At 47.3% G+C, this 56,244-nt stretch carries 39 protein-coding genes; 18 read left to right on the top strand and 21 right to left on the bottom strand.

Going from position 1 to position 56,244, the window contains the following annotated elements; all coding sequences use genetic code 11:
• Positions 1-195 precede the first annotated feature (195 nt).
• The 3 genes from JGK39_RS13520 to JGK39_RS13510 form a co-directional block, all read right to left on the bottom strand.
• Positions 196-1,092: an alpha/beta hydrolase gene (locus tag JGK39_RS13520; RefSeq protein WP_293254182.1), complete on the bottom strand. Its 897-nt coding sequence runs from the start codon at positions 1,090-1,092 to the stop codon at positions 196-198.
• Between the two features lie 217 nt (positions 1,093-1,309).
• The gene (gene dacB / locus JGK39_RS13515; RefSeq protein WP_293297459.1) at positions 1,310-2,833 is read right to left on the bottom strand and encodes a D-alanyl-D-alanine carboxypeptidase/D-alanyl-D-alanine-endopeptidase; all 1,524 of its coding nucleotides are present in this window, start codon (positions 2,831-2,833) and stop codon (positions 1,310-1,312) included.
• A gap of 144 nt (positions 2,834-2,977) precedes the next feature.
• Positions 2,978-3,304: a (2Fe-2S) ferredoxin domain-containing protein gene (locus tag JGK39_RS13510; RefSeq protein ID WP_293254176.1), complete on the bottom strand. Its 327-nt coding sequence runs from the start codon at positions 3,302-3,304 to the stop codon at positions 2,978-2,980.
• A gap of 381 nt (positions 3,305-3,685) precedes the next feature.
• Between JGK39_RS13510 and JGK39_RS13505 the strand changes: the two genes are divergently transcribed.
• From JGK39_RS13505 to JGK39_RS13495, 3 genes are all read left to right on the top strand, one after another.
• Positions 3,686-4,147: a CBS domain-containing protein gene (locus JGK39_RS13505; protein ID WP_293254173.1), complete on the top strand. Its 462-nt coding sequence runs from the start codon at positions 3,686-3,688 to the stop codon at positions 4,145-4,147.
• A 319-nt stretch (positions 4,148-4,466) separates the two neighbouring features.
• Positions 4,467-5,141 (top strand): phycobilisome degradation protein NblB, encoded by a 675-nt coding sequence (nblB, locus tag JGK39_RS13500; protein ID WP_293254170.1) that lies wholly within the window; start codon positions 4,467-4,469, stop codon positions 5,139-5,141.
• A gap of 677 nt (positions 5,142-5,818) precedes the next feature.
• A complete protein-coding gene (locus JGK39_RS13495; protein ID WP_293254167.1) occupies positions 5,819-7,165 on the top strand; it encodes a CAP domain-containing protein in 1,347 nt (448 codons plus the stop codon).
• 309 nt (positions 7,166-7,474) lie between these two features.
• Here JGK39_RS13495 and murQ read toward each other — a convergent pair whose 3' ends face one another.
• Both murQ and JGK39_RS13485 read right to left on the bottom strand, forming a co-directional pair.
• Positions 7,475-8,389 carry an N-acetylmuramic acid 6-phosphate etherase gene (gene murQ / locus JGK39_RS13490; RefSeq protein WP_293254164.1) on the bottom strand — a complete coding sequence of 305 codons (915 nt, stop codon included), beginning with the start codon at positions 8,387-8,389 and terminating at the stop codon, positions 7,475-7,477.
• Positions 8,390-8,593: 204 nt separating this feature from the next.
• Entirely contained in the window at positions 8,594-8,980 is a 387-nt protein-coding gene (locus JGK39_RS13485) for a DUF3110 domain-containing protein (RefSeq protein WP_293254161.1), read from the bottom strand.
• Between the two features lie 510 nt (positions 8,981-9,490).
• Here JGK39_RS13485 and JGK39_RS13480 point away from each other — a divergent pair.
• The 3 genes from JGK39_RS13480 (at position 9,491) to JGK39_RS13470 (ending at position 18,001) form a co-directional block, all read left to right on the top strand.
• On the top strand, positions 9,491-16,138 hold the full coding sequence (locus JGK39_RS13480) for a translocation/assembly module TamB (RefSeq protein ID WP_293254158.1): 6,648 nt from the start codon (positions 9,491-9,493) through the stop codon (positions 16,136-16,138).
• A 353-nt stretch (positions 16,139-16,491) separates the two neighbouring features.
• Positions 16,492-16,857 (top strand): hypothetical protein, encoded by a 366-nt coding sequence (locus JGK39_RS13475; protein ID WP_293254155.1) that lies wholly within the window; start codon positions 16,492-16,494, stop codon positions 16,855-16,857.
• Between the two features lie 121 nt (positions 16,858-16,978).
• On the top strand, positions 16,979-18,001 hold the full coding sequence (locus JGK39_RS13470; RefSeq protein WP_293254152.1) for an Rpn family recombination-promoting nuclease/putative transposase: 1,023 nt from the start codon (positions 16,979-16,981) through the stop codon (positions 17,999-18,001).
• Positions 18,002-18,055: 54 nt separating this feature from the next.
• On the opposite strand, the gene JGK39_RS13465 is transcribed toward JGK39_RS13470, so the two are convergent.
• The 6 genes from JGK39_RS13465 to JGK39_RS13440 all read right to left on the bottom strand — a co-directional run bounded on the left by JGK39_RS13465 (position 18,056) and on the right by JGK39_RS13440 (position 20,882).
• A complete protein-coding gene (locus JGK39_RS13465) occupies positions 18,056-18,289 on the bottom strand; it encodes a hypothetical protein (RefSeq protein ID WP_293254148.1) in 234 nt (77 codons plus the stop codon).
• The gene (locus JGK39_RS13460) at positions 18,279-18,572 is read right to left on the bottom strand and encodes a hypothetical protein (RefSeq protein ID WP_293254145.1); all 294 of its coding nucleotides are present in this window, start codon (positions 18,570-18,572) and stop codon (positions 18,279-18,281) included. Before JGK39_RS13460 ends, JGK39_RS13465 begins: the two co-directional genes overlap by 11 nt.
• A gap of 79 nt (positions 18,573-18,651) precedes the next feature.
• Positions 18,652-18,894, bottom strand: a complete 243-nt coding sequence (locus JGK39_RS13455; RefSeq protein WP_293254142.1) for a YgiT-type zinc finger protein — start codon at positions 18,892-18,894, stop codon at positions 18,652-18,654.
• Between the two features lie 12 nt (positions 18,895-18,906).
• Positions 18,907-19,131 (bottom strand): hypothetical protein, encoded by a 225-nt coding sequence (locus tag JGK39_RS13450; protein WP_293254140.1) that lies wholly within the window; start codon positions 19,129-19,131, stop codon positions 18,907-18,909.
• An 8-nt stretch (positions 19,132-19,139) separates the two neighbouring features.
• Positions 19,140-19,370 (bottom strand): hypothetical protein, encoded by a 231-nt coding sequence (locus JGK39_RS13445; protein WP_265233720.1) that lies wholly within the window; start codon positions 19,368-19,370, stop codon positions 19,140-19,142.
• Positions 19,371-19,514: 144 nt separating this feature from the next.
• Positions 19,515-20,882, bottom strand: coding sequence for a serine/threonine-protein kinase (locus tag JGK39_RS13440; RefSeq protein ID WP_293254136.1), 1,368 nt, complete (start codon positions 20,880-20,882; stop codon positions 19,515-19,517).
• A 229-nt stretch (positions 20,883-21,111) separates the two neighbouring features.
• On the opposite strand from JGK39_RS13440, the gene ispG reads away from it, so the two are divergent.
• Together ispG and ctpC are read left to right on the top strand one after the other, a co-directional pair.
• On the top strand, positions 21,112-22,335 hold the full coding sequence (gene ispG, locus JGK39_RS13435; RefSeq protein ID WP_293254133.1) for a (E)-4-hydroxy-3-methylbut-2-enyl-diphosphate synthase: 1,224 nt from the start codon (positions 21,112-21,114) through the stop codon (positions 22,333-22,335).
• A 474-nt stretch (positions 22,336-22,809) separates the two neighbouring features.
• Entirely contained in the window at positions 22,810-24,165 is a 1,356-nt protein-coding gene (gene ctpC, locus JGK39_RS13430; protein ID WP_293254130.1) for a carboxyl-terminal processing protease CtpC, read from the top strand.
• Between the two features lie 204 nt (positions 24,166-24,369).
• Here the strand turns inward: ctpC and JGK39_RS13425 are convergent, their stop codons facing one another.
• Positions 24,370-24,555 (bottom strand): DDE transposase family protein, encoded by a 186-nt coding sequence (locus tag JGK39_RS13425; RefSeq protein WP_293254127.1) that lies wholly within the window; start codon positions 24,553-24,555, stop codon positions 24,370-24,372.
• A 334-nt stretch (positions 24,556-24,889) separates the two neighbouring features.
• Between JGK39_RS13425 and JGK39_RS13420 the strand changes: the two genes are divergently transcribed.
• Positions 24,890-27,541 carry a heavy metal translocating P-type ATPase gene (locus JGK39_RS13420; RefSeq protein WP_293254124.1) on the top strand — a complete coding sequence of 884 codons (2,652 nt, stop codon included), beginning with the start codon at positions 24,890-24,892 and terminating at the stop codon, positions 27,539-27,541.
• Positions 27,542-27,633: 92 nt separating this feature from the next.
• Here JGK39_RS13420 and JGK39_RS13415 read toward each other — a convergent pair whose 3' ends face one another.
• Positions 27,634-27,981, bottom strand: coding sequence for a hypothetical protein (locus JGK39_RS13415; RefSeq protein ID WP_293123495.1), 348 nt, complete (start codon positions 27,979-27,981; stop codon positions 27,634-27,636).
• A gap of 104 nt (positions 27,982-28,085) precedes the next feature.
• Here JGK39_RS13415 and tmk point away from each other — a divergent pair, with 104 nt between their 5' ends.
• Positions 28,086-28,736, top strand: coding sequence for a dTMP kinase (gene tmk / locus JGK39_RS13410; RefSeq protein WP_293254121.1), 651 nt, complete (start codon positions 28,086-28,088; stop codon positions 28,734-28,736).
• Between the two features lie 707 nt (positions 28,737-29,443).
• Here the strand turns inward: tmk and JGK39_RS13405 are convergent.
• From JGK39_RS13405 to JGK39_RS13375, 7 genes are all read right to left on the bottom strand, one after another.
• A complete protein-coding gene (locus JGK39_RS13405) occupies positions 29,444-31,111 on the bottom strand; it encodes a S8 family serine peptidase (RefSeq protein ID WP_293254118.1) in 1,668 nt (555 codons plus the stop codon).
• Positions 31,112-31,396: 285 nt separating this feature from the next.
• Positions 31,397-31,633, bottom strand: a complete 237-nt coding sequence (locus JGK39_RS13400) for a succinylglutamate desuccinylase/aspartoacylase family protein (protein WP_293254115.1) — start codon at positions 31,631-31,633, stop codon at positions 31,397-31,399.
• A gap of 261 nt (positions 31,634-31,894) precedes the next feature.
• Positions 31,895-32,740 (bottom strand): calcium-binding protein, encoded by an 846-nt coding sequence (locus tag JGK39_RS13395; RefSeq protein ID WP_293297464.1) that lies wholly within the window; start codon positions 32,738-32,740, stop codon positions 31,895-31,897.
• Between the two features lie 131 nt (positions 32,741-32,871).
• Complete coding sequence (locus JGK39_RS13390) at positions 32,872-33,009, bottom strand: hypothetical protein (protein ID WP_293322226.1); 138 nt, start codon at positions 33,007-33,009, stop codon at positions 32,872-32,874.
• The gene (locus JGK39_RS13385; protein WP_293322223.1) at positions 33,006-36,929 is read right to left on the bottom strand and encodes an Ig-like domain-containing protein; all 3,924 of its coding nucleotides are present in this window, start codon (positions 36,927-36,929) and stop codon (positions 33,006-33,008) included. The genes JGK39_RS13390 and JGK39_RS13385 overlap by 4 nt, the downstream gene beginning before the upstream one ends.
• 160 nt (positions 36,930-37,089) lie before the next feature.
• Positions 37,090-37,782 carry a response regulator transcription factor gene (locus tag JGK39_RS13380; protein WP_293254109.1) on the bottom strand — a complete coding sequence of 231 codons (693 nt, stop codon included), beginning with the start codon at positions 37,780-37,782 and terminating at the stop codon, positions 37,090-37,092.
• Positions 37,772-38,797 (bottom strand): HAMP domain-containing sensor histidine kinase, encoded by a 1,026-nt coding sequence (locus JGK39_RS13375; RefSeq protein ID WP_366048940.1) that lies wholly within the window; start codon positions 38,795-38,797, stop codon positions 37,772-37,774. The genes JGK39_RS13380 and JGK39_RS13375 overlap by 11 nt, the downstream gene beginning before the upstream one ends.
• A 640-nt stretch (positions 38,798-39,437) precedes the next feature.
• Between JGK39_RS13375 and JGK39_RS13370 the strand changes: the two genes are divergently transcribed.
• The 7 genes from JGK39_RS13370 to JGK39_RS13340 all read left to right on the top strand — a co-directional run bounded on the left by JGK39_RS13370 (position 39,438) and on the right by JGK39_RS13340 (position 51,447).
• Complete coding sequence (locus JGK39_RS13370) at positions 39,438-44,312, top strand: DUF4347 domain-containing protein (RefSeq protein ID WP_293297474.1); 4,875 nt, start codon at positions 39,438-39,440, stop codon at positions 44,310-44,312.
• Positions 44,313-44,755: 443 nt separating this feature from the next.
• Positions 44,756-46,534 carry a potassium-transporting ATPase subunit KdpA gene (gene kdpA, locus JGK39_RS13365; protein WP_293254100.1) on the top strand — a complete coding sequence of 593 codons (1,779 nt, stop codon included), beginning with the start codon at positions 44,756-44,758 and terminating at the stop codon, positions 46,532-46,534.
• 154 nt (positions 46,535-46,688) lie between these two features.
• Positions 46,689-48,782 (top strand): potassium-transporting ATPase subunit KdpB, encoded by a 2,094-nt coding sequence (gene kdpB / locus JGK39_RS13360; protein ID WP_293297477.1) that lies wholly within the window; start codon positions 46,689-46,691, stop codon positions 48,780-48,782.
• Positions 48,783-48,980: 198 nt separating this feature from the next.
• Positions 48,981-49,250: a K(+)-transporting ATPase subunit F gene (gene kdpF / locus JGK39_RS13355; RefSeq protein ID WP_293297480.1), complete on the top strand. Its 270-nt coding sequence runs from the start codon at positions 48,981-48,983 to the stop codon at positions 49,248-49,250.
• Positions 49,251-49,418: 168 nt separating this feature from the next.
• Positions 49,419-50,048: a K(+)-transporting ATPase subunit C gene (kdpC, locus tag JGK39_RS13350; protein WP_293297483.1), complete on the top strand. Its 630-nt coding sequence runs from the start codon at positions 49,419-49,421 to the stop codon at positions 50,046-50,048.
• Between the two features lie 123 nt (positions 50,049-50,171).
• On the top strand, positions 50,172-51,323 hold the full coding sequence (locus JGK39_RS13345) for a sensor histidine kinase KdpD (RefSeq protein ID WP_293254088.1): 1,152 nt from the start codon (positions 50,172-50,174) through the stop codon (positions 51,321-51,323).
• Positions 51,307-51,447 carry a hypothetical protein gene (locus tag JGK39_RS13340; RefSeq protein ID WP_293302901.1) on the top strand — a complete coding sequence of 47 codons (141 nt, stop codon included), beginning with the start codon at positions 51,307-51,309 and terminating at the stop codon, positions 51,445-51,447. Before JGK39_RS13345 ends, JGK39_RS13340 begins: the two co-directional genes overlap by 17 nt.
• A gap of 31 nt (positions 51,448-51,478) precedes the next feature.
• On the opposite strand, the gene JGK39_RS13335 is transcribed toward JGK39_RS13340, so the two are convergent.
• Complete coding sequence (locus JGK39_RS13335; RefSeq protein ID WP_293254085.1) at positions 51,479-54,886, bottom strand: PAS domain S-box protein; 3,408 nt, start codon at positions 54,884-54,886, stop codon at positions 51,479-51,481.
• A gap of 738 nt (positions 54,887-55,624) precedes the next feature.
• Here JGK39_RS13335 and JGK39_RS13330 point away from each other — a divergent pair.
• Positions 55,625-55,969, top strand: a complete 345-nt coding sequence (locus JGK39_RS13330) for a hypothetical protein (RefSeq protein ID WP_293254082.1) — start codon at positions 55,625-55,627, stop codon at positions 55,967-55,969.
• Positions 55,970-56,244 lie beyond the last annotated feature (275 nt).

Raw genomic sequence — 56,244 nt, 5'->3', positions numbered from 1 at the left:
CCCTACAAGATTAGCCGCGCACCGGTTGACTTCGTATCCCATCGCGCCCACACCGATTGACTTTTTCCGTGCGCAGTGCGCACCCTACAAGATTAGCCGATACGCTCTTATAGCACCCTACAAAAACTACTCAAGACAAATAAAAACCCAGTTTCCCTGTGAAATCGGGTTTTTATTTGCAATGTTTAAAACCTTTTATGCCAAAGCCAAAGAACGAGAGGAATTTCTCAAAAAATTCAGCAATTCTCGATTCACCGTTTGTGGCGCTTCCTGCTGAATCCAGTGACCGCAGTGAGGGATTAATTTTAACTTAAACGGAGCCGTAATTAACCGATCTAAACCTTCTACAAGCGTGTGGCTCAAAAACGCATCTTCTTCTCCCCAAAGCACCAAAGTAGGTACTGTCACAGGTTCTAACTTCTGCCCCCAATGCCAAAGCCGCTGCGGGTGAAACATCTGCTGGTAATAATTCATCGCCGCCGCTAACACTCCCGGCTTTTCTAAAGCTGTCTGATAAATCTTAGTTTCCTCAGCGCTAAAAGCTCCTTTCCGAACAGCTTGTCCTTGCAAAATATTTTGCACAAAATCTTTCAAATTTTGCCGGATCAACCATTCGGGGATGCCGGGAACTTGGAAAGCCAAAATGTGCCAACTGCGGCGGAGTTGGTCTAAATTGCTCGCCATTTCCTGCACGAATCGCTGCGGGTGCGGAGCGTTTAAAATTGCTAAACGGTTGAGTTTTTCGGGGAATTTTTGAGCTAAATGCCACGCGATCGCACCACCGCAATCGTGACCGACAATGTGGGCTTTTGTATAGCCGAGGCGATCGATCAAACCGCGAATATCCGCACTCAGCGTATCCAAATCATAACCGCTTTCCGGCTTGTCCGAATCGTTGTAGCCCCGCAAATCCGGCACCACAACCTTGAAATGGCGCGCTAAAGCAGGAATTTGATGGCGCCAAGAGTACCAAAACTCAGGAAACCCGTGCAGGAGTAGAACGAGTTCGCCTTCTCCTTGGGAAACGCAGTGCAGGCGGATGTTGTTGGTTTCGACAAAGATGTGTTGCTGTTCGGAATCTAAAGACTTCATAGTTGCAAAGTTAGACTTATTTTCTGGCAGTACAGAACCCGCCGACTGATAGCAGGCCCAAACTGTCCAATGGTTGTAATTCTTCTGTTTTTATTCTAGCTGCTTTTCGATCCCCGCCGCTGTAATGTAGTTAAACTTAAAACTTGTAGCGTTTTGCTGTCTCCTATTTTTTAGGTGTAACTACTTAGATGAACTTTCTCACTTTAAATATGTGGTTTTAACAGCGGCGCAGGCGGTTTAATAATAACACAATTTCGTCCGTTGCCGATCGCAATTTTGAAGCCGGCAGGTCAGATTGATTGACGATAATGCTAAACACCAGCCGATCGTAATTCGGAACTTCGATATATCCCGACAGCGCCGAAACTCCGCTCAACGTTCCAGTTTTTGCTTGCAAAATTACGCGGTTTGATGTAGTATTTATGCGATTTTTCAAAGTACCGCTCTCGCCAGCCACGGGCAGTGATGCGCGGTAGATAGATCCAGCAGGTGAATTCGCCATCAATCTCAAAGTTTGCACCAAAGCTTCGGGACTAATTAAATTGTGGCGGGAAAGTCCCGAACCGTCGGCCAATATATAGCTGTTTGGATTTACACCTAATTGAGTTAAAGCTATTTTTAACTCTTTCAAACCAATTTCACCTGTATCCTCTTGTGGCACAGGCATCTTGCCTGTGACTGTTTGTGGCACAGGCAAGATGCCTGTAACTTTCCCCAACAATCTCAATAAAACTTCTGCATAAAGATTGTTGCTTTCCCGATTAGTTTCCTTCACCAATTCTGCCAGCGGCGGCGATTCAACAAACGCTAATTCTTGAGTAAAATTGCGATAATTAGATGCAACCAAAGCTTGTTTAACAGAAATTCCCTCAGCCGCGAGGGATTGCTGAAAATTCTGCAAAAAGTTATTCGCGGGATTGACAACTGCGACATAAGCTGATTCAGATTCAGCACCAACTTTCAACTGCCCGCTAACTCGAATTTGGGGCCGATCGAATTCCCGGCCAACTTCAATAAACTCGGATTCATTTTGCGAGACTGTCACTGAATTGTTCAGAATTTGCCACTGATTGGCTAATTTTGGTTCGGCAAAAGTGACTTTCAGCGGTTGCCCGAGATCCTGCGGGGACAAAACAAGCTCGATCGCATTTTGATTGAAAATTAAACTGTTAACCGGCGCGCCATAGCCAGCTTGGGCGTCTTCCCATTCCCAATTCGGATTGACTGCACTGCCTTGAAAATAGCTGTCATCGCCAATCAACTCATTTATGCGATCGACTCCACGGCGTTTCAACTGCTGCGCCAAATCCTTCAACTGAGGTTCAGCAATGCTCGGATCGCCCCTACCGGCAACGTACAAACTGCCATTTGCGCCGCTGTAAACCGATGTCTTAATCCGAAAATCCGCACCGAGTTTCTGCAAAGCAGCCGCTGTGGTTAGCAGCTTGACGTTGGATGCTGGAATGAAATATTTGGTGCTGTCACGGCTGTAGAGAGTCGCGGTAGATGATAGCGGTTGAATCAAAATGCCCCAGCGCGATCGGCTAAATTCAGCACGATTGGCGATCGCATCTACCTTCGCCCCCAATTCCCCAGGACAAATATCGCCAGCAATCGGAGGCGTTTGAGCGACTACCTGGGAAGTGCGCCCCAGAATTAAAACTAACAAACTAACCGCAATTCCTTTGATTCTCAAAGCTTCACTTCCATCACAACCACTATTCAGAATACTTTTTATCAAACTTGTCTTTCTATCTAAAAAATATCTGCGTTCATCTGTGTCTATCTGCTTTAAATCTGCGGTTAGCCATCAATCAAAGACTTAAGAGAAAAGTCCAAATTAGATAGGAACATATCCGATAAAAATCACCGCATCAACTCAAGACTAATAATAATAACGCATATGTATTCTCGGATTGAACAGCGCCTCTACAGGTTTTCCCCCTTTAAGGTGGTCTTCCACGATCGACTGTACATCACTCGGTTTAACTCGACAATACCAGATTTCGTCTGGGGTGACACGCACAGTCGGGCCCGTGTTGCACTGTCCCTGACAGCTACTAGCTTCAACTGTTACCCCGGGGACTGGTTGGGCTTCAAAAGCAGCTAGCACTGCTGCTGAACCATTTCTCAGGCAAGATTGATACTGGCAAACCAATACACAGCGCGCTTGTGGTTGGGTGTCTGCTTCTGGGGCTGGAGATTCTGGCATCGGTAAGAATTTATAGAAGAAGGAAGTTCGGCAACGGATTATTTAACGGATGTAACGGATGTATTGGATAGAGGGAAGAGGTTCGAGGGAATCTTCGGTAGGGGTTTTGGGAATTAAGAACTTCCTCATCGTCGGGCGCGGTTACTAGATCCGCTGTTTAAGATATTTTAACAATGTTGTCAGGTCGATCGCCCGTCTGGGCCTGACAAAGGGCAGAATTCCCAAGTGCGATCGCAAAAACCTTTATAAATTCTGGCATTCAAACTTTTTGGGTTCTTCTAGCTTGCCACAAATCCCTTCTCCCCGTCTGCCTTTCTTGAGTCTGTGCCGCGCTTTCCCTATATGATCGGTTAGGAGCAACAACTAAATCAACCGCCAATCATGCCCAAAATAGTAGCCGATGTGATGAGCCGCGATCCGATTTTGGCGCGTCCCGAAATGCCTTTGAACGAAGCCATTAAAATTTTAGCCGATCGCCGTATTAGCGGTCTTCCCGTGGTAGATGAGAATGGCTTATTGGTAGGAGTCATCTCCGAAACCGACTTGATGTGGCGGGAAACCGGCGTCACTCCGCCCGCTTACATCATGGTGCTCGACAGCGTGATTTACCTAGAAAATCCCTCGCGTTACGAGCGAGAACTTCACAAAGCTTTAGGACAAACAGTAGGAGAAGCGATGAGTAAAGAACCCGTTACCATCGAACCAGACAAATCTGTTCAACAAGCAGCTAAACTAATGCACGATCGCAGCATCCACAGATTACCCGTGGTTGATAGTGCCGGCAAAGTAATCGGCATCCTCACTAGGGGAGATATTATCCGATGGATGGCGGCAGATTCTTAATTAATTGTTGCAGTTGAAGGATTCTATCAGAAAATGAGCCGATCGCTCCTTCAATCTCTCAGCTTTTGGCAATTCCCAATTACCTAGGACGTTAATTGCTTTGATTCGTTCGTTTTTTGGGAAATTATCTGCGTTTATTTGCGTTTATCTCCGGTTTCTCTATTAATCAAAGATTTATGCAATAAGTCTCTAGATTCGCGACAAAAAAGTCAGGAATACAGGCAGAAAAATTTCTTCCTTCTTCCTTCTTCCTTCTTCCTTCTTCCTTCTTCCTTCTTCCTTCTTCTTCCTTCTTCCCAATTACTAATTACCAAATTCCATGAGCATTACTCCTGAATCTGTCGAACAATTGTTGAATTCCGAGGATTTTGGCGAAAGGTTGCGGGCTGTCAACCAACTGCGGCAGCTAGAACCTGCGATCGCCTATAATTTGATTCAAATGGCGATCGGCGACAAAAACGTCCGCGTTAGGTACGCCGCAGTCAGCCAAATATCAACCCTCGGCACCCAGAATCTGCCAAACGCTTTAGAGGTACTGCTTCACAGCCTGCACAACGACCCCGAGCCCGACGTGCAAGCAGCAGCAGCCGATGCTTTGGGCGCCTTGAAATTAACCGCTGCTTTAGAAGATTTGCAGCAAGTTTACAACAGTACATCTGAATGGTTGGTGCAACTCAGCATCGTTGCAGCTTTGGGAGAAATGGGCGATCCAAAAGCTTTTCCCATGTTAGAAAATGCCCTGAATTCTGAAAACGATTTGATCCAAACTATTGCCATTAGCGCCTTAGGAGAATTGGGAGATAAACGGGCGCTCCCGCTGCTGCTTCCCTACGCTTCCAATGCAGATTGGCAAATTCGTTATAGAGTCGCTCAAGCTTTGGGGCGGTTGGGCGGTGCCGAAGCAGCAGCGGCTTTGGAAATTCTCGCCAAAGATGATGTTGAGCAAGTTGCTCAGGAGGCTAAAGTCGGACAAGATAATATTTTGAAATTGTGAGTTTTGAGCGGTGAATTTTCAATTAATTGAGAATTTTTTGTGAGCATTCTACTAAAAAATTAGTGCGCGATCGCTAATCGGTGAAACCCGGTTTCTTCGTAGATTTTTCGTAACTAAACGCAAAACTCGTAGAAACCGGGTTTCTAGCCCCCCAGCCCGCGAAGAAATGGCGATCGCACGCAGAACTCAGAAACCCGGTTTCTTTCGAGATTTTTCGTAACTAAACGCAAAACTCGTAGAAACCGGGTTTCTAGCCCCCCAGCCCGCGAAGAAATGGGCACTGTCAACTGTCACAATCGGTTTTTACTTATTTCGATCGAGCAATTAAACTATAAATTATATTGTTATACCGTAGATTAACGGATAAAAATTATCAACAAGTATAATCTATTACGTTAAAAAAAAATGATTCTGGGTAATTGTTCTGTGTGACGCGCTCGCGGATGGGAAATGTGGGTGGTATTGATGCCACAGGCGATCGCACTCTGCCGTTTTTCAACCAGAGTCCGGATATTGACATCCGCAGTTGAAGAATAGCTATAATAACAATAGATACAACAGTGGCAGGCATTAACACAATTATTGAAGTGTGCCCAGCGTGCGATCGGGGGAAATTATCGTTAAGACGGTAAGCCATCTACCAGCTCAGCCCAGTCTTAAACATTTTTATCATCCCCATGCTTGAACAACTACAAAATTCCGGTTCTCAGTCTGCGGACATTTTAACAGGAGATCGATCGGCTTCTCAACTATCACAACCTGCACAAGCCACAACCAATCTAAACTTTATCTATAAAGTTTTGGAACTCACCAACATAGAACGCAGCAAATTGAGTTTGTCCCCCCTAACCTTGAATACTCAGTTGTTGAATGCGGCGCAAAATCACACCCAAAATATGGCAGTGCAAGACTTTTTCGATCACACCGGAAAAGATGGTTCGTCAATGGGAAGTCGGATTACTGCAACGGGTTATAAATTCAGCTCGGCAGCAGAAAATATCGCTGCGGGATCGTCTACACCCGAACAAGTTCTATCATCGTGGATGAACAGCGACGGCCACCGGAGGAACATTCTTAACCCGAATCTGAAAGAAATCGGGATTGGTTACTATTTCCTAGCCAACGATAGTGGCAGTGTCAATTACAATCACTATTGGACGCAGGTTTTTGCTACTTCCCTTGATGGTAGTGTCAATCCCGCACCACCTCCGACACCAACTCCAACTCCAACTCCCACTCCAACTCCAACTCCAACTCCCGTACCAACTCCAACTCCAACCCCTACACCCAGCACATTAGTTTCTATTACTTCGCCAATACCCAATGCTACAGGGGACGGAACCCCGACGACAGCACCGAAGAATACAGCCAGCGGTGGCAATTATTTCCTCTCAGATGCTGCTGATACTCAAATACCTGCAAGTGCTGTGGGATTGCAAATTTTTGCCCTTTCTGGGAAAGACAATCTCACTGGAGGAGCAGGCGCTGATACGATTAATGGAATGCAAGGCGCTGATACAATTAACGGTGCAGGCGGCAATGACATCTTATCCGGCGGTAAAGACTCGGATTTCATTGATGGCGGTATTGGTAATGATTTTATCAGCGGCAACAATGATAACGATCGACTGATCGGATCTGACGGTAACGATACTCTCCGGGGCGGCAAGGAAAACGATATCTTGATTGGCGGTAACGGCGATGATGTCTTGGGGGGCGATCGCGGGCAAGATATTCTGACCGGCGGCGCGGGAAGTGATACGTTTATCCTAGCGGGAGGTTTGTCTGCTTCGGCTACTTTAGTTGGTGCGGATGTAATTACCGATTTTGTAGCTGGAGATAAGATTGGTTTGACTGACGGTATCGGATTTGCCAACTTGACTTTTGAAGCTGTGAGTTTGCAGTTGGATGGAGGCGCAAGTGCCGCTTCTACGGCGATTAAGTCTGGTAGCAATTATTTGGGCATCGTACAGGGTGTAAGTCAAAGTCAGCTTACATCTTCTGTTTTTGTGAGTGCAATTTAGGAACCGAAATATTACTGGTTCCCAGGCACTTTATCTGGGAACCAGTTACAGTCGAATCTTCAACCCGCGCACCATCCGGGTTTTGGTTGTGTAGACGCGGTTTCAACCGCCGAGTCTTATTAATTGAGAAGCGTCATAGTCTTGGCGATTGCTTCGTTCCTCACTTCGGGCACTTTACAATTTTATTGATGCTACGGCCGATCGCAAATTGCCTTGAAATTCGCCTAGCAACAGGTGCGTCGCTTTGAGATTGTCGGTATGCAAGGCGAGGGATTTTCGCTCGGCGACGCACCCTACGATCGCTCAAATCTACAATTGTATTGATGCTACAGCCGATCGCAAATTGCCTTTAAATTCGCCCAAAATTCGATCGCACTCTTCCTTCTCCAAATTAGTCCAGTGCATCATCAAAGCCAGCTTTACAGACTTGCCGCTTTTTTCCAACAAAAAACCCGCTTCATCCCGGCCCAAATCAGTTAAATCCTGCAACATCCGCACCGCCCGATCGCGCAATTTCTTATTAGTAACCGCCACATCAACCATCCGATTGCCGTAAACCTTCCCCAGCTTCACCATTACGCCAGTCGAAAGAATATTCAAAGCCATTTTTGTCACAGTGCCAGCTTTCAACCGCGTCGAACCCGCCACTATCTCCGGGCCAACCAACAACCGAATATCCACATCAGCCTCAAAACTCACTTGTTCCACGGGTACGCAGGCGATAAACACAGTTTTCGCCCCCCGCTGGCGCGCCGCCTGCAAAGCCCCCGCTACAAAGGGCGTTGTACCTCCAGCCGTAATCCCGACAACCACATCGAGATTGTTAATGTGACGGTGGGCGATCGACTCAGCCCCATCTTCAGCCCGATCCTCCAAATCCTCCGAGCTCCGCACCAAAGCCCCTGCACCCCCGGCAATTATGCCCTGTACGAGTTCTGGCGGCGTGCAGAAGGTGGGGGGACACTCGGCGGCATCGAGCACCCCCAAACGCCCGGAAGTACCCGCACCGACGTAAAACAGGCGGCCTCCTTGACGCAGAGATTCGGCGCCGATGTCGATCGCCCGGGCTAACTGTTCGCGGGCACGGGCGATCGCATTTAAGGTTTGGGCATCTTCCCGGTTGAACAAGTCTACTAATTCGATCGAGCTGAGTTGGTCTAAATTCGCGCTGTTGGCATTCACCTGTTCCGTCAGCAGGTGCCCCCGTTCTTCCAAATTCTTCATTTTTTCTCAGTTATTAACGGTGTTTTGGCAATTTTGGGCTTTGGCGGGCAGAGTCAGGAGACATACAGAGTCCCAGCTTCAGCCTGGAAGCCTGTATCTAGAAATTTAGTCTAGGATTGAGAATGCAAAGGAGATATCAAATTTATCCCTCTTCCGTCTTCCCTCGAACCTCTTCCTTCTTCCCTCTTCCTTCTTCCTTCGTGATTACAAAAGTCCTTCGAGTCGGCGGCGCATAGAATCGAGTTCGTCTTGAGAAACCTCAGAATCCGACTCCGGCTGTGACTCCGGTTGCGACTGCCCCTCGGCCTGCCACTGAGTCTGTGCTACATTGTCTTCTGGCGGAATCGCTAGCGCGCCCGCCGGCACCAGTTCCCAATCATAATCAACACTATCGCAGAACTCCTTAATTTCTTCATCGTCGATCGCCTCGACAGCGGGTTCCGGGAAATCCTGAGCTTCCAACATCACGCCAAAGCGTGTGGCGTCGTCTTCTGACTCAAACATCAGAACTTTGTTGCGATCGCCGAGTTGAATGGTGTGAATTCCCTCATTCTCGGTGCGGGCATTGAAGAGTAAGACGAACACTCGCATAAGTTTTAAAGACCTTCTTAACCACCGTTTTTTTATCTTAGAAGCGATCGGGCAATTTTAAATTTTAGATTTTAGATTTTAGATTGACTGTCGGTTGTACGAGGTGTGGCGATTTTAGATTGTAGATTTTAGATTTTAGATTGACTGTCGGTTGTACGAGGTGTGACGATTTTAGATTAAGTTTAGTAAAGATTTCTGGAGTCTGTGCGACATGGGAGGGGGTGAATATTGAAGTTTGATTGTGCGATCGGCACTTCCAAGCTCAGTTATGAGTCTAGCAAAGACAGAAACCGCGCGATCGAATCAAAAAAAGTTATATAGCACCACGAAGACGGTTAGGACGTTCTCGCATTGGCCAAACGTGAACTTTTATTGATTCTTCCTTCTGCGTGAGCTCCGTTACATCCGTTACATCTGTTACATCCGCTACATAATCCGTTGCCGAACTTCCTCTCTCAAATCGACTGATGTCCTCAATTCCTGAATTCTCACAAGCTTTGAGAAACACCCATGACTAACTCCGACGATGACAAAAAACAACTCGCACCCCGTCCAGGACGCCGCTGGTGGCGTATCCTGCTGCTTAGCGGTACGGGAGCGGGCATTCTCGGCCTGGTTGGGGCGGTGGCCGCACGGGAGTGGGTGCAGAAAAAATTAGCTCCGATTGTGGCCTCTGAGGTCAGTCAGACACTGAAGCGGCCAGTGGAAATCGGACCTTTGGAGCGATTTTCTCCGATCGGTTTGCGGTTTGGTCGATCGAGCGTACCGACAACTGCGATCGATCCCGATTACGCTTCTGCAGAAGCAGTGGAAGTGAAATTTTCAATTTTGCCGCTGCTGTTCAACCGCACTCTCAAACTAGATATTACCTTAGTTAAACCCAGCGCTTATATCGAACAGGATGCAGAAGGCCGCTGGGTTAATATTCCCACCCAGGACAAAAAACCTGCGGGTTTATTTAAAACTGAAATTGAAGCAATTCGAGTTGAAAATGCCGGTGCAGTTTTAGTGCCTAGTCCCGCAGTCGGACAAAAAACTTCGGCGCCAATTTCTGTAAGTCTCAAAAATGGCAGCGCTTTATTTCGCGAGCAAAATCAGCGCGTTCTCTACGAACTTAACGGTCAGTTTACCAATAATGACAATTTTGCAGTCAAGGCTGATTCTCTATTGCCTGCGGCTCAAACTAACGTGCTGCTGCAATCGCAAAACTTACCTTTGTCAGACCTCGCCCGCTTGCTGAAACTTTCCGGCATTTCTCTACAAAAAGGTCTGGCAAATAGCAATTTAACTGTGCAAGTGCGAGACAATAAATTATCTGGAATTACAGGAACGGCGAGTTTTGCAGGAGTGCAAGCAAATATCAATCCGCTGAAACAGATTGTCCAAAATGGTAGCGGTCAATTGCGGTTTCAGGGAACTAATTTAATTGTCGATAGTCTCACAGCTAATTACGGTTTAATTCCAGTTCAAATAGCAGGAACAGTTGCCACTGGAGCTAATTTTAATACCGAACAAGCGAGTTTCAATCTGATAACTAACGTGCAACCGGTAGCCGTGGCAAATATTATCAGTGCGGTGGAGACAGAGTTAGGGCAGAAAGTCGTGTTGCCGATCGCAGTTGCCACAGAAGTGAAGGCGGATGCTAAGCTGACTGGAACCGTTGCAAATCCAGTGCTGGCAGGTGCGATCGCCTCGACCAAACCCGCTACGGTCGATCGCCTGCAATTAAACAATATTAGCACTAATTTCAAACTAGAACGCGGGAGAATCGCTCAAACTCCAGCGCCGAATTCTCCACCGTCAACTGTGCCGTTGTCCTCTTTAGCTTTGACTTTGAGCGATATCTTAGTGGTGCCGGCGGCGGGCGGTAAAATTAGCGGGAAAGGTGAAGTAGATCTCGCCTTGGGAAGTGAGAATTCGCGATCGGGTTTGGTGTTCGATTTGCAAGCGGAAAATCTGCCGGGAGATGCGATCGCCCAAATTTACGCTCTCCCGATTCCCGCTGCTGTTAAAATTGGTAGTGTGTCCGCCAAAGCTCAAGTTTTCGGGCCGTTAAATAATATCCAAGCCCGAGCTCAATGGCAAGCACTGCAAGGGACTTTTCCGGCTAGTGGCGAAATTCGCGCCGGAGGTAATACGGCGGATTTGCAAAATACGGTTGTCAAAATTGGCGATGCTGCGGTGAATGTGGATGCGGCGATCCAAGACCGTCAGTGGGAAGCTATACTAAAGGGCGATCGCGTGGCATTGAAAAGTTTGCAGCCACTGATTCCCGGACTTAATTTACCTCCTGAATTAGCAGGTTTGTTCAGCGGCACCGCCGAAGCAGCGGGAACTCTGGACGATTTGAGTTTAAATGGTATTTATGCTAGCGGCAAAGGAACGCTAAATGTTGCTGACAGTATAGTTGATGTTAATGGCAAACTAGAATCCGGCCGCTGGCAAGCTTCCGGCAAAACCGAAAAAGTTGCTCTCAATCGCTTAATTGATATTGGCTTGCCGTTCTTAGCCACATCAAATTATAACACATCACCCGCCGCAAATCTCGACAATCTAAAATCCAAAATCCAAAATCTAAAATCGTTGGACGGCCAGCTAGCCGGAGAATTTCAAGCTGCGGGAAATGTTGACAATTTAACCGCTAGCGCAATCAATCTTAGCACCAACGGTAAACTCAATATTGCCGACAGCAGTGTCAATCTCAAAGCAGAATTGACAGACGGAAACTGGCAAGCAACCGCACAAACCGATCGCACTGACCTCAGCCGCCTGGTAGATTTAACACTACCACTGTTAGATGTAGCTTCCGCCTTCAATCCCGAAAATCAGCAACCTGCCAATCTAAAATCCAAAATCCAAAATCTAAAATCGATCGACGGCCAGTTATCGAGTCAATTTACCGCTTCGGGAAGTCTTGACAATTTGACGGCTAGCGCAATTAATCTCAACGGTAGCGGCAAACTAAATCTCGGTGGCAGCAATGTCAATTTTAAAGGAGAATTGGCAGCGGGAAATTGGCAAGGAACCGCAGAAACCGATCGCACTGACCTCAGCAGCCTGGTAAATTTAGGATTGCCGCTGTTAGATGCGGCTTCCGCATTCAATCCCGAAAAGCAAGAACAATATAGCAATCTAAAATCCAAAATCCAAAATCTAAAATCCCTTGACGGTCAAATATCGAATCAAATTCAAGCAGCGGGAAGTCTTGACAAATCAGCCGATATAGCTGTCAACAGCAGCGGTAAATTAAATATTGCCGACGGTACGGTTGATTTTAAGGGAAAATTAGATGCTGGACAATGGCAAGCTGTCGCGGATCTCGATCGAGTTATTCTCAGTCGCTTAGAACAAACAGTCCGCAACCTCCAACTGTTTACTCTCACGGCGACTTTACCTAAAGGATTTGACGGCAGAGTTAACGGCCAATACCAAGCATCGGGCAGTTTGGATAACTTGACAGCTAAAGGAATTCGTGCTAGCGGGGAAGGACGAATTTTGGTCGATCGGCTCGGGGCGATCGATACTGCGGCAAAATTAGAAAACGGCAACTTAGAAGCATTGCTGGAAACCAACGGAGTTACAGTCAGCAACTTAGAACAAACCCTCAAACAAACAGGTTTGCTAACAACCAATTTACCGCGAGAAATTGCCGGAACCCTCGATGGCAAACTCCGAATTGTGGGAAATACAGATAATCTCACAGCCAACGGCATCACAGCCAACGGCGACGGACAAATTCGACTAGCCAACGGCGGCGGAATTGTCAGCGCCACAGGTAGCGCGCAATCGGGGAATTGGCGCGCGTCAATAGAAGGCGACCAAATCGCCCTAAGTCGCTTCCAGAAAGCCTTTGAAGCCCAGCGCCAAAGCTTGCAAGCCGGAGGTTTAGTTTCCCAAGCCCAAAATCTCCCCTTACTGCGAGGACTGTTTAACGGGAATGTCAATTTATCCGGCCCGATTGCTGCTGCTTCGGCGCAAACTGTTCGCGCCGGCGGCAGTTTCCGCATCTCAGAATTGCCGTTTCTCAAACAACCTTTTGATGCCATATTTAATTGGGACGGCAAACGGATAGAAGTAGAACAAGCTGCAACTCGGGGTTTGACAGCCAGCGGATTTGTCGGCGTTGAGTTGGCTGGGAAAGGATTACCCTCAATTTCCAATCTAGATTTGGATGTAAAACTCTCCAATTTTAACCTGGAAGCCTTGCCAGCAGAACAGTTGGCATTTTTGACACCAATTGGTGTCAAAAATGCTTCAGAGAAAAATCAGCCTGTGCGCGGCAATGTCGATTTCACGGGGCGCCTCACCGGAACCCTCGCCGCCCTGAGTTTAGTTGGCGACGTGGAAGTGCGGAATTTAGCAGTAAATGAAGTCGCTTTTGACTCGGTACTGGCGGGGAAAGTGACTGCGAGTTCGGATAAAAGTGTAGATTTGCGTTTGGCTGGCGTCCAAGACAAAATCGAAGTCGCTTTAAATCAGTCGTTTTTGCCGACATCTTTTTTAGTTAAACGCGGGGAATCAGTAGCCCGCGGCCAAGCTGAGGGCGAAACTTTGCGAGTTAATTTAAGCGATTTCCCCCTGGCTGCGTTGAATCTCTCACCGGGAAAAGAAGCAGGTTTGGGGCCGATAACCGGTACTGTTTCGGGACAAGTCAACGTGCCCGGTTGGAAGATGCCGTTAAATCCAGCGACTTTGCAAGCCAACGGACAAATTGCGATCGCCCAACCAGCGATCGGCTACATTAAAGGTGACAGTTTCCAAGCCGAATTCAGCTATGCTAACGGCAGCGCCACTCTCACAAACGGCATTTTCCGCCAAGGTACCGGTCAATACTCCATTTCCGGCAACGTCAAAGCAGGCGCCAATCCCGAATTTGCCGGGAAAGTTAACATCCAGCAGGGGAATTTGCAGCAAGTTTTAGCAGCTTTGCAGTATTTCAATTTAGGAGATTTAGCCCGAGGCTTAAAACCTCCCGTTTACGGTAACAGCGGCGACGTGCAAACTGTAGCAGTCGGAGAACCGGAAGCCCCGTTAATCGAACAGTTGCGCCGCTTGGCAGAAATCGAAGTAATCTTGCAGCAACAACAGGCTGTGAAACAATCAGAAAAATTGCCGGTTTTATCTCAATTGCAGGGAACTTTTGGAGGCGAAATTGCAGTCGCAGGTTCTCTCCGAACAGGCGTGCAAGCTCAATTTAACGTCAAAGGCGATAATTGGCAGTGGGGAAAATATGTCGCCGAACAGTTCAGCATTGAGGGCAGTTTTCAGGACGGGATTTTAACTGTTTTGCCTCTGGAAATTCGATCGGGCAAAAGTGCGATCGGGTTTTCGGGACAACTCGGGCAAAAAGCTCAATCCGGGCAGTTGCGGGTAGAAAATGTACCCGTGGAAGAGTTAGCAAAACTAATCGAATTGCCCTTTGTGGACGTAACCGGAAACTTAAATTTGCGGGCAAACTTAGCCGGAAGTTTAGAAAATCCGCAAGCCACCGGCGAATTAAGTTTGCTTGACGGAACGCTAAACGGAGAACCGATCAAAAAAGCCGACAGCAGTTTCAGTTACAGCAACGCCCGGGTCAACTTTGGCGGTAGCGCTTTGGTGACTCAAACCGAACCAATTGAAGTGCAGGGAAGTTTGCCTTTTGAGTTACCGTTTGCTTCTGTAAAACCCGACAACAATCAAATAGATTTCAGGGCAAATTTGCAGAATGAAGGTTTGGCAGTTATTAATGTCTTGACTCCCCAAGTTGCCTGGGTGAACGGCAAGGGACAGGTACAAATTCGCGTCGGAGGGACGCTGCAACAGCCTGTAGCGGAAGGAATCGCCAATTTTGAAAATGCAACCGTCCGGGCGCGGGCTTTCCCAGAACCGATTACAGGGCTGACTGGGGCAGTGCGCTTTGAGGGCGATCGAATTCGGGTAGAACAAATTCGGGGACAATTGAGTAAAGGGGAAGTTGTAGCCCAGGGCGTGATTCCATTATCTGTACCCTTTGCGGAGGGCGATGTCGATGCAGCGAATCCTTTGGCCGTCAATCTAGATAAACTGGGATTGAATCTCAGAGGATTGTATCGCGGCGGCGCAGTCGGTCAAGTTCAAGCAACCGGAACAGCTTTGCGGCCGCAGTTGAGCGGTAACATTGAACTGTACGACGGCGAAGTATTTCTCCCCAGCGCCGGTGGCGGAACTAAGTTAGTTTCTTCCGATTCCCCCCCTGCGACATCTTCCCCTACGACTCCGACTGAGGTTTCTACTTCTCCTGCGACTCCGACTGCGACTTCCGCTTCCCCTTCCTTTGAAGTTGGATTAAACGATTTGCAACTAAAATTGGGCCGGGGAGTGCGGGTAACGAGTGCACCGATATTGAATTTTCAGGCGACAGGGGCTTTGACGGTGAATGGAACTTTAGACGATATTCGCCCTGCGGGTACGATTCGGCTGACTTCGGGCTCGGTGAATTTGTTTACAACGCAGTTTAAGCTTGACAAAGGATATCCACAAACAGCTACCTTTGTACCAACACAAGGACTCGATCCGACATTGGACGTGAGATTAGCAACATCGGTACAAGAAGTCTCGCGGTTTCGCACTCCGGGAACATCTGTCGCCTCTGAAATAGCCGACGAACCGACAAGTTTCGGTAGCGTGCGGAGTGTGCGAATTCAAGCGCTAGTCAAGGGTAAAGCCTCTGGGTTGGCCGAAAATCTGGAGTTGAGGAGTTCTCCGAGTCGATCGTCCACAGAGATTGTAGCGCTATTAGGCGGCAGTTTCGTGCAAACATTAGGACAGGGAGACAGTACGCTGGCGATCGCCAATTTAGCCGGTGCCGGATTATTCAACAACCTGCAATCAGTCGTTACCAACGCCACAGGATTGAGCGAATTTAGGTTATTTCCGACACGAATTAGAGGAAACGAAGGACAAACAGCCACCTCCAGTTCATCGGCCGCATCCGGTGCAGGTTCCCTCGGTATAGGCTTAGAAGTTGGGGCCGACATCACGCGCAATCTTTCAGCATCAATCATTCGAGTATTGTCAGCAAATCAGCCAACAGAATTCAACGTGCGGTATCGTTTAAACGACAAAATATTGCTCAGAGGTTCCACCAATTTCCAAGGAGACAATCGAGTCACCGCCGAATACGAATTAAGATTTTAAGCAATTGGTTCGTAGTGAGGACTTTAGTCCTTAGTCCTTCTTCCCGAGGATTTGCATTCCCAACAATCAAACCATTGTACAAATAATTGACAGAGAAATTGGTTCGTAGTGAGGACTTTAGTCCTTCTTATTGAGGATTTGCATTCCCAACAATCAAACCATTGTACAAATAATTGACATAGCATAATATCAGGTCAAAAACTGTAACAAAAATTTCGTAAATTAGGATCGCAAACGGATATTAAAAAATCCCAAATTCCCATTCCCATTCCGCATTAATTTGCTATAATATAAATAGCAAAACCAAAACGGTACTGCCAACCCCGCACACAAGGTTATGGGAGTTAAGTCAAATGGCAAATCAACTCCAAGCGAACACACAGGCGATCGGCTACAGCGACCTATACTGGAACCGATTTAGTCCGAGAGTAGCGACTATCAGCAGCATCCGCAACGCCAACCATTGGGAAGGCGGATTTATCACCTACATTGCATATCCCACAAAAGTAGAAGCCACAGCAGCAATGAAATATTTGCTGCTGCATCAAAAAGCTGCGGATGTCGATATGCGAAAAGCCAAGCGGATGAAAGCAAAAGGCATTCGGTGGGAACTCAAAATTCGGGGTTTAGCATTTAACGAAGTGTTGAAACTGGCCACAATGGATATAACTGGAAAGCTAGTTATGTCACCTGTAACAACAACTCAAGCCACAGGCTAATAGCTGAACTTAAATAATTTATTAGGGCGGTGTCCATACCCGCCCTAATTCCTCATCTTTACTCTTTTTATTCCTCTGTGTCCTCTGCGCCCTCTGCGGTTCACAAAAAATTATAAAATATATGCGTTTCATCAGCCCCAAAACAGACTTTGCATTCAAAAAAATCTTCGCATCTTCAGAACATCCAGAAATTTTAATCAGCTTCCTAAATGCAATGCTGTATAACGGAGAATCCACAATCGAAGAAATAGAAATAATTGACCCTTATTCAGCCGGAAGCATCACAGGATTAAAAGACACCTACCTAGATGTCAAAGCCAAGATTACCGGAAACAAAACCGTAATAGTCGAAATGCAGGTACTCAACGTAGCCGCCTTTGAAAAACGAGTCGTGTACAACGCCGCCAAAACCTATTCAACTCAACTCAAAGCCGGAGAAGGTTATTTAAGATTAAAACCAGTCATTGCATTAACCATCACCGACTTCATCTTATTTGAAAACAGCGACAAACTAATTTCCCACTTTGAATTCACAGAAACCGAAGAAAAATTCGTCTATCCCAACTGCGAAATCAAATTAGTGTTTGTCGAGTTACCCAAATTCAAAAAAGAATTGAATGAACTCGAAACCCTGCCCGAAAAATGGATTTACTTCATGAAAAACGCACCCTCATTGGAAGTAGTACCAGAGACCTTGGGGTCAGTTGCAGAGATTAATACCGCCATGGGAATTGCCAACCGAGCAAATTTGACCCTCGACGAATTAAATGATGTAGACAAGCGAGAAATGTTTATCCAAGACCAACTAGGTTCTGTGACAAAAGGGATAGAGATTGGTATTCAAAGGGGAATACAACAAGGAATACAACAAGGAATACAACAAGGACTTCAACAAGGGATTGAACAGGGAATACAACAAGGAATTGAACAAGGAATTGAACAGGGAATCGAAAGGGGTAAAATTGAGGGGGAAATAGGATTAATTATGCGTCAGATTGTGCGGCGGGTAGGTGATGTTACAATGGAAGTTCAAACTCGCATCCAGGGGTTATCTGCGGCACAGTTAGACGATTTGGGAGAAGCTTTATTGGATTTTACAAGTGAAGAGGATTTAATTACGTGGTTAGATGCTGCGGTTGGATGAACAGCAGTTTGTAGCGGCGGGTTCGCCAAAAATTATCGGACAAAACGCAAAATTTCATAAACCCGCCCCCAGCCCACCTAATTCTACAGCTTTCGGCAATTCTATCGGCACGAAATATGCGACTGGGTACAAATAATCTTCGCCGGATTCATCAATAACTCGGATAAATTGATGTTCCGCAGCGCGATTATCGGGTATGATGCGATAGATTTTTCGGACTTCCAAGGATGCTTGATAGTCTCGATCGTTAATGCAAACTACAAATTTGGTTGGTAAGTTAAACTTCATATTCGGATAAAGTAGTGAGTTCATAAACGGTTGCGTCTGTCATCAAAATCGATCCTTGGGCCGTCAATTCCCATCTGTCGCGCCACGAACCTGTTTCGATATATCGTTTAACTAAGCCATCAGCAGCCAGTTTTTTTAAGACAACCATCATGTCAGGTTCTCGCGGTACATCTCGATAAGAAAGTTGCTTTGCGAGTTCGTACCAACTCCACTTTCCTTGACCTCTCGCTACCAATGCAAGGAGCACTAATTCAAGCTGAGTTAATTGAGTTAAGTTTTGCATTGTAGAGAAACTGTTACGAAACAGGATTTTGTGCTTCTAGGTTTGCCAATTACTCAAAGCAGAATTTTTATCATATAACTTACCCAACGCGAAAAGATTGCCCCATCGCTTGAAATTCTTGAGTCTCTTCTCGCTGCAATTGCTGTCTAATTTTGGCAAATTTCCTAACTGTTTCCACAGAGTACAACCGTTCTCCACAGCTTAGGCAAACTTCAGCGGATACTTTTAAGATAGCAGTATGCTTGCCGCCCCGTAAAATTTTATCAACTTCTTTGATAACTATTTCACCGCCGCAAATTGGGCATTTTTCTACAGATAGCATTGTTAATTTCTCCTATGCAAATACTGCTTCTACGGCTTTCGGCAATGCGATGGGCACAAAATATGTAACTGGATACAAATAATCTTCGCCGGATTCATCAATAACTCGGATAAATTGATGTTCCGCAGCGCGATTATCCGGTATGATTTGATAAATCTTTCGCACTTCCAAGGATGCTTGATAGTCTTGATTGTTAATGCAAACTACAAATTGTGTTTCTAAGTTATGGGGATTCATAACTCCTCCTATAAAATATATTTGATTTTGATTTCTTTTTTTCCAATGCCGTGTGCTTCGTACCAATGTAACTCAGCTTCGCAGGCTGTACCATCAGTCAAGATAATTGTTGCAATTCCTTTGAGTTTTCTCCAACGTCCATTGCCATAATTTTTCTGCAAACGTTCTACTTCCCGAATTGAGTTGCCAACTGCTATTGTTTGAATATTAGTAATGTTTCCGATAATTTGAAAGTTCATTCGACATCAAACATTATGTTAACAATTAGTGTCGCTGGTAGCCTTTTATTTGAGTCCGGCCAGTGCCAGGTATCGGAAACCTAGAAGTGGCGCAGTTTCGTGGTTTAAGCCTCTGTCATAAATCTTCACGAAACCCTGTAACCCTTAGATGTTACACTCTACAAGTCTCGACGCGAGAGAAGAGTACCCCACCCTAATCCGCAACAGTCCAAACCTCCCCCCCACACTCAAACCCATTCTTGGGAGGTGCCCCTCTTGTGCTTTGGTGTTAAATTTTAGATCGTTGTAGTACAACCATTCTTTATTCACGCGCCAACCTACCCGATCGCCAAAAGCTTTCCAAATTTTCTCATCATCTTTCCCAGTTCCCCCCAGACTTTCATAGATGCGTTTCTGTACCGAAAAGCCGAAACGTCCATTACTGTATTTTACCCAAAGTTGGTCAATAGTTCGCAAGTCTGCACAGGGAAATCGATCGATATCTTCACCCCTCAGCCAGCCATCCTTTGTTCTCCCCGCTACTTCCAGCATTTTTATTGCCGTTTCCTCATCCGCCTCTTTCCACTTTCCGCGAGCCAACAGCCGATCGAGTTTACGATAATCCACTCCTTCTTTTGCTGAAATCAAATTTATAGGTTGCGGCTGTGGCTGCGGGCTAGGAATCGTTGGCAAAACACCCCCTCTTTGCCCCCGATTGCCGGGGGATTGGGGAAGCATAGCCAACCATTTTTGAACCGACTGAGGGCGCTTTGTCTCATCCATTTCCATCCCTTTAAGAATTGCCCGATGCACCGCATCACTAATATTAGGATTAATCTGAAACGGCGGCTTTAAAGAATAATTTAAAGCCCTCATAAATGCAGGAGTTGGTGGTGTTTTCGTTAGCAAATAGTATAGCGTTGCCGCCAGAGCATAAACATCTGTGTACTTAGCAAATCTGCCGATTTCCCCGTACTGTTCGGGAGGCGCAAAACCATGTGTTAATCCAACAGTCATTTGCTGAGTGCGATCTGGAATAAAACCCCGTGCCAAACCAAAGTCAATCAAAACTGCATCAAAATTGTCGCGTACCATAATGTTTTGTGGCTTGATATCCCGATGTAGCAAACCTTTTTCGTGAACTACTATTACCGCTTCTGCCACTTTGCGGATGTAGTTTAAAGCTTCGGTTTCCCACAGGATACCGCGCTTTTCTACCAATTTCCACAAATCTTTCCCTGCCACATATTCCATCGCAATACAAGGCAAATTACCATCAATGAAATAGTTTTCTATTTGCACAATATTGGGATGTTTGCACAAAGATAGCAGTAGCGCCTCATCCCGGAATTTGTCCCGATACCGGGCAAAATGTCGATCGCTCAATAAGTCGTCTTTCAGCGTTTTGATGACAACCCGCTGCCGGTTTTGCGCTTTCTTCGCTAGGTACGTGACGCCAAAGCCACCCTGACCTAACTCGCCTTCAATAATATACCGATCGCCATTTAACCGCTGCCCCGGTGTCCAAACCATTCTCCTCACCGCCAACCAATATCAAGGTTTATCTCAGCCTAGCCTGTATCTTAACTGTATTTTGTAGGTTGGGTTTAGTTCCACCGGCTCAACTTCAGTTCGCCTTCCCGGTGATGGTTGGCTTTTAGTTCGATAAACCTGTTTGTCCAAACAGGTCATTTCTATGGCAACCTAAAAAACAGCAGACACAATTTTATAGACCTTCGTAACAAAACTCTACCAATCAATTATGCAAACTCTGCCCAATCCAACTAAAACCGCATCTAGCCAACCAGTATTCGACACCACCATCAAACGCCGCAAAACCCGTCCCGTCAAAGTCGGCAGCATCACGATCGGCGGAGGCAACCCAGTCGTCGTACAATCGATGATTAACGAAGACACCCTCGACATCGACGGATCGGTCGCAGGAATACGGCGCTTGCACGAGATAGGCTGCGAAATCGTCCGCGTTACCGTGCCCAGCATGGCCCACGCCAAAGCTTTAGCCGAAATTAAGCAAAAACTGCACGAAACCTACCAACCCGTGCCCCTGGTTGCCGATGTCCACCACAACGGGATGAAAATTGCGCTGGAAGTGGCCAAACACGTAGACAAAGTGAGAATCAATCCGGGGCTTTACGTGTTCGAGAAGCCGAAAGCCGACAGAAGCGAATACACCGACTCCGAATTCGCGGAAATTGGCGAAAAAATCCGCGAAACCCTGGAACCTCTGGTGATTTCCCTGCGAGACCAAGGCAAAGCTTTGCGAATCGGCGTCAATCACGGTTCCCTCGCTGAACGGATGCTGTTTACCTACGGCGACACCCCGGAAGGCATGGTGGAATCCGCCCTGGAATTTATCAGAATTTGCGAATCCCTGGACTTTCGCAACATAGTGATTTCCCTGAAAGCCTCCCGCGCGCCGGTGATGGTGGCTGCTTACCGCTTGATGGCGCACCGGATGGACGAATTGGGGATGGATTACCCGCTGCATTTGGGCGTTACGGAAGCTGGCGACGGCGAATACGGGCGCATCAAATCCACGGCTGGTATCGCACCGCTGTTGGCTGACGGTATCGGCGATACTATCCGCGTCTCGCTAACAGAGGCCCCGGAAAAGGAGATTCCTGTCTGCTACAGCATTCTGCAAGCTTTGGGATTGCGGAAAACGATGGTTGAGTATGTGGCTTGTCCTTCCTGCGGCCGCACTTTGTTTAATTTGGAGGAAGTGTTACATCAAGTGAGAGAGGCGACGAAGCATCTCACTGGTTTGGACATTGCAGTGATGGGCTGTATTGTCAATGGCCCGGGGGAAATGGCTGATGCTGATTACGGCTATGTCGGGAAGCAACCGGGTTATATTTCTCTGTACCGCGGCCGCGATGAGATTAAGAAGGTTCCTGAGTCTGAAGGTGTGGCAGAATTGATTAATTTGATTAAGTCGGACGATCGCTGGGTTGAACCTGAATAACAGAAGACTACAGTAGGGTGTGCACTGCGCGCCGCTTGACTATTTGACTTTCGGATTTTTCAGGCTTTAATCAAGTAAAATTGCTTGAGAAGCTTGGTTTTACGGCATCAAGACGCTGAAATGCCGATCGATGGGTGTTATTCGGTGGGACAAAGAGTCAATCGGTGCGCGGTGCACGCCCTACGGGCTATATCAATCGGTGCGCGGTGCACGCCCTACGGGCTATATCAATCGGTGCGCGGTGCACGCCCTACGGGCTATATCAATCGGTGCGCGGTGCACACCCTACGGGCTATATCAATCGGTGCGCGGTGCACGCCCTACGGGCTATATCAATCGGTGCGCGGTGCACGCCCTACGGGCTATACAACTCGGCAAAGTTGAATAAATATGTATCCAAAATCCGACCGAGCCTTGCCTGTGTTAGATTGGGCGTGATTATTCTGAACTCTTTTCCTCCCGCGCGTCAGACAAATGGTTATAACAAAACGAGGGCTTGTTCTAAGTGCAGCAGCGGTGTTACTCACTGCTGCAACTCTTGCCAACACTGGTTGCAGTTCTAAATCCCTGGCTTCTTTTAGGGGAAGTCCTAAAGAGTTGGTTGATGAAGTTTGGCAGATTATTGACAAAAGTTATGTTGATGGCACTTTTAACCAGGTTGACTGGAAAGCGGTGCGGAATGATTATTTGAACCGGACTTATACTAGCGATGAGGAAGCTTATAAAGCAATTCGAGAAATGCTGAAGAAGCTGGACGATCCTTATACGCGGTTTATGAACCCGGAAGAGTTCAAAAATATGCAGGTTGAAACTTCTGGGGAATTGACAGGAGTTGGGATTCAGTTGACTCAAGATGAGAAAACTAAGAAGTTGGTGGTGATTTCTCCCATTGAAGATACTCCTGCTTTTACTGCTGGTATTCTAGCAAAAGATATCATTACTAAGATTGACGGCAAAACTACCGAAGGTATGGATACGAATCAAGCGGTAAGTTTGATTCGCGGCCAGGCTAATACTGAGGTGACGCTGACTGTTTTGCGGGGCAACAAGGAAATAGATTTTAAGCTGAAACGCGCTAAAATTGAAATTCATCCCGTGCGGAAGTCGGTGCAGAAAAGCCCGATCGGCGAAATCGGTTATATTCGCTTAAATCAGTTTAGCGCGAACGCTGCATCGGAAATGCGATCGGCAATTAAGGATTTGGAACAGAAAAAGGTGGCAGGCTATATTCTAGACTTGCGTTCCAATCCTGGTGGCTTGCTCTACGGCAGTATTGAAATTGCTCGGATGTGGCTCAAAGAAGGTACGATCGTCTCTACGGTCGATCGCGTCGGTGAGGCCGATCGACAAACCGCAAACAAAGGAGAGATCACCGACAAACCCTTGGTTATACTTGTAGATGGCGGTTCAGCAAGTGCTAGCGAGATTCTATCCGGTGCTTTGCAAGACAACAAGCGCGCGGTTTTGGTGGGAACAAAAACGTTTGGTAAGGGTTTGGTTCAGTCGGTACGCGGTGTGGGAAATGGTGCCGGTTTGGCCGTGACAATTGCCAAGTATTTTACTCCCAATGGCACTGATATCAATCACATGGGAATTAAACCGGATGTTGTGGTTGAACTCACTGACGCTCAAAAACAGGATTTGCGGCGCGATCGCGATAAAATTGCTACGACGGCAGATCCGCAGTACGCGAAAGCTTTGGAAATTTTGACCAATAAAGTTACTGGTAAAACAGGAGATAGTAAGGCTGAGTCGAAACCGCAGGCGACGCCTTCTAAGCCCGCTGCGGCCCAGCCTAAACCGAGTGCGGTACCTGCTAAATCTAAGTAGTTTTTAGTCATAAAAACTTCAGTAAAGAAGGACTGAAGTCCTCACTACAAACCTGTAAAGAAGGACTGTGTAAAGAAGGACTGAAGTCCTCACTACAAACCTGTAAAGAAGGACTGAAGTCCTCACTACAAACCTGTAAAGAAGGACTGAAGTCCTCACTACAAACCAGGTTCGTAGTAAGGACTTTAGTCCTTCCAAGTTCGTTTATTGCGGTTGACATTTACCAGCGCGAATTAATCCGGTGCGACGGGCGATCGCATCTTCAGCAGAATCGTAAGGGCCCCACTGTTCAATAATAGTAGGGTTTTGTGCTTCTAATTGGGCTATGGGCAAAATCTCGCAATTACCAGCAGGACGTTTGACAATATAAAATTTATCTGCTTCTGTCATAGCTAAATGCGTTAAATCAAAACTGGATACTAACTAACCAATTCCATGATTGTATCAAGTAGGCGAAACGGTTGCAACTGCCTGCGATTAATAAGAATTAAAAAAAAATAACACTTTCGGAAGATGCCAGAAAATTTATCTATGATAAAAATATAGGCATTTGTCTAGGCTGTGCATTATATCAATTCCGGTTGTATCGGAATGATTTAACCGCAGAGAACGCAGAGGACGCAGAGGGAGAGAAGAGAAAGATGAATAATTCTGATGCTGAGGAAATTGATATTAAACACTTTCTGTTCTCACCAAAACATTCTAATCAATACCGAAAAAATAAATGCAATTTCTTCACAAAACACTCCCCGAAAATCAATCAGAAATCATCCCAATTAAAGAATCTCCGCCGCCCGAACTTGTTACTTTCGATGTCAGCGGGATGAAATGTGCGGGTTGCGCCAAAGCAGTTGAACGCCAACTCATGCAGCATTCAGGCGTAATTTCTGCTTGCGTTAACTTAGCTGTAGAAGTCGCAACCGTTGAGTGTCAACCGGGCGCTGTCGATGCAGATTCTTTAGCAAAAAAGTTGACTGATAACGGATTTCCCACTCAGTCTCGTTTAGGTGAAAATCAGCGGGAAGCAGAAGCGGCGGCAATTGAACGGCGGCGACAAGAAATTCGACAGCAAATCAATCAATTGTCGATCGCCCTCATCCTAATTATTCTATCCGGTTTAGGACACATACTCGGCACCAAAGCCCCAATTCTCAGCAACATTTGGTTTCACTGGGGACTCGCCACCCTCGCATTGCTGCTACCTGGCCGCCCGATTATCGTTGACGGCTGTCGCAGTTTGTGGCGAAACGCACCAAACATGAACACTTTGGTAGCTTTAGGCGCTGTCACGGCTTACACGGCTAGCAACGCGGCGCTGCTGTTTCCACGGATGGGATGGGAGTGCTTTTTTGACGAACCGGTGATGCTTTTGGGCTTTATCTTGTTGGGCAAAACTCTCGAACAGCAAGCCAGACGGCGCGCTGCATCAGCTTTGCAAGCTTTAATCGCACTGCAACCAGCGACAGCCCGCTTAGTTGATTTTAAACTCCCGATTTTAGATTTGGACTCTCAAGAATTGCCTGCAAACTCGACATCTGCGGTCTACAATCCACAATACATTGAAATTCCAGCCGATCGCGTCCGAGTCGGAGAATGGCTGCAAGTTTTACCCGGTGAAAAATTTCCGGTAGACGGCGAAGTCTGCGAAGGTAAAACAACCGTAGATGAATCGATGCTGACTGGCGAATCGATGCCAGTTTTGAAGCAACCAGGAGATACAGTCGCGGCGGGAACTATCAATAAATCCGGGGCAGTTGTGATGCGGGCAACTCGCACCGGTCAAGAAACAACTGTAGCTCAAATGGTGGCTTTGGTGCAAGCGGCCCAAACTCGCAAAGCGCCGATTCAACATTTAGCTGATACTGTCGCCGGATATTTTGTCTATGGCGTAATGGCGATATCGGTTTTAACTTTCCTATTTTGGTATTTTGCCGGAACTCATCTTTGGCCTTCTGTGCTTTTAGGACACGGGGCAATGGAGATGGGACACGGGGCAATGAATATGGGAAGTCAATTACCCACGATTCATTATCAATCTTCTTTGCTGTTAAGTTTGAAATTGGCGATCGCAGTTTTAGTCATTGCTTGTCCTTGCGCTTTGGGACTAGCTACCCCAACTGCAATTTTAGTCGGTTCTGGCATCGGGGCGGAGCGCGGGCTTTTAATTCGCGGTGGTGATGTTTTAGAACGGGTGCATCAATTAGATACTGTAGTTTTTGACAAAACTGGCACTCTCACAACTGGAAATCTTACACTCACAGATTATTTGCCGATTTTCCAGAATTCTGAGTTGGATTTGAACTCGGATATTAATGTGGGAAACAAACAAGATATCTGTTCCACAATGTCCGCAATTGATGATATTTCTGGCAACAGGCAAGATGCCTCTTCCACAATTTCCACAATTTCCACAATTGATGGTGTTTCTGGTAACAAACAAGATGCCTCTTTCACAATGTCGGCAATTGATGGTGTTTCTGGTAACAAACAAGATGCCTGTTCCACAATTGACTCAAAACTGCTGCAAATTGCCGCCGCAGTGGAAAGGGGCGCTTGTCATCCCATCGCCGCGGCGATTTTGCGGGAATCTCAACAGCAAGGTTTGCCGCTGCTACCTGCTGATGATTTCTACACGGAACCGGGCTTCGGGGTTTCTGCTTTAGTGGAGGGCCGGCGGGTGTTCGCTGGGAATGCTGAGTGGATGAGCCAACAGGGCGTCGCTGTGGCTGCGGAACTTTTGGAGTCTTGCCAAGGCAAAACGGCGGTTTACGTGGCTTCTGGGGGTGTTTTGCTGGGGGTAATCGGGCTAAAAGATACTCTGAGGCCGGATGCTAAGGCGGCGGTCGATCGCCTGCGGGGCATGGGATTGCGGGTGATGATGCTGACGGGCGATACGGCGTCGGCGGCGGCGGCGGCGGCCCAGCAGCTAGGTTTGGCGGCTGCTGATGTTTTGGCCGAAGTGCGGCCGGAGGGTAAGGCTCGGGCGATCGCCAGTTTGCAAGCCCAAGGCTGTAAAGTGGCTGTGGTGGGAGATGGAATCAATGATGCCCCGGCTTTGGCTCAAGCTGATGTCGGTATCGGTTTGCACTGTGGCACTGATGTCGCGGTTGAGACTGCTCAAATTGTGCTGATGCGAAATGCTTTGATGGATGTTGTTGAGTCGATCGACCTTGGTCGCGCTACTTTTAATAAGATTCGCCAAAATTTATTCTGGGCTTTTGCTTACAATACTCTGGGAATTCCTGTTGCGGCCGGTCTCTTGCTGCCTGCAACTGGAATTTTACTTAGTCCTGCGGCAGCCGGTGCATTTATGGCATTTAGTTCTGTTAGCGTTGTTACCAATTCTTTGCTGCTGCGCCGGCAGTTTCGAGCTTAAATTTAGGTCTACCAAATAAAAGTCATCAGTAAGTAGTCATTAGCCTGGAACTAATGACTGATGACTGATGACTGAGGACTAATGATTTATGGCTACAGTGCCATACTTTCCAACAGCCGCCAGTTATTGTTTTTCATAACTGAACGACTGACTAGCTCGAACATTTGACGGCAGTGGTTATTGGTTTGCAGGGGCAGTTCCTCATTTTTGATCACGAAGTTCATGCGAACCTCTGAGTCGCTAGCCGCGTTTTTCTCAATTAGGACTTCGGCGGTGACAAGTTTGGGAATCGAAACTTGACCGGGAAGTTCGCGAGCCATGAGGGAATCTCCTGTATTGTAGATAATATCAAGATTGCATGACTCTAAAATTTCAATCAGGGACTGACGGAGACGGTCGATCGGAACTGCAACGATAAAAAAACCAGTATAGCGAGCCATAAAAAACTCCAACCGTGAGGCACTTAGACTTTATCATCATACCGAACCTAGCACAGATATACGGAAGGATTTATATTTATTTTATTGAGGTGGAAAGTTACGGAATGAAGGGCAAACTTATCGTATTTGAGGGGGTAGAAGGTGCGGGAAAAACTACTCAAATGCAGCGATTGATACATTGGCTGCAATTAAGTTGTTTTCAGAAAGTCCGGTTGGTCGCTACTCGCGAACCGGGGGGTACGGAGTTGGGAAAAGGACTGCGGCATTTGTTACTAAAACAAGATCCGGGTGAATCTGTATCTGATGTAGCAGAATTACTCATGTACGCTGCCGATCGCGCTCAGCACGTCGAAACTTTTCTTAAACCCGAGTTATCGAAAGGAACGATTGTTTTATGCGATCGCTTTACAGACTCCACGATTGCTTATCAGGGCTACGGCCGCAATCTTAATTTAAATTTAATTAAGCAGTTGAATGCAATTGCCACCGGCGGCTTGGAAAGCGATCTGACTTTGTGGCTGGATATTAATGTGGAGGAGGGTTTGGCAAGGGTAAGGGCCAGGGGAGAGCGCGATCGCATCGAGCAAGCCCATTTGCAGTTTCACAAGCGCGTACAGCAAGGTTTTACGGAATTAGCCGAGGAAAATCAATCTCGAATTTTCCGGATCGATGCCGATCGCCCTGAAGATGCGATCGCCCAGGAAATTCAAGGTATCGTAAGTCACAAATTAGCAGCTTGGGGATATCTAAAATAATCCCAATTCGGAAAAGTAGAGTGACATAGGTGGCCAGAAACCAGGTTTTTTAGGAAATATTTGCTAAAAATCCTCAATCAATATCGATGAAAAACCCGGTTTCTTCCTTTTGTCCCAGCGCCGTCAACTGTAATTAACCGAAATTAACCGACAAAAAATCCCAGCACTTTATTGTCTAAAACCTAGATAAAGTCCAATACGCTTGGGTTAAGCTTTTTTTATGATTGCGCTGCAAGGAGATCGATCGCAGTGTCTCTTTGTTCACATCCTTTTATTCCCAAGACAGTCTTAGGATCGCTCCTGTCAATAACTTACAATTTTAATTATTGTGGAATGGGCGTCCCGCCCGTCCCTTATAGACGGGCTATAAAGGCCCATCCCACTTTCAAGAGTGTAAGTTATTTAATTCTCATTCCTTATCCCAAGCGTGTTGTCTTGTATACAAGATTCGCCAGTGGGGACAGCACTACCGATTTTTTTGCTAAGGAGATATCTACACAGAGAGGAAATCTCCAGGGGCGATCGCCCGATTGCCTGCTTCCTCTACAGAAACGCGGGTAATAGTCATAATTCCTCACCCTAAAATTGCAAATTTGGTAAATTGGCGAGTGTTTAGTCGATCGGGCTCCCAGAACTTCTAACAAGACAAATTAGCGGGGTTGTAGGGCGATCGGCTAAAGTTTCGGAATAGTTGCTGCCTGTTGTTTCTAGACAGTTATCGCATTTGGGTTGGCTGTAGTCGTCAAGATATACCCAACTTGAGCCGGAGTCAAAGTCGGATTGGCATTCAAAACTAAAGCCGCCACACCCGCTACGTGAGGGGTTGCCATCGATGTGCCGCTCTTGATTTCGTAGCTATCATCAGGAGTTGTAGAATAGATATCTATTCCCGGTGCAACTACGTAATCCAAAACTTTGGAACCCGCGCGATTTGAGTATTCATCCATCCTGTCATTTACATCTATTGCTCCTACAGCAATTCCCAAGCGATCGGCATTGATAGCTGGATAGTCTGGTTCAGTAAAACCCTCATTTCCTGCTGCTATGACGACAACAACTCCTTTGTCTGTTGCGTACCCAATTGCTTCATCTTCCAGCGGGGAAGGATACCACCCACCCAAGCTGAGGTTAATTACATTAGCTCCATTATCCGCAGCATAGCGAATTCCAGCAGCTATCTCGTCAGGATATCCTTCAACGTTGGCATCCAAAACTCTGACAGGCATAATCTTGGCATTGTAGGCAACTCCAGTTATGCCAAAATCATTTCGTTCTGCGGCGATCGCACCTGCTACGTGAGTCCCGTGACCGTCAAAATCCATCGGATTGTTGTCTTGATACACAAAATCCCATCCCCGGATATCATCTATATATCCGTTGCGATCGTCGTCAATGCCGTTGTCGGGAATTTCACCCGCATTCTGCCAAATATTGTCATCCAAATCGGGATGGGTGTAGTCAACTCCGCTATCGACAACAGCGACTACGATGCCTTTTCCACTAATTCCCTGATTCCACACTTCCGGCGCATTAATCGTGTCTCGTCCCCAATCATTTTCCCCCAAATTAGAAACTTGAGGGAACATATTGGGGCGGTTGAGCGTGCGGGAAACTGCTGCATTTGCATCGAGCAAGCCGTATCCGTAATTGCTGCTAAAACCATTACCAGGCGTGGCAGAAAAAGTCAAGTTGTAATTCGTAGAACCCACGTAATTATAGACTCCGACATAGTAAGTTCCTGGAGTCAGACACAAAAAATTTATCTCGCCAGATGTTCCGGTTCCGGCATAATCCCAGTCAAGAAATTCATCATAATCAGTCCGACCGTTGCGGTTCTTGTCTTGAATTAACTCGATGCCGGCATTGGCACTCAAGCCGTCGAGACGCAAGCTTAAATCGCTATTGCTATTGACAGTAAAGCGGTAATAGTCGTCGCGATCGCCAACTCCGACAAAATCGCTCAAGTTGATGCGGCCGTTCTCCACGCCTACAACATTTCGAGCAGTGGCTAAGGTGTTGTCTGGATATGATAAGTTCAACTGAGAGGCCGTTGTCGTTCCTGTTAGCGGATCTGTCCCGATCGCGCGATCGTCTGAGTTAGATGTTTGGGGAGCATGAGATGTACCGCTTGCGAGTTGATTGTTGGCTGAGTAGCTGAGGATCTCGCTTGTTTCTGGTACGATAAAATCTGCTATTTGTTGTTGTTCGATCGCGATCGCTGTCAAATGAGCCTGGTCAAAGCCGTTGCTGGGAACGCTGCCGTTAAATTGACTGGATGCAGTGAAAAAATTAAGCTGACCGCTGTTACCAAAGGTGGCTAATGCTGCTGTTAGCTGCTGTTCGCGATCGATTGCAAGTATACCTGTACTTTCCATAAGTTCGATCCTGATAAGTTTAGATTCACTTGTGTTTTTGACCAAAAATACTTGTTGACTTGAAATTAATTAATATTATTACATAGGTGATATGATACGTCAATTCATAAATTCATTGCTTGAATTCATAAAAGTCATAACCCTAATGTCATAAAAGTCATATTTTGAATCATTGGGGAGTTATATCATGTCCGATCGAATCACCTTAGTAAGATTGGTTCGATAGTTGGAAATTCAGTCCTGGGATGGATGCGGACTGAAGTCCTCACTACAAACCTTTTGTATTTATGGTAATTGACGCGACATGATTTTATGCAGTTTCAAGCTGAAGCTGTTGTTTTTTGTCAAAAGCATCCCTATGTGCTTTTCGTAATAGGCGGCTTCGTTAATGAATACAGGGAAAACTGTAGATTCTCCTTGATAGGGGAGCGATTCTCCCGTAAATGTGAGAAACATCGGTTCACCGGGATGTAAGGGTTCGTAATCTTTGAATTGAAGTTGGGGATGGATCGCGGCTTGCATTTCACCTACAGCATTTCTGGGGTAGTCTACGGAAACGATCGCCTGATATGCAGTCAGAAGTAGGGTGCGTCAGAAGCGTGAGATTTTCGCGCTCGACTCATAAACTCGGAACTGACGCACCCTACTGCTAGTGGTGCGTCAGTTCCGAGATTGTCGGTGATGATTGAGAGTTATTAAACTGACGCACCCTACTGCTAGTGGTGCGTCAGTTCCGAGATTGTCGGTGATGATTGAGAGTTATTAAACTGACGCACCCTACCGTTAATTCGATCGCCCAAACAGGATAAAATCACTGCGATCGATCGCACTACCAGCCACTTTATTCACCGCAGCCAAGAGTTGACCGTTCTGAGAAATCGCGATCGCACCTGAATTAGGGTTTTGGGTAATAGTGAGTTGAGCAAAAGTTAAACCGCCCGCTAACACTAGCAAATCTTCACCTTTAGTGAAATCAGCAATTACATCGCTGCCTTCACCTGCGGTTAAAATAAAGCGATCGCGCCCAATGCCACCACTGAGAAGATCGTTGCCTAAACCCCCAGCCAAAGTATCGTCGCCCTTACCGCCGTAGAGGGTATCGTTGCCCTCACCGCCGCAGAGGTTGTCATTACCGCCGTTACCAAACAGCAAATCGTTGCCAGCACCGCCGCAGAGGGAATCTGGAGCTCCGTTAAAGCCGATCGCGCGATCGCCGAAAATAGTATCATCCCCATCCGCGCCGCAAATGCTGTCGCTGCCGCGATCGCCCAACAGCAGATCGTTGCCCGTACCCCCCACCAGAACGTCATCGCCCTTGCCACCGTTCAGCGTATCGTTGCCCTCTCCACCGCTGAGAGTATCTGCAGCATCTCCCCCGTTCAAGAAGTCGTTGCCAGCACCGCCAAACAGCAAATCCTCCCCGTTCGAGTCAGGGCTAGACGGGTCAAAAGTGCCTCCAAACAAGCAGTCGTTACCCTCAGCCCCCACCAGAGTGTCGTTGCCCTTGTCGCCCCAAATCAAGTCATCGTCTTTGCCGCCGTGAGCCACATCATCGCCTTTACCACCGATCAGGAGATCGTCGCCCGCATCGCCGCTGAGGTAATCATTACCTCTGCCGCCAAACAGCAAGTCTCTGTCTGCATTCGGCCCCAGCGGGACATTGCTGGGCCGCCCGCCGTAAATATTGTCGTTACCGCTTTCGCCCAGCAGAATGTCGTCGCCGTTGAAACCGTCGATCGCATCGTTGAGATTGCTGCCGATCAGGAAATCGTTGCCGTCGGTGCCGTTGAAAGTGCGATCGACTGAATTCGGGCCCGGAATTGAACCGATCGCAGGTAGGGTAATTTCGTCGCAAGTGCGATCGTCGGCATTACCGCCACCAATGCTGTCAGAGTCAACAGGAGTTGGACTCGGAGTTGGACTCGGAGTTGGACTCGGAGTTGGACTCGGAGTTGGACTCGGAGTTCCCGTGGGAGTTGGAGTCGGAGTTGTTACCGGAGTCGGAGTTGTTACCGGAGTCGGAGTTGTTACCGGAGTCGGAGCTGTCGCCGGAGTTGGACTTTCCGTCGGAGTCGGAGTTGTTACCGGAGTCGGAGTTGGAGTTGTTACTGGAGTTGGACTTTCCGTCGGAGTCGGAGTTGTTACCGGAGTTGGACTTTCCGTCGGAGTTGGAGTTGTTACCGGAGTCGGAGTTGTTACCGGAGTTGGAGTTGTCGCCGGAGTTGGAGTTGTTACCGGAGTTGGAGTGAGTTGTTACCGGAGTTGGAGTTGTCGCCGGAGTTGGAGTTGTCGCCGGAGTTGGAGTTGTTACCGGAGTTGGAGTTGTTACCGGAGTTGGAGTTGTCGGATTATTGACAACAATGCTGGCTGTGACGATCGCAGAATCCACCTTCCCATCATTAGCTTTGTAGGTAAAAGAGTCTGTCCCTGCAAAACCAGCATTCGGAGTGTAACTGAAGGAACCGTTAGCGTTGAGGGCGATCGACCCTTTAGCCGGATTTGCTACCAAAACCGCAGTCAGCGGATCGTTTTCCGGGTCTTTATCGTTGATTAAGACTCCCAAACCGGCCACGTTGAGAGGGGTATTAAAAGGAGTTGTATAGTTGTCAGGAATCGCGACAGGCGGGTTATTGTTGACGTTTACAGTCACGGTAGCGGGTGCAGAGCTAACTATGCCGTCGCTGACTGTGTAGGTAAATGTGTCTGTCCCAGAAAAGCCTGCGTTAGGAGTATAGGTGAAAGAACCGTCTTTGCTCAGGGCGATCGACCCTTTCGTCGGGTTTGCGGCCAATGCAGCAGTCAGCGTGTCTAAATCCGCGTCGGTGTCGTTGGCTAAAACTCCCGGCAATATTTCGCTGAGGGCTTTTCCTGCACTGGTGCTGTAGGTGTCGGGATTGGCTGTTGGCACACTGTTCGTAACGTTGATATTCACCGTGGCGGGGACAGTTGCAGCGCCATCGCTAGCGCTATAAATGAAAGTATCAACTCCGACAAATCCGGGGCTGGGAGTGTAAATGAAGTCACCCTTGGGATTGAGTACGAGTTTACCTTTAGTCGGTTGTGTGACAACAGCAGCAGTCAACGTGTCGAAAATGTCGGGGTCGAAGTCATTGAATAAAACGGATGGAAATCCGGTCAACACGCGATCGTGCCTGACGATGTAGGTGTCGGGAATAGCGATCGGCAGACTGTTCGTAACATCAATACTCACCGTACTGGGGACAGTCGCAGCCCCATCGCTAACGCTGTAAGTGAAAGTATCAATTCCAACAAAGCCAGGGTTAGGAGTGTAAGTGAAGTCACCCTTGGGATTGAGTACGAGTTTACCTTTGGTGGGCCCTGTGACAACAGCGGCACTCAACGTGTCGAAAATGTCGATGTCGAAGTCATTGAATAAGACGGATGGAAATCCGGTTAACACTCGATCGTGCAAAACGTTATAGGTGTCGGGATTGGCTGTTGGCACAGCGTTGGTGATGTTAATCACAAATGTCTGGTTTGCCGAAGTATCTACGCCACCGTTAGCTGCACCGCCGCTGTCTCTGAGGTTGAGAGTGATATTAGCCTTGCCAGTTGCACTTGTGGCGGGGGTAAAAGTCAGTTGTCCGAAAGAGCCGATCGCCGGTGGTACGCTGAATAAACCGGGATTGTCATTCCCCACCACTTGAAAGTTGACGTTTTGTGCTGACTCGTCCGCCGGCCCTGGTGAAATGGCTGTGGCCCATGCAGCAACGGTTTGCGGGCCTGCGCTGTGATTGACGCTGCGATCGGGCCCCTTGACAAACGACGGTGCATCGTTGACAGGATTAACGGTAATAGTTGCTGTCTCGCTGGCCGTACTGAAAGCTGCTAAACCTCCGATGCTGCTAGCAGTCGAAATATCAGCCGTCCCCCCATTCGTGAGGATAGTACCGCTAGAGTTAGTCGTCGTTCCATCCCATGACTGATACGTGATATTGGCACTGCCGTTGTAGTCAGCATTGGGAACAAAGCGGATGCTCGCATTGCCTGCTAGCAGTCTCGCTGCTGCTGTTGACGGGGTGCCGAATGCCGTCCAAGTCGCACCGCTATTAGTTGAAAATTCCCAACTGCCGTTAGTATTGTCTGTCGCCGTGACTGCAATTCCTTGAGTGTCGGCGGTGTCGAGCTCTGTAACAGCACCTGCAATTAAAGCAGAAACTAAGGTGCCGGTGTTGCTGGCAGAAGCTACATCTTCGTTAATTGCTGTTAGTGTTGGCGTTCCGCTGTTGTTGAGTACAGGTGCGTTGTTGGCTGCAAAGGCTGCGAATCTGGTGGGAAGGGCAAAATTGTTGTCGCTGACAAGAATCAGGGTTCGCTTCCCAGTTGCCGTTTGAGGAGGCCCAAATGTCATCCCTTCAAAATTGTCTACAAGTGGCGGAGTGCCTGCACTGAGGAAATAAGTAGAATCAGCAATTAAAGTTTTCGATACCGGTGTAATGCCAGCAACACCAGAAGCAATCAAGCCAGTATTGCTTTGAATGTCAGTCGCACCGTTTAAAGAAATTTGATAAAGCTTCAAATCGCCTGAAGCCGGCGGCCCTGGGTTGAAAAAACGTTCTAAAACCAGTAGCGTATTATCATCAACGGCCAGCATTTCTGAAATGCCGTTGCCTGGATCGGTGTTGTAAAGAAATTCTCCGTTTGCGGTGTTTGTGGCTAAGTTATATCTTAAAATGCGCGATCGCGTGCCAATCGTAGCCGTTGTAAGTGTAGCAGGGCCGTCTTGTTCGAGAGCATTTTCTGTTGCTGTAAACAGAAAACTTTGACTGGGAGTAATGGTCAGACTTTCAAAAGCTTGATTGTTGCGGATGCCGCTGGTAGTATCTGCTGATGATACGTCGTATTTGGGAGAAGAAATAGGCAGCGCTAGGTTTTGCTGTCCCGCGGCAATGTCGAATCTATTGATAAAAGGCTGGATAGTTGGAGTTGGCGAGAAATTGCCTTCAGAAGAGACGAAGACATTACTGCCGATTAAGGCAATGCCCTCTGTATCTGAAGTATCTGCGGCAAAGGGAGGTGGATTGCCAATCTGTGTTACCGCTGTAAAATTAACTTGTCCTAATGCTGGTGTCAAGATACCCGAACTCACATTAGGTATAGTGAGGGTGTAAAAGCGAGACGGGCCGGGACTGGCACCAGGAATATTGCGGCCGTCGGAGATAGCGTAGTAAGTGTTGTTGCCCGCGTAGGTAAGGCCCGACAGTCCGCCTACCTGGGTTCCTCCAAAAGTTGTAGCTGCGGGAAATCCTGCTTGTCCCAAGAGGGTGAGGCCGAACACGAATTGATAGGCGGCTCTTGTGGCTGGGTCGATCGCCAGCCCAGCCACAATCCTTCCCGTTGTATAATCTAGCAGCCAGTTTCCCCCTAAAGCTGAATTGCCGATCGGCTTTGTTGAAGCAGCAATTTTTGCCTTTGTTAGCCTACTGATTTGCTGCACGAAGTTAGCGCCCGCATCATCCGCCGCCACATCGCACCCGTACAGCAAAATCTCTGCACTCTGGGCGAGCGATCGCGACCAACACTGCAATTGCTTAGCATATGTTTTTAAATTTGTCAAGTTTAGGTCGATCGCGCCTAGCTGCAAACTCGCCGATCGACCGTGGGAGATAATATGAATGCTTTTAATATTGCTGCGACTCGCTAGCACTTCCGTAATTTGTGCTACTCCATCTCGCGCTGCATCGATGATAATTACTTCTGTCCCGGCTGCGATTCCGTTGCTGAGGATTGGGATATCTGGAATGGCAGAGTCGAAAAATGCGATCGAACTTATAACAGAACTGATAAAATCTGGCACAATACACCTCTGGTTAGATGACCGTAGGGAAATTAATATGTACCAATTTTAGCAAATTTTTATATTAAATGTCATCAGTAAAATTAACTAGCAACAGGGTTTGTAGTGAGGACTTTAGTCCTTTCTTGGATGCGGACTAAAGTCCTCACTACAAACCTGTTCAAGGTTCGATCGCCAAAAGTTCTTCTGCTACCAATCCTTTCTGAATAGCGAGCACTGCTGCTTGAGTGCGATCGCGCACTTCTAACTTTTGCAAAATTGCGTGAACGTGAACCCGCACAGTCCCCGGAGCAATGTACAATATTTGTGCAATCTCCTGATTGCTTTTTCCCCCCGCAACTAAGGCTAATATTTCCTGTTCCCGCTTCGTCAGCGGATTGTCTAAAACTTCGGATTTAGTCGCGAATTTAACAGGTTCGTGATTAGCAAAAACCGCCTGAATTTCCGCAGTTGCCACCTTGTCCCACCAAGAAGCGCCCGACGCTACCGATCGAATTGCCAAAACCAAAGTTTCCGCCGCAATTCCCTTGAGACAATATCCCTGAGCTCCCGCAGCAATCAACCTTTCAATTAACGTTTTTTGGGCGTGAGATGTTAAAATTAAAACCGGAATTTCGGGATGTCGCTGTTTAATTTGGCGGCACGCTTCAATGCCGCCAATTCCCGGCAAACCGACATCCAGAACCACCACATCCGGCAAGTGTTCCTGAGTCAATTCTACCGCCGTTTCCCCATCTTCCGCCTCGGCAATTACTTGCAAAGAACTTTCTTGCTGCAATCTGGTTTGCAGTCCCAACCTAAACAGTTCGTCGTCTTCAACTAAGAGAATTCGCAAGGGAAAATTAGGTTTCATTAGCGGAGATAGCTGGTAGTCGGAATCCAAACAAAGCGCCTAAAGGCAATTTGTTTTCTGCCCAAATTATACCGCCGTGGGCGTCAATAATTTGGCGAGATAAGTATAACCCCAATCCCGATCCTTTGGCTTGCCGATCGCCATTTCCTTGATAAAAACGCTCGAACAAGTGCGGCAGCTCATCGCTAGTAATTCCCAACCCGCTATCGAGCACTTTTACCACCTGATAGCTGGCCGATGATTCCATGACTATTTCTACTTTACCGCCGCGGGGAGAATGGTTGATCGCGTTTGTTAGCAAATTCACAAAAACGCGCCCCAGTTGCACTGCATCGCCGTTTACCCACAAAGAGCGGCGAAAATCAGACTCTCCGTAACTCATACTAATATAAACTCGGCGCGCTGCCGACAAATCGATGAGTGTGGCGGTTACTTCTTCTGCTAAAGCTGCTAAATTTACGGGCGCAAGTTGCAGTTTTAAACCTTCGGCATCGTTGCGGTAAACATCTAGCAGCGTTTCTACTAATTGTAGTGACATTTTGTGCGATCGCGCCATTGTTTCGAGAACCTTTTGCTGGCTGGGAGTGACTTCCCCAAAGTTTGCTCCCTGAAAAGCTTTAATTGTTTCAATTGCGCCCAGCATCGGCGTTTTTAAGTCGTGACTCAAAGTAGAGACAAAATCTTCTCGGATGCTGGCTAGCTGCTGCTGGGACTGCAATTGGGCTTTGGCGATCGCGATCGCCTCTTGGTACTGCTGGTTGCGATCGCTCAAATATCCCGTCACTCCCAAGGCCATAACTGCGATCGATCGATTTGCAACAGTTGCTAGGGCGATCGTTTCTCCAGGAGGAACAAACAAATTTAACAGCGTCAAAACTACCGCCACCAGCGTAACTTGTAACTTACCCAACCGACTCAAGCGCGAATTTGCCAGTAAAATCGGCCCCGTGTACAAGTATCCAAACAGATACTGCGACGGCGTACTAAATTCCAGCGCGATCACAATAGCAAACAAAATTGCGATCCTCTTCGAGGGCTGCGCTAACGACCACCTTCCGCGCAAATACTTCTCTTGAACTACCAGAAATTTGTTGATTTTTAAGAAGTTTCTCAAGATTTTCATTATAAAGAAAGGAGAATAATATAGCAATCGGCAAGGCGATGGCGGACTCGATCGATTCCTGAAAAAGATGAGCTTATTACCTAGGGTCTCCTGCCTCCTGCTACATCTAATTTACTCAAAATCTAAGAAAATGCGTTACCCGAAAAAATCGGTTTAAAGCCCCAAGCCCGATCGGCGTTCCGGTTTTAAACCAATTCTTTCTGGTAAATACTGTGCCGCAATACCCGCGCCAACCCACGCTTGGGCCGGGGGTTGCAAACCCCCGTCTCATAGCATAAGTCCTCTAAAAGAGGACTGAAAGACACATTTCTTGATAATTATTTTAATATTTTTTGACCGTCGGTTTCAACCGACTTTTGCTATGAGACGGGGATTTAAATCACTCCTAGGATCTGCGGAAAAACCGATCGATTCGATCGAGGAACTATGTATCAATACATCTTTCTCAAATCTTTACATACTTTTATACAATCAACTGTTATGGTTGATTGCATAAAATTTCACTTTTGTTCGATCGGGAATAGGTGATGTGATGCCAAAATTTAATTGTCAAGTTTCAGGAAGTGCGATCGCCTTTATCGATCGCCAAGTTACAGATTATCAAAGTTTGATTGCCGGGGTAACACCGGGTACGGAAGTAGTGGTTTTGGATGATCGAAGGGATGCGATCGACCAAATTACTGAAGTTTTAGCTATTCGGACGAATATAGACAGCATTCACATAGTTTCTCACGGCAGTGCGGGAAGTTTGCAACTGGGAAAAACTAGATTGTGTGCTGACAATCTGGAAGCTTATGCCGAGAAATTGCAGCGGTGGCGAAGTGCTTTAACTCAGGATGCGGACATTCTGATTTACGGTTGCAATGTCGCATCAGGGCCTCGCATTTGTCCGAAAGTCCGCGAATTAGCACCGCCAACCCGCCAGGCCTGCCCTTACCCGCAAGTCCGCCAGGGGTTGAAACCCCTGTCTCATAGTGCAAGTCGGTTGAAACCGACTGAAAACAAGGTCGCTATTGAGTCCTCTTTAGAGGACTTTCGCTATGAGACGGGGGTTTCAACCCCCGGCGGATCGGATGAATACGCCATAGACGATCGACACGCGATTGATAATGAAGGTGCGATCGATCTTGAATGTGCGATCGACAATGAATGTGCGATCGATGTATCTCGCACTTTCCCGAAAGTCCGCCAGGGAATCAATTCCCTGTCTCATAGCGCAAGTCGGTTGAAACCGACTGAAAACAACCTGATTAAACAGTCCTCTTTAGAGGAGGACTTTAGCTATGAGACGGGGGTTTCAACCCCCGGCGGAACCTTCATCCAGCGCATCGCCCAACTCACAAATACCAACGTTGCGGCATCCAAAAACCTCACCGGCAGCGCAGCAAAAGGTGGCGACTGGAAACTAGAAACGACAACTGGAAAAATAGCAGCAACTTTAGCATTTCGGCCCGAAGTTCTAGCAGCATACAGCCACGTCCTTGCAACCTTCAGTGAAGCCAGGAACTATAGTGTACCAAATGCTGGAGACATGGATACTGGCGACCTTAATGGTGACGGTTTCCTCGACTTAGTAGTGACAGGTAAGCAGCAGCGCTTCTTCCCAAGAGATATTTCCATATTATTGGGGACGGGCACTACGGGCAGCTTTGCTACTCCTATCAGCTTACTTAAGCCAGCAAGTAAGGAGAATCCCACTGGCGTTGCAGTGGGCGACTTTAATAAAGACGGCAAACTCGATTTAGCTGTAGCGAATCGTAAGGATTCACAAGGTAACGGCAATTTCATTTCCATCCGGCTGGGGACAGGTACTGGCAGTTTTGGCGATCCTACCAACTTTGGTGAAAATATAGATCATGCTTCGATCGTAACCGGTGACTTTAATGGAGATAGCAAGTTAGATTTAGCCACAACTCCTTATCGCGATAACTTCATTTCAATACTTTTTGGAGATGGTGCTGGTAGCTTTGGCACTCCCATTAAGATTAATACACAAACACCCAAGTATACTCTTGATACAGCCGACTTTAACGGCGATGGCAAACTCGATTTAGTCACGTCGAACTATGAACAGACTAATAACATCTCCGTTTTCTTAGCAGATGGTAAAGGCAACTTTAACTCCCCCGTTAACCTTACCTCCCCCGGAACTGAGTTTCGCACTGTCGTCACAGGCGACTTTAATGGCGATGGCAAACTCGATATCGCCGCTAATAACAGCTCAAATCGATCTGTCTCAGTCTTCTTGGGAGATGGTACAGGTAATTTTGATACTGCTAACAACTTTAGTGTCACACCTTATTTCTTTGGAGGTCCCGAATCTGTGGTTGCAGGGGATTTTAGTGGCGATGGCAAACTCGATTTAGCTACGTCTAACCACGTGCAGCAGGTACTTTCAGTCTTGTCAGGAGATGGTACGGGTAAATTTGGTACTCTCAGCGACTTTACGCTCCCGAATGCCCCGAACACTGATGGTTATATTGCTTTTTCTATTGCTAGAGATTTTAATGCTGACGGCAAGTTGGATATAGCTACGGCTTCCGGTCAAACTGTCTCGATTCTGCTGAATACATCGAATACAGTTAATTTCGGTGCGGCAACTTACAGCGGCGTGGAAGGAACAACAGACACAGTAGTTAATATTCCCGTCAAGATCACCGGCGGCACTCCCTTAAACGATGTAGTTGTGCCAATTCTCCTCGACTCCAGCAGCAGTGCCACCCAAAATACAGACTACACCTTTTCCCCTACTTCTATTACCTTCCCCGCCGGTGCAACAGGTGACGCACTCACCAAGAATGTTGCAGTTACTATCAAGTCTGACAATATCTCTGAAAACCCCGAAACAGTAATTTTCAACCTTGGCACAATTACCGGTGGCATTGCCGGATCTACAAAAAAAACAACTCTAACTATTTCCGATCGAGGTTCTGTTGCTTATGCCATTGCCACCAATGCTGCCACCATTGACGAAGGCAATAGCGGCAAAAAACCTCTAACTTTCACTGTGACTCGCAGCCAGGACATTAGCGGGGCAAGTAGCGTCAAATATGCGATCGCCGGAACAGCTACCAACGTCACCGATTATAACAACATAGGTGGCACTTCTGGCGCACGAATTACTGCTGGCACGATTAATTTTGCCACCGGTGAAACATCAAAAACCATTACTATGGATGTGTTGGGCGACACCGTAGTTGAACCTGATGAAACCATTACCGTCACTTTGTCAGATCCCACGGGTGTCGCAGCGGCAATACCGATAATTACTGCTGATACTGCTACTACGACTATTATTAATTACACTGCGCCGACACCAACGCCCACGCCAGTCACACCGACACCAACGCCCACGCCAGTCACACCGCCACCAACGCCCACACCAGTCACACCGACACCAACGCCCACACCAGTCACACCGACACCAACGCCCACACCAGTCACACCGACACCAACGCCCACACCACCAACGCGGCTAACGCCACCAACGCCGACGCCAACACCCACACCAACGGATAATCGCCCGCCAGTTGTAAATATTTCTGTCTGGTCGCAAAGTGGATCGCGAGATTTTTTTCAAACTGGCAATGTGTTTACCTTCGGTGCAAACACTGATACTGACCCCGATCCGGGCGACAGAATTAATTATACGATCGCGATCGCGTCGCAGCGACCTGCATTCACTTGGCAAAAGGATCTCAACGGCGGTGACTATCGGAAGCTGATAAATGAGTCAAGTTTTGCTGAAATTCCTCTCCCCTCATGGTTAACTTTCAATCCCGAAACTCGCAGCATTAATATAGGCGAAACTCGCCCGAATAATTTTGGCTACTGGCTGAAGATAACGGGAACTGATTCATCAGGTGCCAGCGTTAGCGAGATCGTCCGGTTCAATAGTAACAATTTCAGCGGTTTTGGTTTTGTGATTGACAATTACATTGCTGGTGCTACTGTCTTCTTAGATGCCAACAAAAACGGCATACTCGATCCTAACGAACCGTCTGCCATAACTAGCCCTAATGGTCAATTCAATCTGAATTTCGCCTCCAACATTTTCGACAAAAATGAAAACGGGGAAATTGACCCAGAAGAAGGTAATATAGTTGCCATAGGTGGCACCGATACCGCCACGGGTTTACCGCTAGAAACACCAGTCACGGCACCACCAGATGCTACTGTTGTCACCCTTTTAACCAGCTTAGTTGCTGACTTAATCGACAAAGGAGTTACATCAGAACAAGCACAATCTTTAGTCAAAACCTCCCTTGCTATCCCCGCTAATGTTGACCTAATTAGCTTAGATCCCATTAAGGCAACCAACAACAACCAGCCCGGGGGAGTCCAAGTTTTATCCGCAATGGTGAAAGTCCAAAACTTCATCACTCAAACTAGCGCTTTGATTGACGGTGCTTCTGGTGTATTAACTAAGGATATTGTCAAGGCTGTTGTCAGTTCAATTACGAGTCGAATTCAATCCACTACAGTTTTAAACCTCAGCAATGCAGCAGATTTAGAACCAATCATTCAGCAATCTGTCAGTAGAATCAAGCAAGTTGACGCCAGTTTTAACGGTCAAAACTTCACCCAACTTGCCTCGCAAGCTGCGACTGTAATGGCAACAGCAAATCAACGCATTGATGCCGCTGTCTCCAGTACCACAGGAACATCGATTCCTGAAGCAGTCGCCCGCGTCCAAAAGGTAGCTTTGGGCGCAACTACTCAAGACTTTAAAGCAGTTGGTGCGGGAAGCAAGCCAATTTCCCAGTTAGTTGCTGAGAATACTGGTGCTGCTTTAGATAGCAAAATTCAAGATCCAACCTCGCCTGCGCCTGGGCTTGCGGTTCCTGTTGTCACCGGCGACGCGGATTTGGGCAGCAATTCGCCCGATCGCATTCTCGGTACAAATGACGATGATATCCTGACTGGCGGCAGCGGAAATGATGTTTTGATGGGCATGAGGGGCAATGATTACCTCGACGGTGCGATCGGCAATGACTCTCTTTTCGGAGGCAAAGGTAACGATATTCTGCTGGGAGGTAGCGGTAATGATGCCTTGTTTGGCAGTCGCGGTGCCGACATTTTGAATGGCGGTGATGGTAACGATATTCTGCTGGGAGGTAAGGGCGACGATTTGCTGACTGGCGGTTTGGGAAGCGATATTTTGACGGGAGGTAATGGCAATGATAAATTCTTGCTTGCTACCACTGCCGGTACTGATACTGTTGCGGACTTTGAAGTTGGTAAAGACTTGTTAGTATTGGGTAACAATCTCACTTTTACCCAATTGTCAATTACTCAAGAAAACAGTGCAACTTTCATCCGTTTGTCAGCAACCGGTGAAATTTTAGCCTCTCTCAATGGAGTCTCTGCCAGCTCGATAAATGCTGCCAATTTCAACCTAGCTTAGACAGTCCCAGACGAAGGTATTCTATATGTAGGGCGCGCAGTGCGCGCCTTACTGCTACTTATAGCGCATCAAACTATATGATATTATGTCCGGTCGATTAGCATAACAACAACGGTTCGTAGTGTGGACTTTAGTCCGCTCTTTTTTGCGGACTAAAGTCCACACTACAAACGAATTTTATTACCCTCAATCGACCGATACGATATGAGTGCATAAATCCTGTTTGTTAAAGCATCGATCGCAATTGTGGCGCAAAAAACAGCGTTTAGACAGCATCTATACCTGCAAGTATAGATTTTAAACAAAAGCTAAACATTCGTCTATCAGTAAAAGTATGCCAGAGAAGCATAAATTCTAAACAGTAACTTATACCAGAAGACTAATTATCAAAACTTCCCAACTTCAGTAGAGTAATAACTAAACAAGCAACTTTCAACTCAGTTATGCTCCAAGGATTAATTCAAATTGCATTAACCCTAATCCTTTTAATCGCGATCGCGCCCGTATTCGGCAACTACATGGCGCGGGTGTACATGGGAGAACGAACCCTTCTCGACCCCGCAATTAAACCAGTAGAACAACTCATCTATAAAGCCAGCAATATCAGACCTGTAGATTCGATGACAGGTTGGCAATATGCGCGATCGCTATTATACAGCAATGCAGCAATGGGCATATTTGTATTCTTAATTTTCATGCTTCAGGGACTGCTGCCTTTAAATCCCACCAGCCTCAGCGCACCAACCTGGGATACCGCCCTGCACACAACTATTTCATTCCTCACAAATACCGACCAACAGCATTACTCAGGCGAGACAACATTCAGTTATCTATCCCAGCTAACTCTGGGTTTTTTAATGTTCACCTCAGCCGCCACAGGTTTAGCAGTAGGCATTGCCTTTATTCGGGGATTGACAGGCCGCCCGCTGGGCAACTTTTACATTGATTTAATTCAATCAATCACCCGAATTTTGCTGCCGCTTTCTTTAATAATTGGCTTATTTTTGCTAATTTCAGGAGTACCGGAAACCCTCGCAGGCCCCGCAGTTGCTCGTACCTTAGAAGGCGGCACTCAAGTAATTGCCCGCGGCCCAGTCGCTCACTTTGAAAGCATCAAACAACTGGGAGAAAACGGTGGCGGATTTTTCGCCATTAACTCGGCTCACCCCTTTGAAAATCCCAACCCTTTTACCAACCTGCTAGCAACACTAGCAATGGTTTCGATTCCCGCAGCTCTGATTCACACCTACGGCAGATTTGCCAACAACAAAAAGCAGGGATGGCTGATTTTTTGGATGGTGTTTGCGATTTATGTTGTCTTGATAGGCATTGCAGCAGTAGGCGAATATCAAGGCAATCCGCAAATCAATAATTTACTGGGTTCCGTGCAACCAAATTTAGAAGGGAAAGAAGTTCGATTCGGCTGGGCTGAAACTGTACTTTGGGCGGTAACTACGACGGGAACAATGTGCGGCGCCGTGAACGGGATGCACGACTCTTTAATGCCTCCCGGCGGTTTTGCTACTTTGTTTAACTTGTTTCTGCAAATTGTTTGGGGCGGACAGGGAACGGGAACGGCTTACTTATTTATTTACCTAATTTTGAGCGTGTTTCTCACCGGATTGATGGTGGGGAGAACGCCAGAATTTCTGGGGCGCAAAATTGAAAAGCGGGAAATTGTTTTAGCTAGCGTTGTTTTGTTAATTCACCCGATCGCAGTTTTAATCCCCGGTGCCATTACCCTCGCCTTTTCCAACAGCTTGAGCGGCATCAGCAACCCAGGATTTCACGGCATTTCCCAGGTAATGTACGAATACGCATCGGCGGCGGCTAACAACGGTTCTGGCTTTGAAGGATTGGCCGATTCCCAACCCGCAACTACCGGACTGTGGTGGAATTTAAGCACTTGTTTTAGCTTGCTGATGGGGCGCTACGTTCCAATTATTGCCCTGCTGCTGTTAGCTGACAGCATGACCAACAAACAACTGGTTCCCGAAACAACGGGTACTCTCAGAACCGATTCAATTTTATTCACCAGCGTAACCGCAGGAGTAATCGTAATTCTAGGCGCGCTGACATTTTTCCCAGTGCTAGCTTTGGGGCCAATTGCTGAAGGATTTGAAATTAGCAGCGGTAAGTTGGAACCGCCGGCGATAAATGTACCCGCAGACATAAATCCTTCGCCTTTAGCGACACCTTCGATCCCCCTAAATCCCCCTTAAGAAGGGGGACTTTGACGGTCATGCTCCCCCCTTTTTAAGGGGGGCTGGGGGGGATCTGAATCTGATGGGAAAGGTCACAATCCCCAATCCAAAATCTAAAATCTAAAATTCCAAATCCCCCAATCCAAAATCTAAAATCTAAAATCTAATTGACATGGCTTCCTCCAATACTCCAAAAATAAGTGCTAGAGGCTCTCGCGACTCTCGAAAACACACACCAAAAGCAAATAATAAAAGCCTTTATCAAAGAGCTTTCAAAGAAGCTTTTGTCAAGCTAAACCCCCGGGTGATGCTAAAAAACCCGGTGATGTTTGTGGTGTGGGTTGGTACAATTGTCACTGCACTTTTGACCGCAGATCCGACGCTGTTCGGCCCGGTTCCCGGCAACAATCAGGTCGTTTTTAACGGCCTTGTCACCCTGATTTTATTCTTCACTTTGGTATTTGCTAATTTTGCAGAAGCGGTGGCGGAAGGGCGCGGGAAAGCGCAAGCAGATGCGCTGCGATCGACAAAAGCAGATACCACAGCCCGCAAACTCTTACCAGACGGTTCAATTCAGGAAATTAGTTCGACATCTCTCAGACGCGGCGATCAAATTAAAGCGATCGCAGGCGATGTCATTCCCGCTGACGGCGAAGTGATCGCAGGTGTCGCATCGGTGGACGAATCGGCGATTACCGGGGAATCGGCGCCGGTGTTGAAAGAACCGGGATCGGACATCGCCAGTTCCGTCACAGGAGGTACGCGCATCCTTTCCGACGAGCTGACGCTGCGGGTGATGGCCGACCCCGGTAAGGGGTTTTTGGACAGGATGATCGCGCTGGTGGAGGGCGCTGAACGATCGAAAACACCGAACGAGATCGCGCTGACGGTGCTGCTGGCGGTGCTGACTCTGGTATTTTTGATTGTGGTATCGACGATTCCGCCCGTGGGAAATTACGTGAAAACTCCTGTGGGCGTGGTGACGCTGGTTTCGCTGCTGGTGGCGCTGATTCCGACAACGATCGGCGGTTTGTTAAGCGCGATCGGCATTGCGGGGATGGATCGCGTCGCTCAGTTTAACGTGATAGCGACCTCTGGACGCGCCGTGGAGGCTTGCGGCGACGTGAATACGCTGATTTTGGACAAAACGGGGACAATCACGCTGGGGAACCGTTTAGCCGAGGAATTCATTCCGGTTAACGGTCATTCGCTGCAAGAAGTGGCGCAGGTAGCGCTGACTGCGAGCGTTTTTGACGATACTCCAGAGGGAAAGTCGATCGTCCGTTTGGCTCAAAATCTGGGCGCAGCGGTGGATTTCGATCGCACTAACTCCCGAGGAGCCGAAGGCATTGATTTTTCGGCAAAAACCCGGATGTCGGGCACGGATTTGGCGGATGGTACGGAGGCGCGCAAGGGTGCGGTGGATGCGGTGAAGGGTTTTGTGCGATCGCGCGGCGGCAATTTCGGCCTGGATCTCGATGAAGCTTACGAGCGAGTTTCGCGGTTGGGAGGCACACCGTTAGGCGTTTGTCAAGGCAGCGACACCTACGGGATTATCTATTTAAAAGACGTGATTAAACCGGGAATTCGCGATCGGTTTGACCAACTGCGAAAAATGGGAATTCGCACCATCATGCTCACCGGAGATAACCGCATTACAGCATCAGTAATTGCCGACGAAGCCGGAGTTGACGACTTCATAGCCGAAGCAACTCCCGAAGACAAAATCGAAGTAATTCGCAAGCAACAAGCCGAAGGCAAATTAGTAGCAATGACGGGAGACGGCACCAACGACGCACCCGCACTAGCCCAAGCAAACGTAGGTTTGGCGATGAATTCTGGAACCCAAGCAGCCAAGGAAGCTGCGAACATGGTGGACTTAGATTCCGACCCCACAAAACTCATTGATTTAGTTACAATTGGCAAACAATTGCTGATTACTCGCGGCGCCCTAACCACCTTTTCCCTCGCCAACGACATCGCCAAATACTTCGCAATTATTCCCGCAATGTTTGCTCCCGTCGGCGCTTTAAACATCATGGGTTTAGCCAGCGGTCAATCAGCGGTTTTGTCAGCATTAGTTTACAACGCTTTGATTATTCCCGCTTTAATTCCCCTAGCATTAACTGGGGTAAAATTTCGCCCGTTAACTGCGAATCAACCGTTGCAGCGCAACATTTTAATCTACGGATTGGGCGGAGCCGTCGCGCCGTTTATCGCCATCAAAATCATCTATTTTTTCATTTCTGCGATCGGGCTAGCATAGAAGAAGTCATTAGTCATTAGTCATTAGTCATTAGTCATTAGTCTCGTTTAAGACTCCTTCCCCGGCTCTGCCTGGGAACGCATATGCAGAGGCTTTGCCTCGATTCTCATTTCAAAGAGCCTCGTTCCTAGGCTCTGCCTGAAAACGCAGATATAGAGGCTCTGCCTCGACTGTATAATAACCAAAACCGGAGTAATTATGAAACGCAACAATTTGCTTAACGATGTTTTACCTAGCGATTTTAAAGAAACAATAGAGTTAGGACAAATGCTGTGGCAGCGCCACCCAATCCCGGTGCAGCTATTTCTAATAATGTGCTTTAACTTAATAATTGCACCCGCTGTTTATGCTACCACAGATGAAAGTATAACTAAAAAAGCTGCCTGGGGTTTAAGTCTTTTGGGTTTAGTAATCGTCGGACTCGCAGTTTATTTATTTGTCGTAATTTTTCAACCAGAAAGATTTTAAGTCTAGCGTGTAGCGCCCGCCGACTCTGAGAAACCGGGTTTTTTACCAAATCTGGTGGCCCAAATAAATATTTTCGCGAAAAACCCGGTTTCTGGCCTCCCGTATTTCATGACATCCGTTACATCCGTTACATAATCCGTTGCCGAACTTCCTTCATTGAGGTCATTTATGAGAGAATTAATCAGAGCTATTCGCGTCACTTTAGTTTTGTGGGGAATCACCGCAATTATCTATCCCTTAATCCTGCTAGCAATCGGTCAACTTGCGTTCAACTCGCAAGCAAACGGCAGCTTAATTACCAACAAGGGAGTTGTAGTCGGTTCATCGTTAATCGGTCAACCGTTCGCATCAGAAAAGTATTTTTGGAGTCGCCCCAGCACCACAAATTACAGCAGCTTTGCAGCTACTGATTACGACCCGAGAAAGGCAGATAATTTAACTCAAAGAACAGGTGTTTCGGGAGCGAGCAACCTGGCTCCCAGCAACTCAGATTTGCTGAAGCGAGGTAATGAGAAAGATGGTTTTCAAGGCGTGCAAGTTGAATTAGCCCGCCTCAAAGGCGCTGGGATCAAACCGACTGCGGATTTAGTCTATACTTCCGGTTCTAGCCTCGACCCGCACATTAGCGTAGAATCAGCTAGGGCGCAAATTGAACGGGTAGCAAAAGTGCGATCGCTCAATCTCAATCAAGTAGAAATGCTGGTAGCCAAAAATACCGACGGCAGATTTATCGGCATTTTCGGCGAACCGGGAGTTAACGTCCTCAAACTGAATATGGCTCTCGACGGTTTACAATAGTTTAGAGTCAGTAGTCATTAGTCAATAGTCATTAGTCATTAGTTATTTATAGCAACTGTCAACTGTCAACTGTCAACTGCCAGCTATCAACTATCAACTGTCAACTGTCAACTGTCAACTGCTATGATTCACTCTAGCGAACTTCCAAACAATCCAGACGCGCTTTACAGCCAACCTAACCGCACTTGCGATCGCACGCGCCGCCGGGGAAAGCACAAAATATTTATCGGTATGGCCCCCGGTGTCGGCAAAACTTTCCGAATGCTAGAAGAAGGACACAGACTCAAATCTCAAGGCATTGATGTCGCCGTCGGGCTGTTAGAAACTCACGGGCGAAAAGAGACAGCAGCAAAAGGCGAGGGACTGGAAATAGTCCCGCGAAAACAAATGCTGCGCGGTGAAAAAATGCTGACAGAAATGGATACTGAGGCCGTGATAGCACGCCGCCCTCAACTAGCATTAGTAGACGAACTCGCTCATACAAATATTCCCGGTTCTCTGCGAGAAAAGCGATATCAAGATGTCGAACAAATTCTCAATGCTGGCATTGATGTTTTTTCTACACTCAACATTCAGCACATAGAAAGTCTCAACGATTTAGTCGCTCGAATTACCGGAGTTGTAGTGCGAGAGCGAGTGCCAGATAGCGTCCTTGAAAAAGCTGACGAAATAGTCGTCGTTGATGTCACGCCGGAAACTTTAGAAGAAAGGTTGTTAGAAGGCAAAATATACGCTCCCGAAAAAATTGAACAATCATTAGAAAACTTTTTCCAGCGCCGTCATTTAATTGCTTTGCGAGAACTTGCACTGCGAGAAGTAGCAGACAACGTTGAAGATGACGCAGAAACTTTAAAAGGTCAAATTTGCAACATTCACGAACGAGTTCTAGTATGCGTCTCCACTTATCCCAATTCCTTGCAACTGCTGCGGCGGGGCGCGAGACTTGCTAATTACATGAATGCCCCGTTTTATGCTGTGTTTGTCAGCGATCCCGATCGATTTTTAACCAAAGCAGAAAGCTTGCACATAGAAACTTGCGAGAAACTTTGTAAAGAATTTAACGGGCAATTTTTGCGGGCAAACGGCCCTCATATAGCTAAAGCGATCGCAGGTGTAGCCAAACAGTATCGAATTACTCAAATTGTGATCGGCGAAAGCCAGCAATCGCGCTGGAATTTGCTGCTGCGGGGATCCTTGACTCAAAAGTTAGTGCGATCGCTCAAACACGTAGATTTGCACATCATCGCTACAGACAAAAGTGGGATTCCTAATTAGTCAGCAGTCATCAGTCAGCAGTCAGCAGTCAGCAGTCAGCAGTCAGATGATATCCGGTCAATTAACCATAATACTTGTAGATACTGTCTTGACAGGTCAAGACATTATCTACGAGATTTGGTAATACAATGATAGCTCAAAAATACCAAAATTAGTTAAGTATTAACTGGTAAGCGGATGGTAAAAGTAGAACCAACACCGGCTTGACTGTTTACTGAAATATTGCCACCCATCATGAGGCAAAAACGCTGGCTGATTGCTAGTCCCAAACCGGTGCCGCCGTATTTGCGCGTGGTAGAAGCATCTGCTTGGATAAAGGGTTGGAAAATGTGCTGCAACTGCTCTGGATTCATGCCAATTCCTGTATCTGTACAATTAACTACTAAAAATTCTTTACCGGGATTTGAGGATGGAGAATTTACCGCAGGTTCCGAACTGTTTTCTGCTGTCGCTTCGCTGCTGTAGCCGGCGATTTTTTCTCGGCTGGCTGTGATGGTAATTGTACCGTTTTGAGTGAATTTGGCGGCATTGCTCAGCAAATTTAATAAAATCTGCCGCAGTTTGGTAATGTCACCGTGCATAGTGCCGATATTGCCAATTTGCTCTAAGTTTAAAGTATTATGATTTTTCTCAATTAGTGGCACGGCGGTGTCGGCGACTTCTTCTATCAAGGCGGCGATGTCGAAGGTTTCTAAGTACAAATCCATGCGACCGGCTTCGATTTTAGAAATGTCGAGAATGTCGTTGATTAGCGACAGCAAGTGTCGGCCGGATGTGCGGATTTTGTCTAAGTCTGGGGTGAGTTCGTCGTAGCCGGATTCTTCGGTTTCTTCTTGGAGCATTTCGCTGTAGCCGATGATCGCATTGAGAGGTGTTCGCAGTTCGTGGCTCATGTTTGCTAAAAATGCGCTTTTTGCGGTGGAAGCTGCTTCGGCTGCTTCTAGGGCGAGTTGCAAGGCGGATTCAAAGACTTTGCGATCGCTAATATCCTCGACGCTACCTTCATAGTAGAGCACCTCGCCGTCGGTGTCGCACACTGCACGGGCGCTTTCGGAAATCCAAATTATGCTGCCGTCAACGCGGTAAACTTCTGACTCAAACCCCGAAATTTGTCCAGATTCTTTCATCACTCGCATAAACTTTTCGCGCTGCTGAGGATTGACGTAAGTTTGCTGTCTGATGTTGGTGAGATTTGATGTCAATTCTTCGGGAGTGGCGTAACCGTAGATGCGGGCTAAGGATGGATTTACGCTCAAGAAGCGACCTTCGGGGGTGGTTTGAAAAATGCCTTCGACTGCGTTTTCAAAGATGCTGCGGTATTTTTGTTCTGCTTGAAGCAGGGCGTTTTGTGTCCGATCGCGATCGCTAGCTTCGATCGCCAATGATACCAAATCTGCGAGGGAAGCAGCAAAATTTTGCTCTTCTACTGTCCAGTGGCGAGGATTTCCCACCTGTTCGATACAGAGGACTCCAACTGTGTGTCCTCCCAATCGCACCGGCGCATCTAAGGTTGATGTGGTGCCGCTTTGTGCAAAGTAAGATCCCACTAATTGTCTGGTTCTGACATCTGAGAGAGCGTCGTCGGCTGCGATCGTCCGGTCTTCTTCCAAAGCTTTAAAATAAGCTGGATAGTCTGCTGCTGCGAGTTCGGCGCCTTGGGAATGCTGGTTGTTGCTGCGGTGAAATTGGTCGAGACATTGCAGTTTCGAGCGGCTTTCGTCGTACAACCAAGCTCCGGCTGCTTCTGCATCTAGGGTATGAGCCGCCGCTTCGGCGATTTCCCTCAAAGCTACTTGCAAATCGCCTCGATACAGCGCTTTATTTCTTGCCAATTCTAGCAAAACCGTATTTTGTTTGAGCAATTGTTTTTGCCTCATCCGCCGCACTGATTCGGCTCGCTTCTGTTCGGTAATGTCGCGGGCAACCCAAATTACGGATGTTTCTGAAAGCGGCGAAATGCTGGCGGCAAAACAAACTTCGCGGTTGTTAATGGTTAAATCGTACTCAATACTGACAGTTTGCTGAGTATCTAAAGCTGCTCGAATGTGGTTGAGCAAATTGTCGGCTGTAGCTTGCTCAAACAGCTCTCCGATAGTTTTCCCAACTAATTCTTCGGCTGGTTTGTAAAGCAGGGACATATTTGTGGGCGCGATTTTCAAATAGCGACCGCTGGCGTCCACAACTATAATTAATTCGCTCATGGCTGCAAACAAAGCCCGCAATTCTGCTTCGGTGGCTTCGAGTTCGGCAGTCCGCTCTGCTACTCGCTGTTCTAAACTGGAGTTGGTTCGTTCTAGGGCTACAAAAGACGACCGCAATTGTCTCGCCATCTGGTTAAAAGACTGAGCCAGGACGCCGAGTTCGTTGACGCCTTTGACTTCGACTTCGCCGTCTAATTCGGCGGAGGTGAAGTCGGCAGTTTCGGACATTTTTGTTAAAGCTTTGGAAGCTTCTAGCAATCGGGTAATTGGTTTGACAACCCAGCGAGAGGTGAAAATTCCCAGGACGATCGCCAATAGGAACGCAAAAAAGCACAATAAGATAGTTGTGCGAGTGTTGGCGTTAATTTGTTCCATAAAGTCGGCTTCCGGGATTGCCACGACAATCAGCCAATCGAGGCCGCGGCCGTCTCGCAGGGGAGCAACCGTAATGAATTGACGTTTGCCGTCTATATCGAAGCTAAACTGTCCTTGGCTGTCAATTTCTTCAAAACTGCCAAATCGTGTTTGCAAGTATGTGGAAGCCGATCGAACTAGCAAATTTTTACTTTTAATCGCCAACAGCCGTTTTTGTCCGTTGTTGTCAGTGATAAAGGGCAATTCGTCTGTGGAACTGGCGACTATTTCCCCGCTGCGTTCGATCGCAAAAACTTCTCCTGACGGGCTAATTTTGATACTTTTGAGAAAATCGCTGATTTGAGAAAGAGTCAGGTCAATTGCCAATACCCCCCGCAGCTTTCCTGTGTCAGTGTAAACAGGCATCACCGGCGTAATGCCGAGAACTGGCGAGGCCGTGAAGACGTAGATCGGAGACCAAGTGGCTTTTTCTGACTGTTTAGCTGCTTGGTACCACGGTCTAGTACGGGGGTCGTAGGCAGCGGTTTGGATGAGCTCAGTGCGATTTCCTTTGCTGTCGAGGCGATAAATTTGGCGGTTGGGAGCGGTTGATTCGTCTCTGATGTATAGTAAGTCTTCTGCTTCGCGTTTGAGCAAGAGGAATTTGCCCTGCTCGTCGCCGTAGTAGATGGTTGTAGTGCGATCGCTCAGCTTAGTCTGGTTCCACAAATAGCGTTCTAAATTGGGGAAGTCTTGCGGGTCTAGGTTTCCAGAGGCGATCGCAGCAGTATTAATTTGCAGGAACAGGTGAGACACCTCTCCAAAACTGCGGAAATTTTCTTTAGTCCTCGCTGCGACTTCCAAGCTCAACCTGGTAGCAAGGTCATTGACGGCTTTCTGGCCGTTGCGAAACGACAGCCATCCCGTCACGCCGACTGCTACGGAGATTTGCACCACCAGCGGCATCAACAAGACGAGGCTCAGTGACATCTTGGGCGAGCTTTTCATCAGACGGCTGCTCAGAGTTTTCAATAACATCAATATTATTTTGACACCTACGAGGTTTGCGTATCGTTTGTCGTTTCCCAGATGCCCTAGATATTATAAGTTACAAAGTCCCACAGCAATAGTGAATTGGGGTAGCCGCCCGGTCAAAACTTGACTGAGGTTTCCAGCACTACTTTGAAAAATTGTAATATTAATCATGGCACTACTTGAGTGAATCGGGCGATCGCGATGGAGAACTCCAGCCCCAAAACTCAAAAAAGCAACTGCTTAATTCATCAGTCATTCCCAATTTTCAAATCTTTAATCTAAAATCCGATCGCTTTCTCCGGGTGCAGATTGCCCAGCTTACGGCTACTTAATAAAAATCTGATTTGAATTTTCAAGGCCAGTACCATAATAAATGTAAATTATTTGACAACAGTCTGTTGAAAAATTTGCTATTGATAGAATAAGCGGACAAAATCGCGTAGCGGGGCGTAGCGGGGCGTAAGCCATCGCACGCCAAGAGGGTAATAGAAGCATCTGCGGTTCATCTTGGGGCAGCAACGTCAGTCGATTTTAGATTTTAGATTTTAGATTTACTCGCCTCGATCGAGGAGCTTGAACAGGAGTCTAAAATTTTGGGTTCGATCGCCATGAGCGTCGGCCACTTGTACCTATTTTTCGGTAAGGTCAAGTGTTTCTGGCTTTTTCCGAAGCGATCGACCTTTGAGCAAAATAATACTTCGGGAGGAAGACATGAACTATACATTTGAAATCCTGGGCGTATCTCCAACTTTAACATTTTTTAACCAGCAGCAGGAATTGCTGCAACAACAGCAGCCGTCGGGTGTAGAATATTTGGGAAACAGGAAGTGCACTCTGGATGCGTTTGTCGCAGCCGTGGAGATAGTTTCTCCCTATCGAGGCTGGGATGTCGATCGAGTTGTCAATACCGTGATTAGTTTCTGGATGAACAACTCCGAGAGCGTCCAGTATTGGAAGGATAGGTTGCAGGATGCCGGGAGCGAAAACTTGTTAGTAGCCAGAGTAGGCGATATCAAGTCTTTGCAAGCCGCCTTTGAATCCCTGCTGGGCGAATAGGAAGGAAGCATCTCATTTTCGTAAAAAGCCTTTTTTTGTTTGAGTGCGATCGTCCTCGCTCTCTTATACAATACGCGATCGGGGAAAACAATAATATAAAACCAAAATTGAGATGCTCCCAATCTGAAAATCGGGAATTGGGAAAAAGTCGATCGACAATCGCTAAAATCAACTGTCAATGACCAATGACCAATGACCAATGACCAATGACCAATGACCAATGACCAATGACCAATGACCAATGACCAATGACCAATGACCAATGACCAATGACC

Origin of the sequence: Microcoleus sp. PH2017_12_PCY_D_A, assembly GCF_020738565.1 — a bacterium.
In the GTDB taxonomy this organism is placed as follows: Bacteria; Cyanobacteriota; Cyanobacteriia; order Cyanobacteriales; family Microcoleaceae; genus Microcoleus.
Note: the sequence above shows the minus strand (reverse complement) of the source record. Positions and strands in the feature narration are given on the sequence as shown.

Coding starts and splice junctions, on each gene's coding strand:
- JGK39_RS13520 (WP_293254182.1), bottom strand. CDS start 1,092: ATGAAGTCTTTAGATTCCGAACAGCAACACATCTTTGTCGAAACCAAC.
- JGK39_RS13510 (WP_293254176.1), bottom strand. CDS start 3,304: ATGCCAGAATCTCCAGCCCCAGAAGCAGACACCCAACCACAAGCGCGC.
- JGK39_RS13505 (WP_293254173.1), top strand. CDS start 3,686: ATGCCCAAAATAGTAGCCGATGTGATGAGCCGCGATCCGATTTTGGCG.
- nblB (WP_293254170.1), top strand. CDS start 4,467: ATGAGCATTACTCCTGAATCTGTCGAACAATTGTTGAATTCCGAGGAT.
- JGK39_RS13495 (WP_293254167.1), top strand. CDS start 5,819: ATGCTTGAACAACTACAAAATTCCGGTTCTCAGTCTGCGGACATTTTA.
- murQ (WP_293254164.1), bottom strand. CDS start 8,389: ATGAAGAATTTGGAAGAACGGGGGCACCTGCTGACGGAACAGGTGAAT.
- JGK39_RS13485 (WP_293254161.1), bottom strand. CDS start 8,980: ATGCGAGTGTTCGTCTTACTCTTCAATGCCCGCACCGAGAATGAGGGA.
- JGK39_RS13480 (WP_293254158.1), top strand. CDS start 9,491: ATGACTAACTCCGACGATGACAAAAAACAACTCGCACCCCGTCCAGGA.
- JGK39_RS13475 (WP_293254155.1), top strand. CDS start 16,492: ATGGCAAATCAACTCCAAGCGAACACACAGGCGATCGGCTACAGCGAC.
- JGK39_RS13470 (WP_293254152.1), top strand. CDS start 16,979: ATGCGTTTCATCAGCCCCAAAACAGACTTTGCATTCAAAAAAATCTTC.
- JGK39_RS13465 (WP_293254148.1), bottom strand. CDS start 18,289: ATGAAGTTTAACTTACCAACCAAATTTGTAGTTTGCATTAACGATCGA.
- JGK39_RS13460 (WP_293254145.1), bottom strand. CDS start 18,572: ATGCAAAACTTAACTCAATTAACTCAGCTTGAATTAGTGCTCCTTGCA.
- JGK39_RS13455 (WP_293254142.1), bottom strand. CDS start 18,894: ATGCTATCTGTAGAAAAATGCCCAATTTGCGGCGGTGAAATAGTTATC.
- JGK39_RS13450 (WP_293254140.1), bottom strand. CDS start 19,131: ATGAATCCCCATAACTTAGAAACACAATTTGTAGTTTGCATTAACAAT.
- JGK39_RS13445 (WP_265233720.1), bottom strand. CDS start 19,370: ATGAACTTTCAAATTATCGGAAACATTACTAATATTCAAACAATAGCA.
- JGK39_RS13440 (WP_293254136.1), bottom strand. CDS start 20,882: ATGGTTTGGACACCGGGGCAGCGGTTAAATGGCGATCGGTATATTATT.
- ispG (WP_293254133.1), top strand. CDS start 21,112: ATGCAAACTCTGCCCAATCCAACTAAAACCGCATCTAGCCAACCAGTA.
- ctpC (WP_293254130.1), top strand. CDS start 22,810: ATGGTTATAACAAAACGAGGGCTTGTTCTAAGTGCAGCAGCGGTGTTA.
- JGK39_RS13425 (WP_293254127.1), bottom strand. CDS start 24,555: ATGACAGAAGCAGATAAATTTTATATTGTCAAACGTCCTGCTGGTAAT.
- JGK39_RS13420 (WP_293254124.1), top strand. CDS start 24,890: ATGCAATTTCTTCACAAAACACTCCCCGAAAATCAATCAGAAATCATC.
- JGK39_RS13415 (WP_293123495.1), bottom strand. CDS start 27,981: ATGGCTCGCTATACTGGTTTTTTTATCGTTGCAGTTCCGATCGACCGT.
- tmk (WP_293254121.1), top strand. CDS start 28,086: ATGAAGGGCAAACTTATCGTATTTGAGGGGGTAGAAGGTGCGGGAAAA.
- JGK39_RS13405 (WP_293254118.1), bottom strand. CDS start 31,111: ATGGAAAGTACAGGTATACTTGCAATCGATCGCGAACAGCAGCTAACA.
- JGK39_RS13400 (WP_293254115.1), bottom strand. CDS start 31,633: ATGCAAGCCGCGATCCATCCCCAACTTCAATTCAAAGATTACGAACCC.
- JGK39_RS13380 (WP_293254109.1), bottom strand. CDS start 37,782: ATGAAACCTAATTTTCCCTTGCGAATTCTCTTAGTTGAAGACGACGAA.
- JGK39_RS13370 (WP_293297474.1), top strand. CDS start 39,438: ATGCCAAAATTTAATTGTCAAGTTTCAGGAAGTGCGATCGCCTTTATC.
- kdpA (WP_293254100.1), top strand. CDS start 44,756: ATGCTCCAAGGATTAATTCAAATTGCATTAACCCTAATCCTTTTAATC.
- kdpB (WP_293297477.1), top strand. CDS start 46,689: ATGGCTTCCTCCAATACTCCAAAAATAAGTGCTAGAGGCTCTCGCGAC.
- kdpF (WP_293297480.1), top strand. CDS start 48,981: ATGAAACGCAACAATTTGCTTAACGATGTTTTACCTAGCGATTTTAAA.
- kdpC (WP_293297483.1), top strand. CDS start 49,419: ATGAGAGAATTAATCAGAGCTATTCGCGTCACTTTAGTTTTGTGGGGA.
- JGK39_RS13345 (WP_293254088.1), top strand. CDS start 50,172: ATGATTCACTCTAGCGAACTTCCAAACAATCCAGACGCGCTTTACAGC.
- JGK39_RS13335 (WP_293254085.1), bottom strand. CDS start 54,886: ATGAAAAGCTCGCCCAAGATGTCACTGAGCCTCGTCTTGTTGATGCCG.
- JGK39_RS13330 (WP_293254082.1), top strand. CDS start 55,625: ATGAACTATACATTTGAAATCCTGGGCGTATCTCCAACTTTAACATTT.